Raw genomic sequence first — 55038 nt, forward strand, 5'->3', positions numbered from 1 at the left:
CCGGAGACGCTGCAATCCCATGTCGATATCGCCGATATGCCGAATGAAGACCGACTTCTGGCGCTTCTGATCCCGGCGTAAGGCCGCAATTTTGATGTAAGGCCTTTTCATAATCGCCTTGTCTGTCTAACTTCGTTGCAGCGCATGAAAAGAGGACCTCATGGTATCGCGAAAAACGCCTAACCATTCGAAGCCCAACGACGAACCGGTCACGATCGATCTGGAAGCGGAAAAAACTGCGCAGGACGCAGCTCCCGAAGATTTGACCGAGCGCAGCTATGGCGAGCTTGGCGGCTCCTCGGCAGATAAAGTGGAAATGCCGCTGGAAGCGGAGAAGGAGCCGGTTCGCGAGGACCCCCACGAGCCGGCCGCAACGGCTGCGGTCGAAGAGCCGCAGGCAGCGGAACACCAGGCCGAACCGGCGCCCTCTCGCGCCGAAACCCCGCCTTATGTCGAACGCCCGCAGCCACGCGAGGGATCGACCTCCGGCCTTATCGCGGCGGGCATCGTCGGCGGCTTGATTGCGCTCGTCGGCGCCGGCGCCTTGCAATATGCGGGCGTGCTGCCCGGTGGCCGTGCCGGCAAGGACAATTCCGCTGCTATTACCGCCTTGAATGCCGAGATCGACGGCCTCAAGCAGAGCGTCGCCAAGCTAGCCGCCGCGCCCGCAGCCAAGCCGGACGAGACGCTTGCGGCCCGCGTCGCCGCACTCGAGACGAATGCAGCCAATGGCGCCTCGGCCGGAGGATCGAGCGCGACAAATGCCGCTTCCGATCAGAAGATCGCTTCGCTCACCAGCGAGGTTGAGCAGCTGAAAACGGATCTCAGCAAGGCGACCCAGACGCAGGCTACCTCCGATGCCGAAGTCAGCAAGCGCCTTGACGATGCCGAAAAGAAGCTGAGCGGACCGAGCCAGGAGAGCGCTGTCGCCCGCGCCATCGCGGCGGCGGCGTTGAAGGCAGCCATCGACCGCGGCGGCCCCTTCCAGCCTGAGCTCGACACCTTCGCCAATGTCGCGCCGGACGATCCGGCCGTCGCCGATCTCAAGAACTTCGCCCAAACAGGCGTTCCCTCCCGCGCCGAACTGATCCGCCAGGTTTCGAATGTCGCAACGGCAATCGTCGCAACGGCGCAGACCGATGATCCGAACCAGAGCTGGAGCAGCCGCCTGGTATCCGGCGCAAAGTCGCTGGTGCAGGTCCGCCCCGTCGGCAATGTTCCTGGCGACAGCATCGATGCCATCGCCGCCCGCTTCGAGGACAAGGTCCGGAATGGCGACCTTCCAGGCGCCGTGACCGAGTGGAACAGCCTGCCCGATGCCGCGAAATCCGCATCGGCCGCCTTCAAGCAATCACTCGAGGCCCGCATCCGCGTCGAGGATCTGGTAAGCGATGCCTTGTCGAAGGCGATCGCCAATACCGGGAAACAGAATTAAGGACGGAGTTTAGCAATGATCAGACTGCTTATCTTCGCCATTCTCGTCCTGGCTCTCGGCTATGGTTTCTCCTGGCTCGCGGATCGTCCCGGCGATCTCTCGCTGGTCTGGGAAGGTCAGCTTTACCAGACGAAGCTGATCGTCGCCGCCGCGATCCTGATTGCGATCGTGGCCGCCGTGATGATCGTCTGGTGGTTCGTGCGCTTGATCTGGACGTCGCCGCACTCCGTCACCCGGTATTTCCGCGCCCGCAAGCGTGACCGCGGCTATCAAGCGCTCTCAACAGGCCTCATCGCCGCCGGTGCCGGCAATGCCTTGCTCGCCCGCAAGATGGCGGCCCGCACCCGTGGCCTCATCCGCGCCGATCAGGAGCCGCTCATCAACCTGCTTGAAGCTCAGGCCGCCTTGATCGAAGGCAAGCATGACGAGGCCCGTCAGAAGTTCGAACAGATGGCCAACGATCCCGAAACGCGCGAGCTCGGGCTGCGCGGCCTCTATCTCGAAGCCAAGCGCCTCGGGGCGCATGAAGCGGCGCGGCAATATGCCGAGAAGGCGGCCGACCAGGCGCCCTACCTGCCCTGGGCGGCACAGGCGACGCTGGAATATCGCAGCCAGGCCGGCCGCTGGGACGATGCCATCAAGCTGCTCGACCAGCAGAAGGTTGCCCATGTCGTCGATAAGGCAACCGCCAACCGTCAACGCGCCGTCCTGCTGACGGCGCGCGCCGACGAGAAATTGGAAAGCGATCCCGTCGGCGCACGTGACGATGCACTGGCGGCACTTAAGCTCGTGGATGATTTCGTTCCCGCAGCGCTGATCGCCGCCAAGGCGTTGTTCCGCGAAGACAAGGTGCGCAAGGCTGCCTCCATCCTCGAGCAGGTCTGGAAATCCCGGCCGCATCCCGAAATCGGCAGAGCCTATGTGCGGGCTCGCAGCGGCGATTCCGTTCTCGATCGCCTGAAGCGCGCCGAACGGCTGGAGGCGATCCGCCCGAACAATGTCGAAGCCCTGCTGTTGACTGCGAAGGCGGCGATGGATGCGGGCGATTTCGGCAAGGCTCGCGCCAAGGCTGAAGCCGCCGCACGGATCGACGCACGCGAAGGTGCCTTCCTGCTTCTCGCCGATATCGAAGAGGCCGAAACCGGCGATCAGGGCCGCATTCGCCATTGGATGGCGCAGGCGCTGCGCGCCCCGCGCGATCCGGCCTGGGTCGCCGATGGTTTCGTCTCGGAAAAATGGCTGCCGCTGTCGCCGGTCACCGGCCGCCTCGACGCCTTCGAATGGAAGGCGCCGTTCGGCCAGATCGAAGGTCCGGTCGAAGAGGGTTCGACGGTCTCCGTCGATGCGGCGCTGAAGTCGTTGCCGCCGGTGCGCGAGACGGCTCGCGCAACCGCAGCGGAGACGCCGAATTCACCAAAAGTTGCATCGCCAGCCAGCGATGCCTATGTCATGGAGTTGGAACCCGCCGTTGAAAAGTCGGCGCCGAACGCACCCGACGCAGCACCAAAACCGGTGCAGCAGGATGCGGAGCCCCGGCCCTTCTTCGGTGGCGCGCCTGATGACCCGGGCGTGAAAGATCATAAACTTGAACCGGAACCCAAGACACGGCTCAAATTGTTTTAAAGCAATTCCGGCAAAAGCGCGCAGCGGATTTGCGTCTGGAATTCGGGAAGACAAAAAGATGGAGCATGGTGCCCCAAGAACCCTGCTCGGCCCGTTTTGAGAATGGAGACGCATGTTCGAACGCTTTCAGGAATTCCTTCATAACCTGACCCAAGACCATCCCCGATCCGGTTTCGCACCAGACGACCCGCGTGTCGCGGTGGCAGCTCTCTGTATCCAGGTGATGGAGGCGGACGGCAAGATCGAGAACAGCGAGAAGAAGCGGCTGCGCAAGCTGTTGAAGGAACAGTATGGGCTTGATGGCCGCAAGCTCGATCAGCTGATCGCGGCCGGCGAGGAGGCGGAAAGCGAAGCGGTCGACTATTATCGCTTCACCTCGGACCTGAAGCGCCATCTTGACAGCTCGCAGCGGCTCGAACTGCTCGGCATCCTCTGGGATATCGTCTATGCCGACGGCGAGCGCAGCGAGATGGAAGATCATGCCATCTGGCGGATCGCCGACCTCATGGGCATTTCCGATCGCGAGCGCATCATGAAACGCCAGGAAGCTGCCGCACGCGCGCCCGGGTTCAGGGTGGAGACGGGCAATGATGATTGAAGCGCCGAAGAGCGCCGGCCGCCCGATATTGATCGTCCTGCATCAGGAGCGCTCCAGCCCGGGCCGCGTCGGCCAGATGCTGCTGGAGAAGGGCTTCGATCTCGATATCCGCCGCCCGGTCCTCGGCGACCCCCTGCCCTCGACACTGGAGGCTCATGCCGGCGCTGTGGTCTTCGGCGGCCCGATGAGCGCCAACGACCCCGACGACTTCATCAAGGCCGAGACCGACTGGCTGAAGGTACCGCTTAAGGAAAACCGCCCCTATCTCGGCATCTGCCTCGGCGCGCAGCTGCTCGCCCGCCATCTCGGCGCCAAGGTGAAGGCGCGCGATGACGGCAAGACCGAGATCGGCTGGTATCCGTTGCAGCCGACGGAAAAGGGGCGCCTGCTGATGCGCTGGCCGCAGATGGTCTACCATTTCCATCGCGAGGGCTTCGAGCTGCCGCACGGCGCCGACCTCCTGGCAACGGCGGAGACCTACCCCAATCAGGCTTATCGCTACGGCGCCAATGCCTGGGGCTTGCAATTCCATGCCGAGCTCACCCGCGCCATGATGCAGCGCTGGGTCGTGCATGGCGAACATCGCTTCTGCATGCCAAACGCCCAGCAGGGCCGCGAGCATCTCGAAGGCCGTATGATCTTCGACGCGGCGCTCAAGGCCTGGCTGTCGGAATTCCTCAATCTCGTTTTCGAGGGCAAGCAGGCGATGGCGGCATAAAGATTCTCGCCCGTCGAAAATGCTCGCTCGAAAATCGAAAATTGATCAATCGATTGCAGCCCCTCAAGCCGGCTGCGCCTCGCTCTGGCGGTCCGGCGCATTGAGGCTGTCGATCCTGCGAAGCTGCGGGAAACCCGTCGCCCAGAGGAGGGCGACCGTCAGCGTGCCCAAACCTCCGATGACGACAGCGGGGATCGCGCCGAAATAATGTGCCATGGTGCCGGCGCGGAATTCGCCAAGCTCGTTCGACGCGCCGACGAAGACCATGTTGACGGCATTGACGCGGCCACGGACATGATCCGGCGTCCAAAGCGTGATGAGGGTTTCGCGCACATAGACGGAAATCAGGTCGGAAGCGCCCATGACGGCGAGAGCCGCTATCGACAGCCACGGCGTCTGCGAGATGCCGAAGACCAGCGTGCCCATGCCAAACATGGCAACCCCGGCAAACATGCAGATGCCGGCGCGGTTCCGGATAGGATAAGTCGCCAGAAACAGGCCCATGGCGATTGCGCCGAAGCTTGGCGCAGCGCGCAGCATGCCGAGGCCCCAGGGCCCAAGTGTCAGGATATCGCGCGCATAGATCGGCATCAGCGCGACCGCGCCGCCGAGCAGCACGGCGAAAAGATCGAGCGAGACGGCACCCAGCACCACTTTTTCCGACCAGATAAAACGGAAGCCGGCAAGCATCTCGTTAAGGCTACGCCGCTCATGCGCGGTGCGCTGCTGCGGCTTGGGGATCAGGAAAGTCAGCACCGAACCGGCCGCGAAGAAAAACACGGCCACGGAATAGGCGACGTTGGCACCGATGCCGTAAAGCAGGCCACCGGCCACGGGACCGAGGATGGCGGCCGCATCCCATGACATCGAGTTCCAGGTGATGGCATTCGTCAGATCTTCGGGCGGGATCAGGTTGGGCGCCAGCGATTGCATGGCCGGCGTCATGAAAGCGCGCTCGATACCGAAGACCGTGAGGATCAGAAATACCGGCAGCGGCGCGAAAGTGCCCGATATGGTCAGAAACAGCAGCGTAGCGGCACAGAGGGTGCCGACGAAAATGCAGATCGCGGAAATCAGGCGCCTGTTGTAGCGGTCCGCAGCCGTGCCCGTCACCAGGATCAGCAGCAGCGATGGCAGGAACTGCACGAGGCCGATCAGACCGAGATAGATCGGCTGGCCGGTGTGCTCATACATCTGCCAGCCGACGGAGACGCTGACGACCTGCGTGGCAAAGGCCGTCAAAAACCGCGCGAAGAAGAAATAGGCATAGGCAATGTGCCGGAAGGCGGCAAACCGGTCTCCGCTGGCAGAGAACGACATGGGACGAGACTTTCCGATGGGGCCGCTGGCGCAAAGGCGGGCCTTTTAGACATGATTCAACATGCTTCGGAGCATGGGACTTGCCCGTTTAGTCGCCAATGTCTACATGTCTGTCAACCGCGAATTGGAGACGGACATGCTCGCCTTATTTCAAACCATTGATCTGGCTTTGAATCTTTATACCTGGATATTGATCGCCAGCGCCATCTTTTCCTGGCTCTATGCTTTCAACGTCATCAATTCGAGCAATCAATTCGTCAGCTCCGTCGGCAACTTCCTTTATGCGGTCACGGAACCTGCCCTGCGGCCGATCCGCCGCATCCTGCCGGATCTCGGCGGCATCGACATTTCGCCGGTCATCCTGCTCTTGATCATCTTCTTCATCCGCTCGCTGATGTGGAATTCGATCGTCCCCATGTTCCTGCGGTGAACAAGGCCTGGCAGGCCTTTCCGGATCACGTCAGGCTTTCCGTACGGCTCACGCCCAATGGCGGGCGTGACGCGATCGACGGGCTCGAAACCGTAAGCGACGGCGAATGCTATCTGAAGGCGCGTGTTTCAGTGGCGCCGGAAAAGGGCAAGGCCAATAAGGCCCTGATCGCCCTGCTTTCAAAAAGCCTCGGCATTCCCAAATCCACGCTTATCATCATCAGCGGCGACACGGCGCGCAAAAAAATCCTCCGGATCGAGGGCGAGCCGGAGGATTTGATGAAGAAATTAAACCTTATTACGAAGGGCTGATCAGGCCTTTTCCTTCTTGGCCCGGGCGATGGCTTCGATGATCAGTTCGCCAGCTTCCTTGGAGCCGCCCCAGCCAAAGATCTTCACCCACTTGCCGGGCTCGAGATCCTTGTAGTGCTCGAAGAAGTGCTCGATCTGCTTCAGCGTGATCTCCGGCAGGTCGGTATATTCCTTGACCTTTTCGTAGCGCAGCGTCAGCTTCGGCGAGGGAACGGCAATGATCTTCTCGTCCTTGCCGGAATTGTCTTCCATCTTCAGCACGCCGATCGGGCGAACATTGATGACGCAGCCCGGGACCAGCGGACGGGTGCTGGCGATCAGAACATCGATCGGGTCGCCGTCTTCGGAGAGCGTGTGCGGGACAAAGCCGTAATTGCCCGGATAGGTCATCGGCGTGTAGAGGAAACGGTCGACGACCAGCGTGCCGGCCTCCTTGTCCATTTCGTACTTGATCGGATGACCGCCGACCGGCACTTCAACGATGACGTTGACGTCTTCGGGCGGGTTCTTGCCAATGGAAATCGCGTCGATACGCATGCTTGTCCCCTAGATAAGGATGGTTGCCGCCAGCCAAATAATAGGATTCATCCCGCAACGCAACAACGCATCGGGAAACAGGCGGATTTACTGCATGATTCCCGAAATCGGAATCGATTTAGGGATGGAATCATACAGCAGATTTAGAACGCGACAGCACCGCTCAGGGCCAGACGAAGCCGATCTTGCGCAGCTGCCTGTGATCGAAGGTTTCGATGCCCTCGCAAAAATCCGCGCCGCCCTGCCCGCGATAAAAACGGTAGGCATTCTCGTTTTCCTCAAGGCACCAGACGACCAGTCCCTTGCAGCCGAGCGACTTCAACAGCCGACGAGCCTCGCCGAAGAGCATGCGCCCGAGGCCGAGGCCCTGATATTGCGGACGCAGGTAGAGTTCGTAGATCTCGCCTTCCTGCGGCAGCGCGCGGGCACGATTGAGGCCGAGCGTGGCATAGCCTGCGATCTCGCCAGCAACATCCAGAACCAGCAGCGTTGCCGGACCACTGGTCGCCTTGCGCCACCAGGCTTCGCCGCGACGCTCTATCATCTGGCCGAGGGCACGATGGGGAATGATGCCGGCATAGGTGTACTGCCAGGATTGGCGGTGCACCTCCGAAATGGCCCGGGCATCATCGGGTTCTGCCCGCCGAACATCAATCGACAACGTCTTCATAACGTCTACTCTGATCTTACCAACGCGAATTAACCATCCTCATTCATAAAGATGGCGGACTTGCCCACAGGCTTTATCCGTGGATCATTAACAAAAATTAACGACTTTTTAACCTTTTGGACAAGGGCTCAAAAACCGAACATGCAATTAAAAACCCCGGCACAAAGGCCGGGGTCGGATGCATCGCTCGGTTAGGATGATCAGGCCAGACGGGCCTTCTCGTAACGCTTGCGCTCGTTCGGATCGAGATACATCTTGCGGAGGCGGATCGACTTCGGCGTCACTTCCACCAGCTCGTCGTCCTGAATCCAGGAAAGCGCGCGGTCGAGCGTCATGCGGATCGGCGGGGTCAGCTTCACGGCTTCATCCTTGCCGGCGGCGCGGATGTTGGTGAGCTTCTTGCCCTTCAGAACGTTGACTTCGAGATCGTTGTCGCGCGAGTGAATGCCGATGATCATGCCGGCATAGACCTTCTCGCCGGCGTCGATGATCATCGGGCCGCGGTCTTCGAGGTTGAACAGGGCGTAAGCCACGGCTTCGCCGGCTTCGTTGGCAAGCAGAACGCCGTTAACACGGCCACCGATTTCGCCCTTGTAAGGCTGGTAGTCATGGAACAGACGGTTCATGACGGCCGTGCCGCGCGTATCGGTCAGAAGTTCCGACTGATAGCCGATGAGGCCGCGCGTCGGCGCCAGGAAGACGAGACGAACGCGATTACCGCCCGAAGGACGCAGCTCGGACATTTCAGCCTTACGCTCGGACATCTTCTGCACGACGATACCGGAATGCTCTTCATCGACGTCGATGACGACTTCTTCGATCGGCTCGAGCAGCTGGCCGCTCTCATCCTTGTGCATGACGACGCGCGGACGCGACACGGCAAGCTCGAAGCCTTCGCGGCGCATGGTTTCGATGAGGACTGCGAGCTGCAGTTCGCCGCGGCCGGACACGTAGAACGAATCCTTGCCTTCAGCTTCTTCGATCTTCAGCGCAACGTTGCCTTCGGCTTCCTTGAAGAGGCGGTCGCGGATGACGCGCGAGGTGACCTTGTCGCCTTCGGTGCCTGCATAAGGGCTATCGTTGACGATGAAGGACATAGTGACGGTTGGCGGGTCGATCGGCTGCGCGACCAGCGGCTCGCTGACCTGCGGATCGCAGAAGGTATCGGCGACCGTGCCCTTGGAAAGGCCGGCGATGGCGACGATGTCACCTGCCTGCGCTTCTTCGATCGGCTGGCGCTCGATGCCACGGAAAGCGAGGATCTTGGAGATACGGCCGGTTTCGATGAGGTTGCCGTCGGCACCCAGAACCTTGACGGCCTGGTTCGGCTTGATCGAGCCGGAATGGATGCGGCCAGTGATGATGCGGCCGAGGAAAGGATTGGCTTCCAGGATCGTGCCGATCATGCGGAACGGACCTTCACCGACGGTCGGCTCGGGAACATGCTTGACGACGAGATCGAGAAGCGGGCCGAGGCCTTCTTCCTTCGGACCCTCAGGCGAATAGTTCATCCAGCCGTTACGGCCGGAACCGTAGAGGATCGGGAAGTCGAGCTGCTCGTCGGTGGCGTCGAGATTGGCGAAGAGGTCGAAGACTTCGTTGATGACTTCGTCCGCACGGGCGTCCGGGCGGTCGATCTTGTTGATCGCAACGATCGGACGCAGGCCGACCTTCAGCGCCTTGCCCACGACGAACTTCGTCTGCGGCATCGGGCCTTCGGCAGCGTCGACGAGAACGATCGCGCCATCCACCATCGAGAGAATACGCTCGACTTCACCGCCAAAGTCGGCGTGGCCAGGGGTATCGACGATGTTGATGCGCGTATCCTTCCAGACGACCGAGGTCGCCTTGGCGAGAATGGTGATGCCACGCTCCTTTTCCAGATCGTTGGAGTCCATGACGCGTTCGGCAACGCGCTGGTTCTCGCGGAACGAGCCGGACTGCTTCAGGAGCTCGTCGACGAGGGTGGTTTTCCCATGGTCAACGTGCGCGATGATCGCGATGTTGCGAAGTGCCATATGTCTTAATCTCTGAGGCTGGGGCGCAGTGTTTAGTAAACACGCCAATTGCATTTGGCGCGCTCATACCCTTTTTTTCGCGAATGCGAAAGGGGGGAGGCTTGCGTATGTATTTTTGCCTATGAATGAGGCAACAGCGATATGAGATAATTTAACCCTTAAACTGACGGCAACCCAATGGAAAGCTCACGCAACATCACTATCGACGGCTGAATATTTGAGGAGTAAGCTCAACCGATAATAGGAAAAGGTTGCGGTATCATTCCGATGGAATTGCGCACATACACATCCTCAGATCCTACGCCCATGAACGGTTAGCATGGCGGATTTACCTGAAAATGCGGGAGACAAACAGGGCCAACGCCGCGGCGACCCACTCAGCAACGCAATGATAGCGGCTGCGGCTACCCTTCGTGAGACGGGCCAACGAGGGACCAGCATCTACTCGTCGTCAGATGGCTTCGCTGGCATGGCGCCAATCGTCTTCTTCCTGTACGGCATACCTTTTTTCATAATTGTCGCGATGATACCGGCTTGGGAGAAGTGGGGCGATTTTTCTCCTGTCGTCTGGCTGAACGTTCATATAGCTCCAGCCGTCAATAGCCTCTCCGACAACTACAGATCGACAGCATTTCCCCGGCTGCCGCTGCGCCGCGTGCTGATTGCCGCCACTTCGATGATCGAACTTCTATTTGTGTCAAGTTTTTTGACAAAGCTATCCTATCGAGGTCGCAAGCAGGCGCTGATGGTTTGGCTCTGTTTCGACAAATCTCGATTATTCGGTTTATTGCTTGGCAGCAGCGCAGCCTTCGTGGCTGTCTGGTGCGTTCTGTTCTACAACTGGACGCTTCTCGATTTCGTTGAATCCGAACCAAAAGGCAGCAAGATCATTATTTTGGCGGTCGTGTTGCTACCCTTTAGCGCTCTGATCTGCGGTCGCATCGCCGCAATCGTCACGCTCGGTATTTTCTGGAGCGCGACGAAAGAGGTCAAAAAGCGATTAGGCAAAATGTCGTTCTAGCGATCACGACATTCCACGCGATAGAAAGCGGGCTGACGGTCCAACGGACAGCAACCTTGCCCTACCAGTCTCTTTAAGCCGCAAGTCCCTTCTTCTTCAACATGGCTTCCGGGCTTGGCAGCTTGCCGCGGAAGGCCTTGTAGGTCTCTTCCGGGTCGATCGAGCCGCCGACGGAATAGATGTTGCCTTTGAGTTTTGCCGCCATATCGGCGTTGAAGGCATCGCCCGTTTCCTCAAAAGCGGCGAAGGCATCGGCGTCGAGCACTTCGGACCACATGTAGGAATAGTAGCCGGCCGAATAGCCGTCACCGGCAAACACATGCTGGAAATGCGGTGTGGCATGGCGCATGACGATGGATTTCGGCATGCCGATCTCGGCCAGCACCTCCCCCTGCAAGGCCATCGGATCCTCAACCGCGCCGCGGGTATGGAAGGCCATGTCGACCAGAGCCGAGGAGGTGAATTCGACCGTATTGAAGCCGGCATTGAAGGTGCGCGCCGCCAGAACCTTGTCGAGCAGTGCCTGCGGAATCGGGGCGCCGGTCTCATAATGCACGGCATATTCCTTTAGGATGGCAGGCACGGTGAGCCAATGCTCGTAAAGCTGCGACGGCAGTTCGACGAAATCGCGGGAAACACCGGTGCCCGAAACCGAGGGATAGGTGACGTTCGAAAGCATGCCGTGCAGCGCATGGCCAAATTCGTGGAACAGCGTGCGGGCATCGTCGAGCGACAGCAGCGCCGGCCGGCCTTCCGCTGGCTTGGCGAAGTTGCAGACGTTGTAGATGATCGGCAACTCGCCGACCTTGCCGTTCTTCAGCGGCAGCTTGTGCTGCGACTGGAACGAGCTCATCCAGGCGCCGGAGCGCTTGGAACCGCGGGCGAAGTAATCCCCGAGAAACAGCGCGACGAGCTTGTCGGAGCGATCCCGGATCTCGAAGACGCGCACATCGGGATGATAGGCGGGAATGCCCTTCTGCTCGATGGCTTTGATGCCAAACAGGCGGCCGGCGACATCGAAGCAGGCAGCGATGATCTTTTCGAGCTGCAGATAGGGCTTCAATTCGGTTTCGGAGAAATCGAACTTCCGCGTCCGGATCTTCTCGGCATAGTGCCGCCAGTCCCAGGGCATGACCTCGTGGTTGCGGCCCTCCTCGGCGATCAGTGCCGCAATATCCCTTTCTTCCTCTACCGCGCGTGCTGCCGCCTTGCCCCACACGGTCATCAGGAGATCGTTCACCGCATCAGGCGTCTTCGCCATGGTGTTGTCGAGCTTGAGTTCGGCGAAATTGGCATAGCCAAGCAGCTTCGCCTTCTCTGCTCTCAGTGCCAGAGTCTCGCGAATGATCTCACGATTGTCGGTCTTGCCGCCATTGGCGCCACGCGCCACCCAGGCGTTGAAGGCCTGCTCGCGCAGATCACGGCGCTCGGACGAGGTGAGGAACGGTTCGATGATCGAGCGCGACAGGGTGACGGCATATTTGCCCTCCTCGCCGCGTTCGCGCGCAGCCGCCGCCATCGCCTCGCGCAGATAGTCGGGAAGGCCGGCGAGATCGGCCTCCTCCGACAAGAGCAGCGCCCAGCTCTTTTCATCCGCCAATACGTTCTGTCCGAATTGCGCCCCGAGGCCGGCAAGCTTCTCGTTGATGGCAGACAGCCGCTCCTGCTCTGCCTTCGGCAGCTTGGCACCGGCCTTGACGAAACCCTTCCAGTGCCGTTCCAGCACGCGGGTTTCCTCGAGCGTCAACCCAAGGGCCTCGCGGCCCTCCCAAAGCGCATCGAGGCGGGCAAAGAGTGCCGCATTGGTGCCGATCTTCGAATAATGCCGCGCCATCTTTGGTGCGATCTCGCGCTCCAGCGCCTGGATGGTCTCGTTGGTATGAGCGCCGGCCTTGTTCCAGAACAGCGCCGAAATGCGCGAGAGTTCATCGCCGGCGATTTCGAGCGCCGTTACCGTGTTGGCGAAGGTCGGCGCTTCGCTGTTGCCGGCGATCGCATCGATCTCGGCTTCATGCGATGCAAGCGCCGCATCGAAGGCAGGTGCAAAATCCGTATCCTTCACCGCATCGAAACGCGGCAGCCCCTGATGTCCGGTCCATTCGGTGAGCGCAGGATTGACGGCGGTTTGGGAAGACATGCGAGGCATCCTTTCGACAGACATCTGATCGAAGCACGATATAAGGCTGCTCCCGCCGAATTGGTATGGCGGGGGAGCGAACAAATTGAACGAGGACGGTCAGGCTTTGCGCCAGCCGAGCAGACCGGGCGTGGCATGCCAGAGCGCCTGCGCCGCAAAGCCCATGAAGAGGACGCCGGAGCAGCGCACGATCAACCGTTCATGCGCGCGATAAAAGCGCCGAACAGCGCCTGCTCCGATGATGCTGATAAGAATAATGTCGGCCGTTATGAAACCTGCAAAGGAAACCGCCAGCAGCAGCGGCAGGGCGCTGAAGGTCAGCGCGCCGGCAGAGCCCGCGACAAGCGCCGTGAAGGTCGCCAGTGCAACGGGATATCCCTTCGGATTGGTGACGCCGAAAATCAGCCCACGACGGAAGGGCCGCTCGACGTTGACGAGCGATTTGCCGTCGTCCTTCGGCTTGGCGGTCACCGCGCTCCAGCCGATCCAGGCGAGGTAGAAACCGCATAGCAATCCCAGCAGATCGAAGACGAAGGTGCCGATGGTCTTTGCGCCGACGATGGCGACCAATGCAAGCGTGGACCAGACGAGATCACCAAACAGATGGCCGCTGACGAAGAATGCACCGGCCCTGCGCCCCTGTCCTGCACCGATGCCGAGCAGCGCCAGGAATGCAGGACCGGGAATGAGCACATAGAAAAGCGCGGCCAGAAAAGCGCCGACAACAAGCGATTGCGTCATGATGGATGGTTCCCGCTGTTAATCGCGCGAGAGTAGCAATCTGCTCAACCCGGTCAAGCAGCAGCGCGTTTTCGGACAGAAGTCGTTGTGTTCATAGGACGAAGTCAATAAGAACGTTGTGGGGCCTAAAAACTAAGAGCGTAGGTAGGGAAGCGCTTATGAGCAGCAGGATTAATACGGATTCACTTGCCTTTCTTGTGACCGACTGCGCCCGACTGATCAGGGCGGCCTTCGAGCGACGTATTCTTGTCGCCGGGCTCGGACTGACGGCGGGCGAAGCGCGGACGCTGATGCAGGTGGCTGCCATCAATGGTAGTCGCCAGCTTGACATCGCCTCCCGGATGGGGCTGGAGCCGATGACGGTCAGCGCCTTTCTGGACAAGCTGCAGGCGCGCGGCTTGATCGAACGCCAACCTGACCCGCTCGATCGTCGCGCCAAGCGGATCGTGCTTTCGGAATCCGCCGACGCCAAGCTGAAGCAGATCGACAGGGAAATCTGCGAAGTCGAGCGTAACGCGACGCAAGGCTTCGACAATGACCTTCAAGTTCAGCTGCATGACGCACTCTGCGCCTTTCGCGGCAATCTGCAGAAGGCCGAAGCACCTGCCGAAGTCGAACGTGAATTGAGGCCGGTCGATTAATTTCAGCCGCCACTTTCCACATAAGAAAGCCCGCCTCCGGCAACCGGAAGCGGGCCTTTCAACATCTGGAAATGTCGATTATTTCGACAGGTTGCGCTTGGCGAGCGTGCGCAGGCGCAGCGCGTTCAACTTGATGAAGCCAGCCGCATCCTTCTGGTCATAGGCGCCCTGGTCGTCCTCGAAAGTGACGAGCTTGTCGGAATAGAGCGACTTCGGGCTTTCGCGGCCGATGACCATGACATTGCCCTTGTAGAGCTTCAGTGTCACTTCGCCTTCGACGTGCTCCTGGCTCTTGTCGATGAGAGCCTGCAGCATTTCGCGCTCCGGCGAGAACCAGAAGCCGTAATAGATCAGCTCGGCATAGCGGGGCATCAGCTCGTCCTTGAGGTGCGCAGCACCGCGGTCGAGCGTGATGGATTCGATGGCGCGGTGGGCTGCGAGCAGGATCGTGCCGCCGGGGGTCTCGTAGACGCCGCGCGACTTCATGCCAACGAAACGGTTCTCGACCAGATCGAGACGGCCGATGCCGTTGTCGCGGCCGTACTCGTTCAGCTTCGCAAGCAAGCTCGCCGGGCTCAGGCGTTCGCCATTGATCGAAACGGCATCGCCCTTTTCGAAGCCGACCTTGATGATGATCGCCTTATCGGGAGCGGCTTCCGGCGAGATCGTGCGCATATGCACGTATTCAGGCGCTTCCTGGGCCGGATCTTCCAGAACCTTGCCTTCGGAAGAGGAGTGCAGCAGGTTGGCATCGACGGAGAAAGGTGCCTCGCCCTTCTTGTCCTTGGCGACCGGGATCTGGTGCTTCTCGGCGAATTCGAGCAGGTCGGTACGGCTCTTGAACGACCAGTCGCGCCAGGGAGCGATGATCTTGATGTCCGGGTTCAGCGCATAAGCCGAAAGCTCGAAACGGACCTGGTCATTGCCCTTACCGGTCGCGCCATGCGCGATGGCATCGGCGCCGGTCTTCCTTGCGATCTCGATCAGATGCTTGGAGATCAGCGGACGGGCGATCGAGGTGCCGAGCAGGTAGACGCCTTCATAGACGGCATTGGCGCGGAACATCGGGAAGACGAAATCGCGCACGAATTCCTCGCGCACGTCCTCGATATAGATTTCCTTGATGCCAAGCATTTCGGCCTTCTTGCGCGCCGGCTCCAGCTCTTCGCCCTGGCCGAGATCGGCGGTGAAGGTGACGACTTCGGCGCCAAGCTCCGTCTGCAGCCACTTCAGGATAATCGAGGTGTCGAGACCGCCGGAATAGGCGAGAACGACTTTCTTCACGTCTTTATGTGATGCCATGATGAGTTCCGTTTCAAGGCGGACCAGGGGAAAGGCCCGCAAACCTGTATCGCCGAACTTTTAGCGAGATTATCGTGAGGCGCAAGGGGAAGCGCTGCAACGGCGGCTTAAGCGGTTTGACTTGCCTCCCGAAAGTACCATATTCGGCGGCGACCGAACAATGCCTGAGGAGGGCGCCGCTCGTGACCGATATTCAAGACATTTTCAAGAAACCCAATGTTGCCGTTATCACCGGAGGCGCTTCCGGCATCGGCTTCGCCGCAGCAAAACACTTCGCCTCGCTTGGCATGAGCGTCGTCATCGCCGATCTCGGCGGCGATCGCCTGGCCGAGGCGAGTGCTGAACTCAAGACGATCACAGGCGAAGAGCATGTCATGGCCATCGAGACCGATGTCGCGAGCAAAGACTCGCTGGAAGCACTGGAACGCGCCGTCCTGCAACGCTTCGGCCGCGTACACGTGCTGATGAACAATGCCGGCATCGGTCCGGAGACCTCGATCTTCAGCGCCCAGGCCGGCTGGGATGCCATCCTTGGCGTCAACCTGCTCGGCGTCATCAACGGCACGCGCACCTTCGGACCCGGCATGCTGGCCCATGGTGAACCCGGCCTCATCATCAACACCGGCTCGAAGCAGGGCATCACTACGCCTCCCGGCAACCCCGCCTACAATGTCTCGAAGGCCGGCGTGAAAGTCTTCACCGAGGCGCTACAGCACGAGTTGCGCAATACGGAAGGCGCGAAGATATCGGCTCACCTCCTCATTCCGGGCTTCGTCTTCACCGGCCTTACCAAGGGCGAGCGCAGGGAAAAACCCGCCGGCGCCTGGACGCCGGAGCAGACTATCGATTTCATGGTGGAAAGCCTGAAACGCGGCGATTTCTATATTCTCTGCCCCGATAATGACGTGGCTCGGCCGGTCGATGAACGCCGCATGCTCTGGGCTGCCGGCGATATCGTCGAGAACCGCCCGCCGCTGTCGCGCTGGCACCCCGACTATGCCGATCAATTCAAGGCCTTCCTGGAAAAGAAGGATTGATTTGCAAGTCGCAAAAAGCCGGATAAGAGAAAACGCACCCCCATCCGGCTTTGGAGCATCCCATGGACTTCATACCCAGCCTGCCGACCCTCCTTGCCTTTTCGGCGGCAAGCCTTCTGCTGGCGATGACGCCCGGCCCCGACATGACGCTGTCGATCAGCCGCGCGCTGGCGCAGGGCAAGAAGGCGGCGCTTTTCGTCGTGCTTGGCACCACGCTCGGCGTTGTCGTTCATACCTGCCTCGTAGCCTTCGGCATCTCCGCGCTGATCACCGCCTCGCCTGTCGCCTTTACCGTCCTGAAGACCGGCGGTGCCGCCTATCTGCTGTGGCTTGCGATCCAGGCGATCCGTTTCGGCTCCAGCCTGTCGGTAAAGAAGGTCGATACCGCCGGCGGAACACCGCTTGCAAACATCTCCAACGGTTTCTGGGTCAACTTGCTGAATCCGAAGGTCATCATCTTTTTCATGACCTTTCTTCCGCAATTCGTCACCGCCGGCGATCCTGCCGTCACACACAAGCTGCTCTTCCTGGGCCTCTTCTTCATCGTCATCGGCATGCCGGTGAACGCGCTCGTCGTTCTCGCCGCCGATGGCCTATCGTCCTGGCTGCAAAGGAACCGTGGCGTAATGCGCGGCCTCGACTACGCCTTTGCCGGCGTTTTCTCGATCTTCGCGGTGAAGATCTTCTTCACTCAGGCTCGTTGAAAGTGGACCATTGGCCGGCAAACCGGCCGGCGATCCACCAATAGACGGTGGCGCTTGCAGCGCCGAGGAAGGCAAAGCAGACGGCGATAGTGATCAGATTGAGCGTCTGCGGCCGCTCCATACCGCCCGAAATCAGGACGGACGCGACCGCCGACAAGGTCGCGCCGAAAATTGCATAGCCATACCACCGACGCATGCCGCGCCATTCGAGAATGGGAATGACCACCAAGGACGGCAGGATACTGACGATCATCGCGACCTTGGTCAGAGCAATGGTCAGGACGAAAAGCTCCGGCGCGGCAGTCTCCGGCACGGTCCATGCAGCAACGCAGGCCAGCACGAAGCCCATCAGAGCACAAGCGGCGACATAGCCCCAAAGGAGGCGTATCGGCTTGCGCAGTCCGAGAAGCATCGATCTCAATCCTCGCCGTGATTGGCGATCATCATGGCCTCGAAGGCGAGCCGCTCAGTCTTGCGCATGCGCTCGGATTCCGACTTCAGCTGGCCACAGGCGGCGAGAATGTCCCGGCCCCGCGGCGTGCGGATCGGCGAGGCATAGCCGGCCGAATTGATGAAATCGGCGAACTTCTCGATCTGCTCCCAGTCGGAACACTGATAATTCGTGCCCGGCCAGGGGTTGAACGGGATCAAATTGATCTTGGCCGGAATGCCCTTCAGAAGCTGGATCAACCCCTTGGCATCTTCGAGGCTGTCGTTGACGCCCTTCAGCATCACATATTCGAAGGTGATGCGGCGCGCATTCGAAAGGCCGGGATAGGCACGGCAGGCGTCCATCAGCTCTTTCAGCGGATATTTCTTGTTGATCGGCACCAGCATGTCGCGCAGGTCATCGCGTACGGCATGCAGCGAGATTGCCAGCATGACGCCGATCTCGTCGCCGGTGCGATAGATTTCCGGCACGACACCCGAGGTCGAAAGCGTGATGCGGCGTTTGGAGAGCGACAGGCCGTCGCCGTCGGAGGCAATCAGCAGCGCCGTTTTGACGCTGTCAAAATTATAGAGCGGCTCGCCCATGCCCATCATGACGATATTGCTGACCTTACGGCCCTCGGCCGGCATGATCGTGCCTTGCGGCGCTTCGCGGTCCGGGAAATCGCCGAGACGATCGCGCGCCAGAAGCAGCTGCGACAGGATCTCTTCCGCCGTCAGGTTGCGCACCAGGCGCTGCGTTCCGGTATGACAGAAGGAACAGGTGAGCGAACAGCCGACCTGGCTGGAAATGCAGAGCGTGCCGCGACCTTCCTCCGGAATATAGACGGCCTCGATCTCGACGGGGCGCCCTGCCCCGCGCGGCGGAAAGCGCAGCAGCCATTTGCGGGTGCCGTCATTGGAGACCTGCTCCTCGACGATCTCGGGACGGGCGATGGTGAAATGCGTCTTCAGCATTTCGCGCATGTCCTTCGACACATTGGCCATGGCATCGAAATCGGAGACGCCGCGCACGTAGATCCAGTTCCAGAGCTGGCTGACGCGCATCTTGATCTGCTTGTCGGCTACACCCTTTTCCTTGAGCGCCGCAGCCATTTCTTCGCGCGTCATGCCGATGAGCGACGGCTTCGGCGCAAGCTCGACGGGCTGCGACACGGGCATCGGCTTGAGCCTGGAGGGGGTTATGACATCGGTTGCGGACATAGGATCATTCCAACGGTTCACATCGGCGATGCCGCAAAAGCTGACGCAAGCTACGGATGCGGGCAAGGCACGGAAATCTGAAGATTCATGCGGTGGCGGGGCAATCTATCTGCCGCACACCTATCGTTGGCGCGGCCTTTAGCATTAATTTCCGCCCGCGTCATCCCTTTACCTCGAAAGCATGAGACCAGCCTTCAAAAGCAAAAGGCCGGTCAGTAATGGCCGGCCTCATCCTTACGGTCACGGCGACGGGAAGATCACATTCGCGTGATCTCTCGGCCTTCGAACTATTTGCAGTTTTCGATCTGCTTCAGCGCAGCGCTGACACCCTTCAGCGAATAGGTGTAGGAAGTCGCGGTGCCCTTCTTCGAGGTCGCAGAAACCTTCAGCGAATGTCCGGACTTCAGTGCGGCAACCAATGCCGGCTCCTGCGCGGCGTTTTCAACCCACGCGGCCTTCTCCTTGGTGAACATGACGAAGGTCTTGTTGTCGATGGTGACATTGACCTTGGAGTTGTCCTTGAGGGGGTACCCCATCATCGCTTGCGGCTCATACGAGATGTTCTGGCCCGGGCGCTGCGACACGATGAAGAAATTGTCGCCATGATCGATGCCGGTTGCCGGCGCCTTGGCCGTCGGCACGGAAAGAACGTAGCAAACCTTGCCGCCGGCGGACTGGTAAGAGTAAGCGCCCCAGGCGTCGAACTGCTGAATGCGCGTCGGAGCTGCCGGCGATGCCGCCGCTGCCGCTGGTGCCTGCTGCGTCTGCTTCTGCTTCTTGGTCTGCGCGGACGCGATGCCGGTTCCGGCCAGAACGAGCGAGAGGGCGATTGCGAAGCTTTTTACAAACATGGTTTCCTGCCGATTTCTTGCGGTCCAGAGCTCATGGCGAATCGTTTGACGCACGCCTATGCTCGTGAGCTGCCTTATTTTGACTTTATTCAGGTTACCAAACCGTCAACGAAGAGCCGCCCGCCACTGGCTCCGTGTCATTTCAACCCAGGTATCGCACGAAGCTTGAAAGGCACAAGAAGGAATTGGAAAACCCGGATGGTGGAGTACCACCCAACAGATTCGATTTAAGACAGAAAGATTCAGGCAAGAATTTGACCTCGCTAAAATCAGGTCCCCCTCATAAAGCTCTGGAAAACTGAGAAGATTCGAACCGGTCAGGAAAAGCCGCCATTATGCCGTCTTCATGGCCTCGGGCTCGTTCTGCAGAGCCCGGTCAGCGGCGTCATAATGCTCCTGGCGGATATGCCCCCTGATCATGCTGAACGCGAGCGTCAGCACCGCAACGTCGTCGGAATAGCCGATGACGGCAAAGAAATCGGGAATGATATCGACGGGCATGACGAAATAGCCGAGCGCGCCCAGCAATATGCCACGAACACGGGTCGGCGTCTGCGGGTCGAGCGCGCAATAGAATGCGGCCACGACATCGCGTGAAAACGGGATATGGCGAGCCGCCTTCCGCAAGGTCGGCCAGAATTTTCTGCGCACCGATTTCTCCTGCTCTTTTTGGGTCTCTTCGTCACCAGGCATCAGGATTTCCCCGTACTTGATGTCATCCATTCCATTCACCTCAATCGAGGCCCGTCGGCCGGACCGTGTAAACATATGGTGATCGCCTGGCGCGATTCAATCGATCCGGCGCGCGGCTGCCTTCTCCATCGCCTTCGCCAGCTTGACGTCATGATCGGTCAGGCCGCCGACGTCATGCGTCGTCAGTCTCACCTCGACCCGGGAATAGACGTTGAACCATTCCGGATGATGGTTGAATTTTTCCGCAGCAAGGGCTGCTTCCGTCATAAAGCCGAAGGCTTCGACGAAATTGCGAAACTTGAAGGTCTTCGAAATCGAAAGCCCGTCGGCCGCAAGCGCCCAGCCGGAGAGCTCCGCAAGATTTTCATCGATTGCCGCCCGGTCCAGCTTGTCGTATTTCATGGCAAGTCACTCCTCTCTAAAGCAATTCTAGGAATTGTGCGTAGCGGTTTTCTTGGAATTGCGTAAAAGCTCTAGCGGTTGAACGATACATGGATCGTCACAGGGTTCTTTTCGTCTGCGCGGGCAATATCTGCCGCTCGCCCCTCGCTGAAGGCATATTCAGGCATCTGGCTGATGAGGCCGGGCGTGGTGGCGAGTTCGAGATTGATTCAGCCGGTACCGGCGGCTGGCATCAGGGAGAACGCCCGGATCGCCGCTCGGTTGCGGTCGCCGCCGGCCACGGAATCGATATTTCAGCCCAGCGCGCCCGCCGCATTGAGCCGACCGATTTCAGCCGGTTCGATCTTATCCTGGCAATGGATCAAGACAATTTGAAGAACTTGCGCAAGACAGCGCCCGCCGATTCCCTCGGCAAACTGCATCTCTTCAATGTCCTTACGCTTGGCAGCAACAAGGACATCCCTGATCCCTACTACGGCGACCGCGAGGATTTCGAAGCTGTTTATACCATGCTCTTGGCAGGCTGCAGCGCGCTGTTGCCCAAAGTTGGGAACGCGCTGCGGGGCTCGTGAAGCGGGAATATCTCTTCGGTGAGATAAGGACCGCCACCGACAGATTCGCGCGAGGACAGAAGCACGAAGCGCCCGACCGTGAAGGGCTGTGTGTAGAAATTGCCGCGGCCGGAGAGATAGTGCACGACATCGTCGACCCGCGAGGACTTCAGCCTGGCGAGCGTCACATGCGGCGTGAACTTGCGTGGATCCGGCTGCAGGCCGATCCGCTGGCAGATGCGCTCGATCTCGCCTTGCAGCGCGAACATATCCGGTGTCTGCGAGACCCCGGCCCAAACCGAATGCGGTTTCTTGGAGCCGAAGGAACCGATGCCCTCCAGCCGAAGCTGGAATTCAGGTCGATCTATCCGGTCCAGCCGGTCGACGATCTCATCCGCCGTGCGGCCATCGACATCGCCGATGAAGCGCAAGGTGATATGATAATTTTCAACGTCGATCCACCTGGCTCCCGGGAGACCACCGCGCAACAATGACAGGCTCATGGCCGCATTGCGCGGAATTTCGAGGGCGGTAAAAAGTCTCGGCATGACGAGCACTCCCCGAATCTCTTGCAGGTACAGGTAGGGAATCACGCATTTGCAGTCGGTGCAAGCATCTATTTCGCACCTGCGTCAATCATCCCTACAAAACTCATAACATCAGGCAACATATGCTCGACCATCACATCGACCCCCTTGGGGTTCGGATGCATCCCGTCCGAAAGCTGCAAATCCGCATGGGTGGCAACGCCATCGAGGAAGAACGGATAGAGCGAAAGCTGGTATTTGTCGGCCAGCCGCTTGTAGATCGGGTTGAATTTATCGGCGTAGTCGCCACCCATGTTCGGCGGCGCCAGCATGCCGATGAGAAGGATCGGGATCTTCCTGTCCTTCAATCGCTCGATCATCGTCTCGAGGTTCTTTTCCGTCTGTTCCGGCGGAATGCCGCGCAGTGCGTCATTGGCGCCAAGCTCCAGGATCACACCATCAGTGCCATCAGGCACCGACCAGTCGATGCGCGAGAGGCCGCCTGAGGTCGTATCGCCCGAAACGCCGGCATCGGCGACGGCGATATCGAGCCCTTTGGCCTTCAGCGCCGCCTCCAGCTTCGCGGGAAAGCCGTCGCCCGGCGGCAGCTGATAGCCTGCCATCAGGCTGTCACCGAAGCCGACCAACTGGATCGTCCGTGCATTGGCAGAATGAACCGCGCCAAACAAAAGACCGAAAGTGATGACAGCGAAGTGAAGCGCAGCAACTTTAAAACCCATGATCCATTCCCTAAATTCGCTGCTCGGGCCAAATCGCGCCCGCCATTGTCTCTGATGTTCTCTGATATATAGGGCGTTCGCATTGGCAAAAACTATCATCGAGCTGAAGAAGGCGGATTTGACGCTCGGCAATGCCGCCGCATCAGTCCATGTGCTGAAGGGCATTGACCTCACCATCATGGAGGGTGAATCGGTGGGCATCGTCGGCCCGTCCGGTTCCGGCAAGTCCACTCTGCTGATGGTGCTGGCCGGCCTCGAAAAGCTCGACAGCGGCGAACTTCTGATCCGCGACACGCCACTGCATAGCCTGAGCGAAGATCGGATCGCAGATTTCCGCGGTCGCAACATCGGCATCGTTTTCCAATCCTTCCACCTCATCGCCAACATGACAGCGCTCGAAAATGTCGCCGTGCCGCTGGAACTTGCGAACGTCCGCGATGCCTTCGACATCGCCAGGCGTGAGCTGGAAGCGGTGGGACTGGGCGAAAGGCTCAATCACTATCCCGGCCAGCTTTCCGGCGGCGAACAGCAGCGTGTGGCGATCGCCCGTGCGCTGGCGCCTTCCCCTGCCGTCCTGATCGCCGACGAACCCACCGGCAATCTCGATACCGATACCGGCCGACAGATCGCCGACCTGCTCTTCGCCCAGCAGGCCGAGCGCGGCACGACCATGCTGCTCGTCACCCATGATCCAGCCCTTGCCGCTCGCTGCTCGCGGCAGATCCGCGTCCGTTCCGGCGAAATCGAGAACGACAGCATGCGCACGCGCACCAACCAGGCAGCCATTGCATGAGCGCGGCGGCGGGACTGCGCCTGCCGCTTGCCTTCCGCCTTGCCCTGCGCGAATTGCGCGGCGGCCTTGGCGGCTTCTACATCTTCCTCGCCTGCATCGCGCTCGGCACCGGTGCCATCGCCGCCGTCAATTCCGTTTCCCGCTCGATCACTGACGCGATCGCGACGCAGGGACAATCGCTGCTATCAGGCGATGCCCGTTTCGAACTGCGCAATCGCGAGGCGACGCCGGAAGAATTCGCCTATCTCCAAAGTCTAGGGAAAGTTTCCCGTTCCACCGGCCTGCGCTCCATGGCGAGGCTGCCCGATGGCTCGGACCAGGCGCTGGTCGAAGTTAAGGCCGTCGATGACGCCTATCCGCTCTACGGCACCTTTGAGGCCGACCCTAATCAGCCGCTCTCGGCGTTACTGGCCGCAAAAGATGGCGCCTATGGCGCCGTCGTAGCGCCCCTGCTGCTGGAGCGCCTGAACCTCAAGGTCGGCAGCGATCTGCTGCTGGGCAATACGAAGCTGCGCATATCGGGTACGATCCAGAGCGAGCCGGATGCCGTCTCCGAAGGCTTCGGCTTCGCGCCGCGCCTGCTCACCAGCCGCGACGCCCTGATTGCTTCCGGCCTGATCACCACGGGCAGTCTGGTCGAGCAATCCTACAAGATCCGCATGGACAACCCCAAAGCCGGCCTTCGCAATCTCACCGACCGCGCCAATGCCGCCTTCCCGCAAGCCGGCTGGTCGATCCGCAGCAGCGACCGCGCCGCGCCGCAGCTCGCCGACAACGTCACCCGCTTTTCGCAGTTCCTGACGCTGGTCGGCCTGGCCGCGCTCATCGTCGGCGGCGTCGGCGTTGCCAATGCCGTACGCGCCTTCCTCGATTCGAAGCGCACGACCATCGCCACCTTCAAATGCCTGGGCGCGCCGGCCTTCGTCGTTGTGCTGATCTATCTCATCCAGATCGCCGTCATTGCGCTTGCCGGCATAGCAATTGGCCTCGTCCTCGGCGCCATCGCGCCGATGATTGCGTCGCAATTCATGGCGGAATTCCTGCCGATTTCCACCGCTCCGCGGCTTTATCCCGGCGCGCTGACGCTCGCTGCCGTCTTCGGCCTGCTGACGACGTTGGCCTTCGCCATTCCGCCGCTCGGCCATGCCCGCGAGGTACCGGCAACGGCGCTGTTTCGCGAGCAGGGATTCGAAGCGCGCCGCCTGCCCGGCTGGCCCTATCTGCTCGCCGCCGGTGTGCTGATGGCAGCACTTGCTGCCTTGGCGATCGTCACCGCCTATGATCGCTTCATCGCGATCGTCTTCGTCGTTTCGATTGCCGCCGCCTTCGTAGTGCTGCGCGCCGTTGCCGCCGTGCTTTCCTGGCTTGCCCGCCGCAGCCCGCGCGTGCGCTCGCCTGCACTGCGCCTGGCGATCGGTAATATCCACCGACCAGGCGCGCTCACCTCCTCCGTCGTGCTATCGCTCGGCCTTGGGCTGGCGCTGTTGGTGACCCTGACGCTGATCGACGGCAATATGCGCCGTGAGCTCATGGGCCGCATGAGCGAGCAGGCGCCGAATTTCTTCTTCGTCGACATTCAGGGGCCGGAGCTGGAAGGCTTTCGCAAGATCGTGCTCGACATCGACCCCAAGGGCAAGCTCGTCGAGGCGCCGATGCTGCGCGGCCGGATCGTCGCCTTCAACGGCGAGGATGTCACCAAGATGAAGGTGCCGGCAGCAGGCCAATGGGTCCTGCGCGGCGACCGCGGCATCACCTATGCCGATACGGTGCCGGAAAACGCCTCGGTCACCGAAGGCAAATGGTGGGACAAGGACTATGGCGGCGAGCCGTTGGTGTCCTTCTCTGAAGAGGAAGGCAAGGCGCTTGGCCTGAAGCTCGGCGACAAGGTCACCGTCAACGTGCTCGGCCGCAACATCACCGCCAAGATCGCCAGTTTCCGCAAGGTTCAATGGCAGTCGCTGTCGATCAATTTCGTGATGATCTTCTCGCCCAATACCTTCAGGGGCGCCCCGCACGCCTGGCTCGCCACCCTGACCGACACGTCCGCCACCTCCGAACAGGAAGCAGCTATCCTGAGGAAAGTCACGAATACCTACCCGACTATCACAAGCGTCCGCGTCAAGGATGCTCTCGATGTCGTCAACACGCTTGTGGGACAACTCGCGACGGCCATTCGTTCCGCCGCATCTGTCGCGCTCATCGCGTCAGTGCTGGTGCTGGCCGGTGCGCTCGCCGCCGGCAACCGCGCCCGCACGCACGATGCCGTCATCCTCAAGACGCTCGGCGCAACGCGCGCAACATTGATCCGTGCCTTCAGCTACGAATACCTGATCCTGGGCGCGGCAACCGCCGTCTTCGCCTTGATCGCGGGTGCTGCCTCCGCCTGGTATATCGTCAGCCGCATCATGCACCTGCCCTCGGCCTTCCTGCCCGACGTTGCCCTCTCCACGCTGATTATCGCCCTGATTTTGACGGTCGGTATCGGCCTGATCGGTACTTGGCGGATTCTCGGGCAGAAAGCAGCGCCCGTTCTGCGCGAACTCTGATTCGTCTTTGCGCATTAACCGAACGCGATGAATCGGCACGATATTACGCCGATTTAACATGGGGCCGACCGCTAGACCCTTGTCTACAAGGCCCGAAAGCCTCATATTCTGTGCAGGCATGCTGAGCTCCGCAGCGGCGCCTGGGCCTTGAAGGACCCGACACCGTAATCAAATCGGAGCTTGAAAGAGGAAAACATGGCTGACTTTCGCAATTACCAAAACCGGGCGCAGAGCGGTGCGCAATCCGGTGCGATGATAGACGAGGGCCTTCGAGCCTATATGCTCAAGGTCTATAACCTGATGGCGCTGGGTCTGGCGATCACGGGTGTTGCCGCCTATCTCTCCTTCTCGCTCGCTTTCGCAAACGGACAGATCACGGCTTTCGGCCAGGCGATCTATCTGAGCCCGCTGAAGTGGGTGGTTATTCTCGCCCCGCTGGCAATGGTCTTCTTCCTGAGCTTCAGGATCAACCGCATGAGTGTGGCCGCCGCGACGACGACCTTCTGGGTCTACGCCGCGCTGGTGGGCCTGTCGCTGTCGTCGATCTTCATCATCTACACCGGCCAGAGCGTCGTGCAGACCTTCTTCGTGACCGCCGCCTCCTTCGGCGCGCTGTCGCTCTACGGCTACACGACCAAGCGTGACCTGTCGGCGATGGGCTCATTCCTGATGATGGGCCTCTTTGGCCTGATCATCGCGACGCTCGTCAACATCTTCCTGGCTTCGTCAGCCCTGCAGTTCGCCATCTCCGTGATCGGCGTCCTGATCTTCGCAGGCCTCACCGCTTACGATACGCAGCGGATCAAGGAAATGTACTACACCGCCGATGATGCGACGGTGGCTGGCCGCAAGGCGATCATGGGTGCCCTGTCGCTCTACCTCGACTTCATCAACCTGTTCATGTTCCTGCTGCAATTCATGGGCAACCGCCGTTAATCGCAAGGCATGAATGAGATACGAAAAGGCGGCTTCGGCCGCCTTTTTTGTTTGCTCGGGCGCACGCCCTGCGATTTGATAGCGCCCGTCACAAATTCGCAGATCAGGCAATAGAAGCAATGTCCGTCAGCCTCCGCAGTGCAACCTCAGACGACCTTCCCCATATCACCGCCATCTACAGAGATTCCGTCCTCAACGGCACGGCAAGCTACGAAATCACGCCGCCGGGCCAGGAGGAAATGACGGCCAGATTCGAGGCGATCCGTGACAAGGGTTATCCCTATCTCGTCGCGGAAGACGATGCCGGCGCGTTCCTCGGCTATGCCTACGCCTCATCCTTCCGCACGCGGCCGGCCTATCGTTGGATGGTGGAGGACTCGATCTATCTGGCGCCGGAGGCTCGAGGGCGCGGCATCGGCCGGTTGCTGCTCGATGCGCTCGTCGAAAGCTGCCAGACGCTTGGCTTCCGCCAGATGATCGCCGTCATCGGCGGCGCCCATCCCGCCTCCGTCGCCGTACACCGCGCCGCAGGCTTCACCGAAACCGGCCTGTTGAAAGGCACCGGCTACAAGCATGGCCGGTGGCTGGATACGATGCTGATGCAGAAGGCGCTCGGACACGGCGCGGAAACCGATCCGGATCCTTCGGTTTATCCGGGGACATTGTTTGTGGGATAGTATCTGACCCGCCAGTCTGCAGAGCCGCCTAGCCCGCTGCGGAAACGCGCAGAAACTACTTCTCCACCAGCTTCAGCTGCTTGTCGAAAACCTTCAGCACTTGATTCAGGTCATGACCACGTTTCAGGATCATGCCGCTGGTATTGACGACGGAAAAGGCGCCCTGCTTGGCCGAGAGCTTCGGATTCTTTTCGATGCGGAAGAGCGGCATCTCGCCGGAGCGCTTGAAGACGGAGAAAACCGCTTTGTCCTTTAAATGGTCGATGGCGTAGTCGCGCCACTCGCCCTCGCCGACCATGCGGCCATAGATCCAGAGAATCGCATCCAGCTCCCGGCGATGAAACATCACCGGCAGCGGGTCCTTGCTCTGTTTGTATTCTCTGAGATCAACGACGACGGATGAATTAGTATCGACGGAACGGCTTTCACCGTGTCTCAAATCCGGCTGATCAGTCATCAATCCCCCAGGGGCTATCTCATGACAGGAGAATGACAGTTTGCCTCAGCCACATCAAATTGCAAGACGGGTGGCGGCTCACAATTTCTTTCCCAGCTGTGAAAGCACCTCGTCAGCGCCGCATTTCAGCCAAAACGACGCCCAATTTACGGGAAGTATAGGGAACCGTTTGGCGCCGCCGCGTCAAACGGCCCGGCCGGGGCGCATCGATTAAACCCCAGCCCCGAATGCGTCCTCGCCGGGCACCTCCCCTTTTCGGCGCTAGCCGAATGAAGGGCTCCAGAAAAAACCGCTCAGCCGTCCGAGCCCACAGTCAAGACAGTCGCCCCCAGGATGGCGGCCGGATCGCCCGCAGGCGTCGATGCCTGCAGCAGAATCGCGAGGCCTCGCCGGCCGGCTTTATCGAGCACGGTAGAGGGCAGCACTAGGCTCATAGCCTTGCCGTCCCACATGCCCACCGTCTCGACATCGGAGACGGCATGCATATAGGCAATCTGCTGGCCGGTATTTTCGCCGCCCTTCGGCGCCACCATCTGCTCCTTGTCGAAATAGACGGCAACCACATTGGCCTTGCCCTGCCCGGCTCCGATCTTGATCTCCAGCTCGTCGCCCTTCATGGCGGCACTGACCGGAACCATCAGGCCCTCACCAAGGCGCTCAAACTCGTCGAGCTTGACGTTGATGCCACTGAGATCGGCACCGTTCATATGGTCCCTGCCATTGACGATCGCCTGTGGCGTATAAACCCCGCTGCGGCCCATCGTCCGGGCATAGGCATACTGGCGCGCGGTATTGTCCTTGGACGCCATGGTGTCGTTCCAGCCGAGGTAGTTCCAATAGTCGACATGGTAGGCAAGCGCCACGACATTGCCCTGGCGGATCAGCTTGCGAAAGGCCGCGTCGGCGGGGGGACAGGACGCGCAGCCCTGCGAAGTGAAGAGTTCGACGACGCCCTTGATTTTCGGAGCCTCCTGCGCATGCAGCGAACTTGCCAGCGCGATGCCTGCCAGAAGTGGAACCAAAAATCGAAGGCGCATTCTATCTCTACCTCTGCATCCAATCTCGAGCGCCGTCTGCCTACACGGGCTCTGCAAAACTCGCGCTTCTTGGGGCGACCAGGCCACATCAAGCCCGAAAAATCTGAAACAAGAGATAATAGTTTAACGCGCTGACGCAAAGTCACGATGGGGTGAGGCCGGAGTGAGCGGAAGTCTCGCCGTACACATCACCGTGAAAAACAAGAGGCCGCCGGAAGAGTTTTCCCGCGGCCTCCAATAACAGTGTTGAATGCCTATCAGGCAGCGAGATCGCGCAGAACCGTCTGCAGGATGCCGCCATTGTTGACGTAGATGACCTCATCCAGCGTATCGATGCGGCAGATGATCGGAACATCCTTCACGGAGCCGTCGCCATAGGTGATCTTGGCGATCTTGCGCTCGCGCGGCTTGATGTTTTCCAGGCCTTCGATCGTGACCAGTTCATCGCCCTTCAGGCCGAGGCTTGCCCAGGTGGTGCCTTCCTCGAAGACGAAGGGGATGACGCCCATGCCGACGAGGTTCGAGCGGTGGATGCGCTCGAAGGACTGTGCGATCACGGCGCGCACGCCGAGCAGGTTCGTGCCCTTGGCAGCCCAGTCGCGCGACGAGCCGTTGCCGTATTCGACACCTGCGAAGATGACGAGCGGAACGCCCTCGGCCTTGTACTGCATGGCCGCATCGTAGATCGACGTCTCTTCCTTGGACGGATAATGGATGGTGTAGCCACCTTCCTTGCCGTTCGGGCCGAGCATGTGATTGCGGATGCGGATGTTGGCGAAGGTGCCGCGCATCATGACTTCATGATTGCCGCGGCGCGTGCCGTACTGGTTGAAGTCGGCGACGCCGACGCCATGGCCGATGAGGTAGGAGCCGGCCGGCGAGGCAGCCTTGATCGAACCGGCCGGCGAAATGTGGTCGGTGGTGATCTTGTCGCCGAAAAGGCCGAGAACGCGAGCGCCCTTGATGTCGGAAATGCCGGCGCCCTTCTTGCCCATGCCTACGAAGTAGGGTGGGTTCTGCACATAGGTCGAGTTGTCGTCCCAGGCATAGGTCTGGCCCGGAGGAACCTGCACGGCCTGCCAGTTGGCATCGCCCTTGAAGACGTCCGCATACTTGGTCTCGTAGAGCTCGCGGGTGACGTATTTCAGGATGAATTCCTGTACTTCCTGCGAGGTCGGCCAGATGTCCTTGAGGAACACCGGCTTGCCGTTCTGGTCTTCGCCGATCGGCTCCTTCGTCAGGTCGAGCTGCACCGAGCCGGCGAGCGCGTAGGCGACGACGAGCGGCGGCGAAGCGAGATAGTTCGCCTGGACGTCGGGCGAGATGCGGCCTTCGAAGTTGCGGTTGCCGGAGAGGACGCCCGATACGATCAGGCCCTTATCGTTGATCGTCTTCGAGATCGGCGCCGGCAGCGGGCCGGAATTGCCGATGCAGGTGGTGCAGCCGAAGCCGACCAGGTTGAAGCCGAGCTTGTCGAGATCGGCCTGCAGGCCGGACTTGGCAAGATATTCGCCGACAACCTGAGATCCCGGTGCGAGCGAGGTCTTGACCCACGGCTTGGTCTTCAGGCCCTTGGCGACGGCGTTGCGGGCGAGAAGGCCGGCGGCGATCAGCACCGACGGGTTGGAGGTGTTGGTGCAGGAGGTGATGGCGGCAATTGCAACGTCGCCATGGCCGATGTCGAAATCCGTGCCTTCGACCGCATAGCGGTTGGAGAGCTGGCCGGGCTTCTTGTATTCGGTTTCGAGCGAGGTCGCGAAGCCGGAAGCGATGTTTTCCAGCGCGATACGGCCTTCCGGACGCTTCGGGCCGGCCATCGACGGAACGACGTCGTTAAGGTCGAGTTCCAGCGTGTCGGTGAAGACGAGGTCGGAACCGTCATTGTCACGCCACATGCCTTGAGCCTTCGAATAGGCCTCGACGAGCGCGATACGGTCCTTGGCGCGGCCGGACATGTTGAGATAGTTCAGCGTTTCCTTGTCGACCGGGAAGAAGCCGCAGGTCGCGCCGTATTCCGGACCCATGTTGCCGATGGTGGCACGGTCAGCGAGCGGCATGTTGTCGAGGCCGGGGCCGAAGAATTCGACGAACTTGGAAACGACGCCCTTCTTGCGCAGCATCTGCACGACGGTCAGAACGAGGTCGGTCGCGGTGACGCCTTCCTTGAGCTTGCCGGTCAGCCTGAAGCCGATGACCTCAGGAAGCAGCATGGAGACCGGCTGGCCGAGCATGGCAGCTTCAGCTTCGATACCGCCGACACCCCAGCCAAGAACGCCGAGGCCGTTGATCATGGTCGTGTGCGAATCGGTGCCGACGCAGGTGTCGGGATAGGCGATCGTTTCGCCGTCCTCTTCCTTCGTCCAGACGGTCTGGCCGAGATATTCGAGGTTGACCTGGTGACAGATGCCGGTGCCGGGGGGAACGACGCGGAAATTCTTGAATGCCTGCTGGCCCCACTTCAGGAAGCGGTAGCGCTCGCCGTTGCGCTGGTATTCCAGCTCGACGTTCTTGGCAAAAGCCTGCGGCGTGCCGAATTCGTCGACGATGACGGAGTGGTCGATGACGAGGTCGACGGGCACGAGCGGATTGATCTTTTCCGGATCGCCGCCGAGGGAGACCATGGCGTCGCGCATGGCAGCAAGGTCGACGACGGCCGGAACGCCGGTGAAGTCCTGCATCAGCACGCGCGCCGGGCGATAGGCGATTTCGTTCTCGACGGTGCCCTTGTTGGTCAGCCATTCGGCGACGGCAAGGATATGTTCCTTCGTGACTGACTGCCCGTCTTCAAAACGCAGCAGGTTTTCCAGAAGCACCTTCATGGAGTAAGGCAGCTTGGAAACGCCGGGCAGACCATTCGCCTCAGCCTTGGGCAGGCTGAAATAGACATAGTCTTTCCCGCCCACGGTCAGCGTGGAACGACAATTGAAACTGTCAAGAGATTTAGACACGAGATACCCCGTTTCTGATAGCCAACACAGTCGTGCGAACGCCTATGCACTTTATGCACATCAGGATGCGGGTACGGCCATTTCCGCTGTCCGCACGTAAGGCAGAAAACCTTATGTTCGGCGCAAGGATGAAATTCACGCCGACCGCTGGCGTGGTTGCAGGTCTTATAGATAATTTCGTAAAGACTTGCCAGAGTGACAAAGCGCAAATTTCGACAATTTTTTGCGCGTTGCGGTAAAGAAAATAGGGAAAGCCCGAGCGAATGCATCTAAGCGCTGAAAATCTGGCTACGAGGCGGGGGGAAGACCTGATTTTCTTGAATGTTTCCTTCAACTTGGCGAGTGGAGACGCACTCGTTTTGACCGGCCGCAACGGGTCGGGAAAATCGACGCTGCTGCGCGTTGTGGCGGGCCTTCTCAGACCGGAAAAGGGTCGTGTCGCATTCACCGGAAAGGACGGCGAATCGGGCCGGCCGGCGGGCGAAGCCAGCCACTATCTCGGCCATCGCAATGCGATGAAATCCGAGCTGACTGTGGCCGAAAATCTGATCTTCTGGAAAACCTTCCTCGGCGATATGCCGGGCGGCTCCAGTCTGAATGTCGATGAAGCGGCCGACGCCGTCGGGCTTGCCGACATCACGCATCTGCCCTTCGGTTATCTCTCCGCCGGCCAGCAGCAGCGAATCGCTTTCGCCAAACTTCTGGTCGCCTACCGCCCTATCTGGATCCTGGACGAACCGACGGCAGCGCTCGACAGCTCCGCCGACCGGCTCTTCGCCGATCTGATCACCACGCATCAAAAAAGCGGCGGCATCGTTCTTGCGGCAACGCACCAGCCGCTGGGCTTGGAGAACGTACAGGAGATGCGGATGACGGGGTTTGCCGGGGCGAGTGAGGGGGTGTGGGGGTGATGTTGAATTTGTCGAGCCTGCGATGCCACCCTCTGTCTCTGTGGAAAAGCTCATCGCTGCGCGATGAGTTACCTCCCTCTGTCACTATCGTGACATCTCCCCCACAAGGGGGGAGATTGTCGACGGCAGCTGCTTGCCCAAAGCAACCGCGACAGAATCTGCGAGTGCAGAAAGACATTGTTTGGCGTCGAGTGAGCGGCAGGCTATCGATCTCCCCCCTTGTGGGGGAGATGCCCCGAAGGGGCAGAGAGGGGTGGCGAGAAGCACCAGCTTCTCGCGCCTTGAGCCACGCGAAAGGCGATCTCCACAAACGTTTTGAAAGCCATTACGCATGACCGCCCTCTTCTTCCGCGACCTCAGACTTTCGGTGCGCGCCGGCGGCGGGGCGTTGATCGGTATCCTGTTCTTCCTGACCGTCGTCGCCATCATCCCTTTCGCCGTCGGCCCCGACCTCAAACTTCTCTCGCGCATCGGCCCTGCCATCGTCTGGATCGGCGCGTTGCTCGCAAGCCTCCTCGGCCTCGACCGACTGTTCCAGGCCGAACGCGACGATGGCTCGCTCGATCTGCTCGTCATGCAGGAAACGCCGCTGGTGCTGACGGTCTTCATCAAATGCGCGGCCCATTGGGTGGCGACCGGCCTGCCGCTTGTCATCGCCTCGCCGCTGCTCGGCCTCTTTATGAATATGAACGAGACCGCGATCGCGACGACGGCCCTGACGTTGCTCGTTGGCTCGCCTGCGCTCACCTTCATCGGCGCGGTCGGTGCCGCCGTCGCCGTGGCGCTGCCGCGCGGCGGGTTGCTGGTCTCCATTCTGGTGCTACCGCTCACCATTCCCGTGCTGATCTTCGGCGTCAGCGCCACCTATGCCGCCGTCGAGGGACCGCAGCCCTTCCTGCCGCCGTTCCTGATCCTGATCGCGCTCACCTTGTTCTTCGCGGTCCTCGGCCCGGTGGCCGCCGCCCTTGCCTTGCGGAACACGACGGATTGATCAGAGCAATTCCAGGAAAAGTGTGAAGCGGTTTTCCGTCCGGAATTGCGTAAATACAAAAGGATAGAGCGTTTTCGCGTTTCGAAGAAAAGCGGAAAGGCTCTCATGGAGATACTGTTTCGCCCATCTGAGGCAATGCGGTCGATTGCCGGAAAAGCCATATCGGGTTAAACAAGCCGCATGAGCGATATCACTGCGATCAGCCGTTTTTCCGACCTCGCCAACCCCACGCGGTTTCTGGCGTTTTCGGCGCGTCTCATTCCCTGGCTGGCGACGATTACAGCCATACTCCTAGCGATCGGACTCTACCTGTCCTTCTCCACTGCGGGGGACTACCAGCAAGGCGACACCGTCCGCATCATGTACATCCACGTTCCGGCCGCCTGGCTGTCGATGATGTGCTACACGATCATGAGCATGTCGGCGATCGGCACGCTGGTCTGGCGCCATCCGCTGGCCGATGTCGCCGGCAAGACGGCCGCCCCGCTCGGCGCCGCCTTCACCCTGATCGCGCTGGTCACCGGCTCGCTCTGGGGCAAGCCGATGTGGGGCACCTATTGGGTCTGGGATGCGCGTCTGACCTCGGTCTTCATCCTTTTCCTGATGTATCTCGGCTTGATTGCGCTCAACCGCGCCATGGACGATCCGTCGAAGGCCGCTCGCGTCGCCTCGATCCTGACGCTGGTTGGCTTCATCAATATCCCGATCATCAAGTTCTCCGTGGACTGGTGGAACACGCTGCATCAGTCGGAAAGCATCATGCGCATGGATGGCCCGGCCATCGATGCGGAATTCCTCTGGCCGCTCTTCACGATGGCGCTCGCCTTCACGCTGCTGTTCTTCACGCTGCACCTGATGGCGATTCGCAACGAGATCTGGCGCCGCCGCATCGCGACGCAGCGCCGTATGGCCGCGCGTATGGCAAGCCGGGAGGACTAGAATGTCGCATCCCTTCTACGTCTTCGGCTCCTATGGCTTTGCCGCCTTCATGATCCTCGCCATCATCGCCTGGATCTGGATCGACGGACGCCTGCGCCGCCGAGAGCTCGCCGCATTGGAAGCCTCTGGCATCCGCCGCCGCTCGCAGCGCCCATCGGAAAACGAGACGAAATGACCACGGATGCCGATAACAAGGATCAGCCGAAATCCAGCGGCACCGCGCGCTATCTGCTGGCGCTCATTCCACTGATCGTCTTTGCCTGCATCGCATTTGCCGTCGGCAAGGTCATGTATGACCAGGAAGTGCACGGCACCGATATATCGGCCATTCCCTCGGCCCTGATCGGCACCAAGGCGCCGAAATTAGCGCTGGCGCCGCTCGACGGCTCCAACCTGCCGGCACTGACCGATGACGCCATCAAGGGCAAGCTGACCCTCGTCAACGTCTTCGCCTCATGGTGCATTCCCTGTCGCGACGAGCATCCTGTGCTGAAGGAACTCGCCAAGGACGGCCGGCTCAATATCGTCGCGATCAATTATAAGGATACGAGCGAGAATGCGCTGCGCTTCCTCGGCGAGCTCGGCAATCCCTACAACGCCATCGGCATCGACCCGAACGGCTCGGCCGCCATCGACTGGGGCGTCTACGGCATTCCGGAATCCTACCTCGTTTCTCCCGACGGTACGATCCTCTACAAACAGGTCGGCCCCTTCACGCCAACCAGCCTGAAGGAAGGGCTTTATCCGGCGATAGCGAAGGCAACTGGCAAATCCTGATTGCTTAAAGCGCACTCTGCCACGTCTTGATCGCCTCGACCGGCCACACCAGCATCAACACGTTCAGCGTGAGATTATCGCGGATCAGATAGCCGGTAAGCAGTTCAAAGAAGATGGCAATGACGACTGTCACCAAGACCGGCGCACGCCAGGCAAACAGGAAGCCGATGACCATGAAAACGGCATCCATCGACGAATTGAGAATGCTGTCGCCGACATAATCGAGCGAGATCGTCGCGGCGCGATATCGGTTGATGATGATCGGGGAATTCTCCAAGATTTCCCAGCCGGATTCGATCAGCATGGCAATGAAGAGCCGCATCGACAGCGGTTTGCCACGCATGATCAGATGCGTGAGCCCAAAGAAAAGGAAGCCGTGGATGATGTGCGACGGCGTATACCAGTCGGCGATGTGCTGTGAATTGCCGCTGGATTTCACCACCGGCTCGAAAAGCTTGACGTAGCCGCAGGTGCAGATCGGCACGCGGCCCATCATATATTCGGTGACGATCTGCACGAGCAGAACGACGGCGCACGCGATGAACCAGAAGCTCTGTTGCCGATAGCGGCTTTGGGCGTCGATGGCTTCGCTCATTTACCGTTTTCCGCCGGTTGTTCGATCGTGTGCTTCATGATCAGCGGCATCTGCGACAGAGTGAAGAGGATGGTGATCGGCATCGTTCCCCAGACCTTGAAGTTCACCCAGAGATTATCCGCCGCCTTGGTGTCGGGCAGGTAGAGCCAGTTCGAACCACGCCAGACGACTTCGTTAAGCACGGCGAGAACGAAGAAGAAAATGCCCCAGCGCAGCGTCAACTTGCGCCAGCCCTCGGCATCCAGCTGAAAGGCGGCATTGAAGACATAGCCGAGCAGCGACTTGCCGAAGGCAAGACCGCCGAGCAGCGCGACGCCGAACAGCGCATTGACGATGGTCGGCTTCATTTTGATGAAGGTTTCGTTCTGCAGGTAAATGCCGAGCGCGCCGAAGATCAGCACCACGATGCCAGAGACGAAAGGCATGAGCGGCAGGTGACCGAGCATGACCTTCGAGACGATGAGCGAGATCACCGTCGCCGCCATGAACAGGCCGGTGGCGACGAAAAGCGGGCCACCGAGCGCTGCCAGCTGTGGGAAATGCTGCACCAGCCAGTCGCCACGCAGATTGCCGAAGAAGAACACCAGCAAAGGCCCGAGTTCCAGCACCAGCTTCAGCATAGGGTGGTGTTTGTCGGCAGCACTTGGGGTGAGATCGCTGTCGCTGGTCGTCATTGCGGCACTTTCCCTGTCATCAAACTTGTCATCGAATTTGTTCTTGTCATTCATTGGCTGTTTACAGCCCCCGTACCCGCAATGGCATGGGCAAAATCCTCGGCCTCGAACGGCTCGAGATCGTCTACACCCTCGCCGACGCCGATGAAATAGACTGGCAGCTTATGCTTGGCCGAAATGGCGACGAGGATGCCGCCGCGGGCCGTGCCGTCGAGCTTAGTCATGATCAATCCGTTGACGCCGGCGACATTGCGGAAGATTTCCACCTGGTTCAGCGCGTTCTGGCCGGTCGTCGCATCCAGCGTCTGCAGCACGGTATGCGGCGCATCCGGATCGAGCTTGCCGAGCACGCGCACGATCTTTTCAAGCTCGGCCATCAGCTCCGCCTTGTTCTGCAGACGCCCGGCGGTATCGATGATCAAAACGTCGCTCTTGTTGGCCTTGGCCTGCTGGAAGGCATCGAAGGCAAGGCCGGCGGCATCCGCCCCGATCTTGGTACCGATGAAATCCGACTTAGTGCGCTCGGCCCAGATCTTCAATTGCTCGATGGCAGCCGCACGGAAAGTATCGCCGGCGGCGAGCGTGACCTTCAGCCCCGCACCGGAGAGCTTTGCGGCCAATTTGCCGATCGTCGTCGTCTTGCCGGTGCCATTGACGCCGACGACGAGAATGACATGCGGCTTGTGGCTGAGATCGAGCTGCAGGGGCTTGGCGACCGGCTTCAGCACCTTGGCAATCTCCTGAGCCATGATGCGGCTGACATCTTCGCCCGTCACATCCTTGCCATAGCGCTCCGAGGCGAGCGTATCGGTGACCCGCATCGCCGTCTCGACGCCGAGATCGGCCTGGATCAGCAGATCCTCCAGATCCTGCAGCGTCTGATCGTCAAGCTTACGCTTGGTGAAAAGCGCCGCGATCTGCCCCGTCAGCTGCGACGAGGTGCGCGCCAGCCCGGCTCGCAGGCGCTGGAACCAGGAGAGTTTCTGTTTTGGCGCTTCGGGGACGGGCTCGGGGGCCGAGGCGGCAGTGGAGAAGCCCTTGGGGAGATTGGGGGCTTCGACCGAGGGTTCGCTGGTTTCGGATGAAGGTTCCGGGGCTGTCGGCGTTTCTGCGTTCTTCGACGAAAGGTCAGAGTTTGCCGAAGCTTCTTCACCCCCCTCTGTCCTATCGGACATCTCCCTCACAAGGGGGGAGATCGGTTCGATGGGATGCTCTTCCGGAACTAGATTAGCTTCGGTATCTGCAGCTTGCTCCGGTTCGATTGCCTGACGATCTTCGGGCTGCTCTTGCGACTCGACCTCAAGGGAACCGGAAGTCTCAGCGGCCTCAGTCTCTTTGGCGCCGGAAACGTCTGCGGGCTCTCCAGCCTGTGGCTCTTGCTCAGCCGGCGCGACATCCTCCAACCGATCTCCCCCCTCGCGGGGGAGATGTCCCAAAGGGACAGAGGAGGGCGACGCGATCTCAGCAGGCTCGGAAGCCGGCGAAGCATCGACAACAGGCGGCGCTTCCTGTTCTGCAATAGGCACCTCAACCTTCTGAGAATCCTCCGCAGGCGCCTGCTCCTCGGCCGGCTTTTCACGGCCGAAGGTGAAGACTTTTTTGATGAAACCGAGCGCCATGAAGTGTCCGTTGAAGCATTAGGCCGCGTCGGCGGCCAGAAGTTGCATGTCGAGGTGCTTGCCATTGTGGCCGGTGATTGCGACCTGCACAAGGTCGCGCGGGCGAAGGCCGGGGGCGGCAACAAGCGTGAAGTTTTCCGTATGCGCCAGCCCGCCATTCTCCACAAGCAGCCATTGCCGCGTGCCGACCATCTTGTCGAGATGCGCCTGGTGCAATCTCTGTCCGGCCTCGCGCAGGCGGGCGGCGCGTTCCTTGATCAGGCCGCGATCGAGCTGCGGCATGCGGGCGGCGGGTGTGCCGGGACGCGGGCTGTAAGGGAAAACATGCAGATGCGCGATGCCGGCCTCTTCAGCCAGGCCGACGGCATTGGCGAACATTTCTTCCGTTTCCGTCGGGAAACCGGCGATCATATCTGCGCCGAAGCTCGTCTCGGGGCGCAGGCGGCGCACATCCTCGATGAAACGCACGGCGTCAGCGCGCGAGTGCCGCCGCTTCATCCGCTTGAGGATCATGTCGTCGCCATGCTGCAGCGAGAGATGCAGATGCGGCATGAAGCGCGGCTCGTCGGCGATCAGACCCATCAGATGCTGATCGGCCTCGATGCTGTCGATCGAGGACAGCCGCAACCTTCGGATCTCGGGGATCTGCTTCAGCAGAGTTTTGGCAAGCAGGCCGAGCGGGGGCGTTCCCGGCAGATCGGCGCCATAGCTCGTGGCATCGACGCCGGTCAGTACGATCTCGCGATAACCGCTTTCGACCAGATTGCGGGCTTGGTCGACAACGGCACCCATGGGCACGGAGCGCGAATTGCCGCGGCCATAGGGGATGATGCAGAAGGTGCAGCGGTGATCGCAGCCATTCTGCACCTGGATGAAGGCCCGCACGTGACCGTCGATGTGGCGGATCATCTGCGGCGCGGTGGCCCGCACGCTCATGATGTCGTTGACGCGCAGCTTCTCTTCCGCCGAAACGCCGAAATCCGGCAGGGAGCGGTAGGAGGTGCTCTTCAGCTTCTCCTCATTGCCCAGCACGGCATCGACTTCTGCCATTTCTGCAAAGGTCTGTTTCTCGGTCTGCGCCGCGCAACCTGTCACGATGATGCGGGCATGCGGATTGTCACGCCGCGCGCGGCGGATCGCCTGCCGCGCCTGGCGCACGGCTTCGCCTGTTACGGCGCAGGTATTGACCAGAATGGCATTGTTGAGCCCGGCTTTCTCCGCCTCGGCCCTCATCACTTCGGATTCATAGGTATTGAGACGACAGCCGAAGGTAATGACCTCGACCCCGCTCACCGCGCCTGAGCCCCCTGCTCCGGATCGCGCGAGAAGCTGCCCGTGACCGGATCGACCGTGCCGGACCATTCCCATTCGGCAGGCCCAGTCATGACGACATGGTCGTTACTGTCTAGCCATTCGATGGTGAGCTTGCCTGGCGCAGGCGCAGAGGCAACCTCGATCGTCACCTTGCGGCCGGTGCGGCCGGTACGCGCGGCGCTGACGGCGGCAGCACAGGCGGCCGAACCGCAGGCAAGCGTCAGGCCGGCGCCACGCTCCCAGGTGCGGGTGCGTAGAAGCGTTGGCGAAAGCACCTGTGCCAGCGTGATATTGGCGCGCTCGGGAAACATCGGGTGGTTTTCGAGCAGCGGGCCGAAGCGATCGAGATCGAAGGACATCGGGTCCCTGTCCACCCAGAAGATTGCGTGCGGATTGCCCATCGACATCACGGAAGGCGAATGCAGGACGGGATTGTCGATCGGCCCGATCTGCAGCTCGATGCGGCTGGTATCGGCAAATTCCTCGGCAAGCGGGATCTTGTCCCAGTCAAAGACCGGCGTGCCCATATCGACCGAGATCGTGCCGTCCTCATGCTCTCTGGCATTGAGGATGCCGGCGACGGTCTGGAAGGTGAACACCTTTTTGCCGGTTTCGGCCGCCAGCGCCTGCACGACGCAGCGCGTGCCGTTGCCGCAGGCCTGCGCCTTCGTGCCATCGCAGTTCAGAATATCGATCCAGGCATCGGTGCCATCAACCTTCGGGTCATGGATCGCCATGATCTGGTCGAACTGGGTTGCTGGGTCGGCATTGAGCGCGATCGCCGCCTCGGCCGTCACCACATCCTTGCGGCCGCGCATGTCGACGACCAGGATCTTGTTGCCAAGCCCGTTCATCCTCGCGAATTCGACCGTATTGCTCATGATGTCATATCCGTCAGTGTTTTCGAGCTGTATATGGCGGAAATGCGGGGGAATTACCAGTGGGACGTGAAGGACGACAATTTTCAGATTTGGCCGCGGTCTCCGGGCCGCCCCGATCCTTCGACGGGCTCCGGATGAGGGCGGAGCGAGTTGCAATCCAAATAAAGGACATAGTCCTCATGGTGGGGCGACCTGCAAGGCCGTCTCGAACCACGAGTACGGGTGGCTCGTGCTTTGACCGCAACGAAAATCCCGCCAAGCAGCCTTGACGTTATTTATTTCCAGAAAAAATCATTCGCCATGTCGGATTGTCAAACATTGCCACGTCCTAGGCTCGTCCACTTCGTAAAACCATAGGGATTATGACCATGCCGAATACCATAAGCCTGCATCGCGTCCTCGCCACAAGCCCGGAGAAAGTCTATCGCGCATTTATCGAAGCCGACGCACTTGCCAAGTGGCTGCCGCCGAACGGTTTTGCCTGCAGCGTGCACCACTTCGAAGGAAAAGTCGGCGGCGCGTTCAAGATGTCGTTCCGCAATTTTACGACCAGCGAAGTCCACGCCTTCGGCGGTGAATATATCGAGCTCGTTCCCGGCGAACTGGTGCGCTACACAGACAGGTTCGACGACCCCAACCTGCCCGGCCAAATGGAAGTGACGGTGACGTTGAAAAAGGTGCTGGTGGGAACCGAGGTCAACATCACCCAGGCCGGCATTCCGGACGTCATTCCCCCGGAGGCCTGCTATCTCGGCTGGCAGGAATCGCTGATCAATCTGGCGAAACTCGTCGAGCCTGAGATTACGCAGTAAGTCGAGATAGGCATAGGGCTTTCTGAAAACCCCTTCTCCCCTTGGGGAGAAGGTGCCGACAGGCGGATGAGGGGGTTGCCAGGGGCACAAAACCCGTTGGATCAGAAGCGATGGCCCCTCATCCGACCCTTCGGGCCACCTTCTCCCCAGGGGGAGAAGGAACTTTCGGCCCAAGCGCCAACGCTCACACAACCGGAACGTCAAAAACCTCGCCAGCCCTTAGCGGCCGAAACCGCTCCGACTCGACGCTTTCTGCCTTCAGCGCGGCATCCAACGCCTGAACGGGCGCATCGATGCCCTCGTCCGTCAGCTGGAACGTCGCGAAGTGATGCCCGGCGGCATATGCGGCGTTGCAGAGCTTCATGCCCCTGACCGCCTCTTCCGGATTCTGGTGCTGGCCCTTCATGAACCAGCGCGGCTCATAGGCACCAAACGGCAGGATCGCGAGGCGGAAGCCGCCATGTTTTTGCCGGACGGCGTCATAGTTGATGCCGTCGTGAAAGCCGGTATCACCGACATGATAGATCTTGCCTGCCGGCGTGGTCAGCACGAATGCCGCCCATAGCGCCATGCGCCGGTCGCCCATGCCGCGCGCCGACCAATGATGGCAGGGCTCGGTATCGATCGTCACTCCGCCTCTGACCTCAACGCGATCGCCCCAGTCGACAACGGTGATGTCGGCATCCGGAACGGTACGGCGGATAATGGTATTGTTGCCGAGCGGCGTGACGATCTTTGGCCGATGCGCCTGCTGCAGGCGGGCAAGGGTGGCGAGATCGAGGTGGTCGTAGTGATTATGCGTCACCAACACGAGGTCGATATGGGGCAGATCCTCGAAGCGGATGCCGGGCGGCACCACGCGCTTCGGCCCGACGGTGCGGAAGGGGCTAACCCGCTCCGACCAGACAGGATCGGTCAGGATATTCAACCCGGCGACCTGCACCAACATCGACGCATGGCCGACCATGGTGACCCGCATCTGCTCGCCAAAAACATGCCGGTCCGGCTTGGCCGGCGGAAAGGCGCTGATGACGGGATTGGGCCAGCGCACCCGCCCGCCGCCGAGCTGCCAACGCAAAAGATCGAGCGCGTTGCCCGGCGCTACGCCGCCCGGGTTGAAGAAACGCCGGCCGTCGAAATGATCGGAAACCGGACCTTGATAATAGGGATTCTTCCTGGCAGAGCCGGAGGAGCTTGTCATGGCTTGTCCGCTCCTTGGGTACCTGCTGCCTCGGCGGTGGGAAAGCCGGCTTTGGCAAACCATTCTTCAGCCTCGGAAGGCGTCAGCGTCTCCTCAAGCACGACATTTGCCGGCATGGCAAAGAGCTGCGGCGTGAAGAAGCTGGTATCCCACAACGCCGCGCCTTCGACCGGAGGTGAGAGCACAATGATCTGCCGACCATCGATGCGGAAAATCGTCTCGACGGATTCCTCGCCGGAAATATCGTCAAGGCCTGACTCATCCGGCCGCACCGTCTGGTAGCGCCACCACGGCTCGTCATTGCCCTCTTCGACCACGGTCACGCAGCGCGCCATATCGACAATGAACCGGTTGGGCGCCCGACCGCCGGGCAATCTCTCGCCGAAGGCCGCCTGGATGAGCGTGAACAGATGAAAGCAATTGACGATATTCTCATACCGCAGGCGAAAACCCTGACGGCTCGGCAGATGCAGCACCAGCAGATCATCGCTGCGGCTCAAGAGCACTTGGCGGACCCAGGCCGCACCCGGCGTATAATCCTGCAATTCCGCAAGCATCGCCATCAGCGCCTTGTTGCCGGCAGCGAGTGCACGCTCCTGCGGCATGCCGGAAAGATGCGAAACCGCCGATTGGCCGAGCAGCTGAAAAGCATCGAGCAGCTGCCTTTGCCGTGGGCTAAGCTCCTTGCGGCCGGCAAAGCCGCGGTGAATCTGCGGCAGCCACGCCAGATAGAGCTCCCAGACGGCCGGACCGCTGCGCTCCACCGCACCGCCCTTTTCGACGATGGTGCCGAGCATATTGGCAAGAACGGCGGCTCCAGGTGGCGGCAGGCGGCTGAGCTCGCGCGCCGCCCGCGCCGCGATCTTCGGCTGGGCCTTGGCACTCGCATAGAAGGCTTGCGCCGCGACGTTGAAACGGGTGTCCACTCGGCCGCCGGCGTAAGCGCGACAGGCAGCAAGAAGATCGGTCAGGGCTGCATCATTCATTCGGAACGGTCTCGGGGAATCACTTGACGGCTGGGATCGATACAACAATTCGAAGACGGTGATACGGTCAAATCGACATCGATATGGGGATGTCATCCGTGCATTTCAGGCATTTCGGTCGCATTGGGTTGACTTTGCCGGCCTTTTCCTGTTTATCGCCCGCAATCTGCGACGAGCACAAGCCTCCGAGCCACCGACCGGGACCCATCTAGGTATAAAGAGATCCCGGAGGTCAACACCCGACAGCGCGATGCGCCCTCGGGTGCTTTTTGGCTTTGCGTCTTGTTTTCGTCATGGAAAAGCACGACGTTTTCGGGCGAGGAACCGCGCAAATTGCGCCAAGTCCAATCCCAAGCGATCGATAAGGAAGAACCGATGTTTGAAAACCTCCAGGACCGTCTTGGTTCCATTCTGAATGGACTGACTGGCCGCGGCGCGCTTTCGGAAGCCGATGTTTCCGCGGCACTGCGCGAGGTTCGCCGCGCGCTGCTCGAAGCCGACGTGGCGCTGGATGTCGTTCGCTCCTTTACCGATCGCGTCCGCGAAAAGGCTGTTGGCGCCGAAATCCTGAAGTCGATCAAGCCCGGCCAGATGGTCGTCAAGATCGTCCATGACGAGCTCATCGAAATGCTCGGCGGCGAAGGCGTGGGCATCGATCTTAATGCGCCTGCCCCGGTCGTCGTCATGATGGTCGGTCTGCAGGGCTCGGGTAAGACCACGACCACGGCCAAGATCGCCAACCGCCTGACAAGCCGCGACCGCAAGAAGGTCCTGATGGCCTCGCTCGACACACGCCGCCCGGCGGCGCAGGAGCAGCTGCGCCAGCTCGGCGTGCAGACGGGCATCGACACGCTTCCGGTCATATCCGGCCAGTCGCCAACCGATATTGCCGCACGCGCCGTACAGGCCGCCAAGCTCGGCGGCCATGACGTCGTCATCCTCGACACTGCCGGCCGTACGCATATCGACGAGCCGCTCATGGTCGAGATGGCGGATATCAAGAAGAAGTCCAATCCGCACGAAATCCTGCTGGTCGCCGATAGCTTGACCGGTCAGGACGCCGTCAACCTCGCCCGCAATTTCGACGAGCGCGTAGGGATCACCGGCCTCGTACTGACCCGTATGGACGGCGACGGCCGCGGCGGTGCCGCCCTTTCGATGCGCGCAGTCACCGGCAAGCCGATCAAGCTGATCGGTGTCGGCGAAAAGATGGGCGAGCTGGAAGAATTCCATCCCCGCCGCATCGCCGACCGTATCCTCGGCATGGGCGACATCGTGTCGCTCGTCGAGAAGGCGGCCGAGAATATCGACGCCGAGAAGGCAGCCGCCATGGCCGCCAAGATGGCCAAGGGCAAGTTCGACCTTAACGATCTCGCCGATCAGCTCGGCCAGATGCAGAAAATGGGCGGCATGGGCGGCATCATGGGCCTGATGCCCGGCATGTCCGGCATGAAGGACAAGATGGCCGCTGCCGGCCTCGACGACCGTCTGTTCAAGCGCCAGCTCGCCATCATCTCCTCGATGACCAAGGCCGAGCGCGCCAATCCGGACCTCCTCAAGCATTCCCGCAAGAAGCGCATCGCCGCCGGCTCCGGCACCGACGCCTCCGACATCAACAAGCTTCTAAAGATGCACCGCCAGATGGCGGACATGATGAAGATGATGGGCGGCAAGGGCAAAGGCGGCATGATGAAGCAGCTGATGGGCGGCCTCGCTGGCAAGATGGGCCTCGGCGGCGGCCTAGGGGGTATGGCCGGCGGCATGCCCGACCTGTCGAACATGGACCCGAAGCAGCTCGAAGCCCTGCAGAAGCAGGCCGAAGCCGCCGGCCTCGGCCGCCCCGGCGGTCTGCCGGGTGGCTTGCCAGGTCTGGGCGGCGGGGGCGGTTTGCCCGGTCTAGGCGGCGCCAAATTGCCAGGCCTTGGCGGTGGTTTCCCGGGGCTTCCGGGTTTGCCGAAGAAGAAGTGAGAAGGATCGTTGACCCCCATGATTGATCCAGACGTTAAGGCCCAATTGGGCAAATACCGCCAGTCGATCGACAATATCGATGCCGCACTGGTGCATATGCTGGCCGAACGCTTCCGCTGCACCAAAGAGGTCGGCGTGCTGAAGGCCAAGTACGACCTACCGCCGGCCGACCCGGCGCGCGAAGAATTTCAGATCGAGCGCCTGCGCCGCCTGGCAAAGGACGCAAATCTGGACCCGGATTTCGCCGAGAAGTTCCTGAACTTCGTCATCAAGGAAGTCATCCGGCATCATGAACAGATCGCTGCGGATTTCAAAGGGTAATTCCTGGCCGCGTGACCCAGAAGACGCAGGACGTTTTCGACGGGGATTACACGGCACGAAAAAAGCAGCGCGACGTAACCATACCGCACAACGAAGCGGTCAAGAAAAGCCTAAGGAGAATTAACATGGCACTGAAAATTCGTCTCGCCCGCGGTGGCTCCAAGAAGCGCCCGTACTACCACGTTGTCGTAGCCGACGCTCGCTCGCCGCGCGACGGCCGTTTCCTGGAGACCCTTGGCTCCTGGAACCCGATGCTTGCCAAGGACGACGCCAAGCGCGTTGAACTCAAGGCCGAGCGCATCAAGCATTGGCTCGACCACGGCGCACAGCCGACCGACCGCGTTCTGCGCTTCCTCAACGAAGCCGGCATCGCGACGCGCGAAGCCAAGAACAACCCGGAAAAGGCAAAGCCCGGCAAGAAGGCTCAGGAGCGCGCTGCCGAAAAGGCTCAGAAGGCTGCTGACGCCGCCGCTGCTTCCGAGTAATCGAACCTGGCATTGAATGAAAGCGGGTGGCATGGCGACATGCCGCCCGTTTTTTGTTTCCCATCGGCAAATGTTCAGCCTATGAGAGAACCAACGACAGCGCCGCGCGTCACGCGCAAAGGTCGCTGGAGCAATTCGGATCTGCTGCATAATCCCGGTAATCGGCGAAGAGACCATGACGAAACTGCAAAACCCGGTATTGATGGCCACCATCGGCGCGGCACAAGGCTTGAGAGGCGAGGTGCGCGCGCGCGCCTATACGTCGGATCCGACCGCGCTCGGCGATTACGGCCACCTCCACAGCATGGACGGCCGCAGCTTCGAGGTGCTGGAAATCCGCGAGGCCAAGAATGTGGTCGTGGTGCGCTTTCGCGGCGTCAACGACCGCAATGCCGCCGAGGCGCTGAACGGGCTGGAACTCTATATCGAGCGCGAGAACCTGCCTGATGACGAACTCGACGACGACGAATTCTTCTATGCCGATCTCGAAGGCCTGGAGGCCGTCGACGACCAGGGTACCGGCTACGGCACGGTCAGCGGCGTCTATGATTTCGGCGCCGGCGATCTGCTGGAGCTGAAGGGGCCGGGCAAGCGCCCCGTGCTGATCCCCTTTTCCGAGGCCGCGGTGCTTGAGATCGACCTCGAGGGCGGCAAGATCCTGATCGACCCGCTGGCCGCTGGCCTGATCGACAGCCCCGACGACCTGATCGGCAAACCAGAAAAGCCGGAAACACCCGAGAAGCCGCAGAGCAAGCCGAAGAAGAAGTGATCCTTATTGGGAAGTGAGCGCGCCATGAGTTTCCGGGCGACCATATTGACGCTTTATCCCGAGATGTTCCCGGGCCATCTCGGCACGTCCCTTGCCGGCAAGGCCATGGAACGCGGGCAATGGGCGCTCGACACTGTACAGATCCGTGATTTTGCGACCGACAAGCACCGCACCGTCGACGACACGCCGGCCGGCGGCGGCGCCGGCATGGTGCTGAAGCCGGATGTGCTTGCCCGCGCCATCGACCACGCGAGCGAAAATGACAGTCGTCCGCGCCTGCTGATGAGCCCGCGCGGTAAGCCGCTGACGCAGAAGCGCGTGCGCGAGCTTGCAGGCGGCGAAGGCGTCATCATCGTCTGCGGCCGCTTCGAAGGCGTCGACCAGCGCGTCATCGACGGCCGCGGCCTCGAAGAAATCTCGATCGGCGACTATATCCTCTCGGGCGGCGAGCCGGCTGCGTTGATCCTGCTCGACGCCATCGTCCGCATCCTGCCCGGCGTCATGGGCAACGATCTCTCTGGCCTGCACGAAAGCTTCGAAGGCGGCCTGCTGGAGCATCCGCATTATACCCGCCCGCAGATCTGGGAAGGCCGCGAGATTCCGGCAATCCTAACCTCCGGTAACCACGCGGCAATTGCCAAATGGCAGAAAGAGCAGGCCGAGCGACTGACGAAGGAGCGTCGACCGGATTTGTTGGACGAATTGCAGAAGAAATAGCGACAGCACCGGCTGGATGAGCGATATCCTTGAAATATGGCCGCGAAACTGCCGACAAGCACCACTTAATTCCTCGCCAAGGGGTGACAAACGCGTGACAATAGGGTATGTGCGCGCCCGGCATGGGAAATTTCCCATCAACCAGCAAAGAAGAGCAGACGTATTCGCTCCTGCCTGAACGGGCATATATCCGAGGCGTGATCTAACGGTCCGACCAAAGATAGAATGATGAGCGCTCTGGCTGTTGAAGCAACAACGAGGTTGATACTATGAACATCATTCAGCAGTTGGAAGCCGAACAGGCAGCCAAGATCGAAGCCAAGCGCACCCTTCCCGCATTTTCCGCTGGCGACACCGTTCGCGTCAACGTGAAGGTCACGGAAGGCAACCGTACCCGCGTTCAGGCCTATGAAGGCGTTTGCATCGCTCGCTCCGGCGGCGGCCTGCAGGAAAACTTCACGGTTCGCAAGATCTCCTACGGCGAAGGCGTCGAGCGCGTATTCCCGGTTTACTCGCCGATGATCGAAAGCGTCGAAGTCGTTCGCCGCGGTAAGGTCCGTCGCGCCAAGCTCTACTACCTGCGCGACCTGCGCGGTAAGGCTGCCCGTATCGTTGAAAACACCGGCACCCGCGCCCGCAAGCTCAACGATGCCGAGCGCCAGGCCCTGGCCGACGAAAAGGCACGCATCGAAGCCGAGAAGGTTGCAGCCGCTCAGGCGCTCGCAGCTGAAAAGGCCGCAGCCGAAGCCGCAGAAGCAAAGGCAGCTGCAGAAGCTGCTGCAGCCGCAGCAGCCGAGCCGGCAGCAGAATAAGTTTCGATCCATACGGATCGCAAAGCTTGAAGGCGGCCCTTGGGTCGCCTTTTTGCTGCCTGCCGCAATGTGACGCGGCAACCGGAAAATTCTTCGGCAGCCTTATGTTTTAGAGCTGCTTTTCCTTTTTTATGATTGCTACGTTGGCAATAATCTTGCCATCCGCTTTCCAAATGTGACAGTTTTCCGCCACGCTAATCGGGGAGATTTCCATGGCATTCCGTCGTTCATTCCTTCTGGGCCTCAGCGCCCTCGTGCTTGCACCTTTCGCTGCCTTCGCCGCCGACCTTCCGAACCTCAACGGCAAGACCGTTGTCGTCGTTACCGAGAATGCCTATCCGCCCCTGCAGTTCATCGATCCAAAGACGAACAAGGCAATCGGCTGGGAATATGACGCGATGAACGAGATCGCCAAGCGCCTGAACTTCAAGGTCGAGTACCAGAACACCAGCTGGGATGCGATGATCCAGGCCGTCTCGGAAGGCCAGTACAACATCGGCATGACCGGCATCACCATCAAGGACGACCGCAAGCAGAAGGTCGATTTTTCCGACCCCTACATGCGCTCCGAGCAATTCATGCTCGTGCGCGGCGACGAGAAGCGCTTCACCGACGCCAAGAGCTTCGCCGCCTTCAAGGACGGCCTGATCGGCGCGCAGCCGGGCACGACACCCTTCTACACCGCCGTCTATTCGGTGCTCGATGGCAACGAGCAGAACCCGCGCATCAAGACCTTCGAAACCTTCGGTGCCACGGTACAGGCGCTGAAGACCGGCGACGTCGATACGGTGCTGACCGACGGCACGGCCGGCAAGGGCTATGTCGATGCCTCCAATGGCGGCCTGAAGCTCATCGGCGGTCCGCTCGGCACCGAGGATTTCGGCTTCATCTTCCAGAAGGGTTCCGATCTCGTCGCCCCGATCAATGCCGCCATCGCCAGCCTTAAGGCCGACGGCACGCTCGACGCGCTGAACAAGAAGTGGTTCCTCGACTACAAGATGGGCCAATGAATTTTGAAGATCGATATATTGGAAGCCCGCTTTGATGGCGCCTTTGACAGGCCCGGGCGGGCACCGCGGCAAGGAAGACTTTCCCTGGTGGCTGGTCGCCCTCGCTATCCTCGGCATCGTCGCCTCATTCGCAATTGCGGCGAACGGCCTCTATGCCCAGATTTTCTCTCTTCTGCTGAATGGCATCGGCGTCACGGTCTTCGTGACGCTGGTGGCTTTTACGCTGGCTGTGCTGCTCGGCCTCGGGCTGGCGCTACTCGGCCTGTCGGATTTCCTCGTGCTGCGACAGGTCGCGCGCTTCTATATCGAGATCGTGCGTGGCATTCCGATACTGGTGCTGCTTTCCTACATCGCATTCGTCGGCACGCCGGCCTTCGTCGCCGTCTATAACGTTGTCGTCTCGCCATTGATCTCCGCCGGCTGGGCAAGCCCGCTCGTCACCCGCGACGTGCCCTTCGTCTGGCGTACGATCATCGCGCTGACCATCGCCTATTCGTCCTTCATCGCCGAAATCTTCCGCGCCGGCATCCAGGCGGTAGACCAGGGCCAGATCGAAGCAGCAAAGGCGCTCGGCCTCAGCCGCTTCCAGCGCTTTCGCCTCGTCGTCTTTCCCCAGGCGATCCGCGTCATCCTGCCGCCGCTGTCGAATGATTTCATCGCCATGGTGAAGGACAGTTCGCTGGTCTCCGTACTCGGGGTTGCCGATATCAGCCAGCTCGCCAAGCTCTATTACTCGGCGAATTTCCGCTACTTCGAAACCCTGTCGATCCTTGCCTTCATCTACCTGCTGCTGACGATCGGTCTGTCGCTGCTGCTCAGGCAGCTCGAAGCCTGGATGCGCCGCCGCTCCGGCAGCGACCGCTCCGCCTTCCCCCGCCTGGCCGCGAGCCAGCCGCCGGGCGCGCAGGTGTGATCGGTGCGATCCGATTGCCATTCACCATTATGACCTATCCCTTGAGGATAGGTCGATGCTCAGCTATGTATTGGAGATATTCTTGTGCCCGGACGTTTCCTTGTTCCGCGGCTTTTCGATACCAGAATATCGCCAAGCTGATATCCTTTTCGATTCCGGAGCCATTATAATAGGCGCTACCAAGATTAACCTCCGCTGATGGGCTACCTTGCTCCGCCGCTTTACGATACCAATTTGCCGCACACGCAGGATCTATTGGTCTGTTCAACCCAAGACCACACATAATGCCAAGGCCATTTTGTCCTCCCGGGTCTCCTTGATCTGCGGACTTTTGAAACAGAATTGCCGCTTTCGAATAGTCTTTGACTCCATCCTCGGAAATATAGAGGCCACCCAAATTGGATTGCGCAACGGGGTTACCTGCTTCGGATGCCTTTTAAAGCCAAGTGATGGCGAGGTTTATGTCACGAGGAACGCCGCGCCCAAATCGGTACATATTGCTCAAATTCACTTCTGCGTGGACATCTCCTTGTTCTGCCGCCTTGCGGTACAATTCTTCGGCTTGCACATCATCTTTCGCAACACCCCGACCATTGGCGTACATTGCCCCTAGGGTATTTTGCGCACTCGCCAGGCCCTGCTCTGCCGCCTTCCGATACCAACTTTGAGCCGTATCGAAGTTTTGCTCAACACCATGCCCGGTTTCATAAAGAAGCCCCAAACCAAACTCAGCTTGAGCGTCTCCGTGTTCAGCCAGAGGCTGCCAGTACTTCAGCGCGCGTTGGTAATCTCCCGTACTATATAGATCCTGCCCTTCGTCGGCATATGCCGTCGCCTGAATCCTGTACGGGATAAAAACGGTCGAAACCGCGAAAACCAGAGATAAGCCAGCAAGAATGCTGCATCCTTTCATTAAGACATACATGGCATATGCCCGCATTTATATCTTTGCTTTCTATTCCAGATAGAAATGCAATCTGATCCGCAGCTTGGAAAAAAGCAAGTATAGTGCCGTAATAGGTTGGGTGACAGGTTCAGATTTGGCAATTCGGCCGGCAGATGTGGTTGCGCCTGCGGTAACTTTTGACTTTCTGTTAACCTGGTGCGATTGGCTGATGCCGGAAATGCTCACCATTGCCGAGACTTCGGAAAATTGATATGAGCAACGCCATGAGTAAGATCATGAGCAAAGACGGACGTTACGTCACGGCTTTCGTGCTGCAGGACCATAAGCGCCTGCCGGCACGCTTCTTTGCGATGATTTCGGGCGCGCTCAACAGCCGACTTCGCTGATCACACCCGAGGCCGGCGGTCCTGATCCGTCAATCCCCTTTTCGACAATGCCAATATGGATTTGTAGCCATGAGCGCTCCACGCACACTGTACGACAAAATCTGGGATGACCACTTGGTTGACGCCCAAGAAGACGGCACCTGTCTTCTCTATATCGACCGTCATCTCGTTCACGAAGTGACGTCGCCGCAGGCCTTCGAAGGCCTGCGCATGACCGGCCGCAAGGTTCACGCGCCGCAGAAGACGCTTGCCGTCGTCGACCACAACGTGCCGACCTCGCCGGATCGTCATCTCGGCATCAAGAACGAAGAAAGCCGCATTCAGGTCGAGCAGCTCGCCAAGAACGCCGCCGAATTCGGCGTGGAATACTACTCCGAAAACGACAAGCGCCAGGGCATCGTTCACATCATCGGCCCCGAGCAGGGCTTCACCTTGCCCGGCATGACCATCGTCTGCGGTGACAGCCACACCTCGACGCACGGTGCCTTCGGCTCGCTGGCGCATGGCATCGGCACCTCCGAGGTCGAGCATGTGCTCGCCACGCAGACGCTGATCCAGAAGAAGGCCAAGAACATGCTGGTGCAGGTCGACGGCCAGCTGCCGCCTGGCGTCACCGCCAAGGACATTATTCTTGCCATCATCGGCGAGATCGGCACCGCCGGCGGCACCGGCTACGTCATCGAATATGCGGGCGAAGCCATCCGCGCGCTGTCCATGGAAGGTCGCATGACCATCTGCAACATGTCGATCGAGGGTGGTGCCCGCGCCGGCCTGATCGCTCCGGATGAAATCACCTTCGAATATATCAAGGGCAAGCCGCGCGCGCCGAAGGGCGAAGCGTTGGAACAGGCGATCGCCTACTGGAAGACACTGAAGTCCGACGAAGGCGCGCATTACGACCGCATCGTCAAGCTCGATGCCGCAAGCCTGCCGCCGATCGTTTCCTGGGGCTCCTCGCCGGAAGACGTCATCTCCGTTCAGGGCATCGTCCCGAACCCGGACGAAATCCAGGACGAGACCAAGCGTACCTCCAAGTGGCGTGCGCTCGACTATATGGGCCTGAAGCCGGGCACGCCGATAACCGAGATCAACGTCGATCGCGTCTTCATCGGCTCCTGCACCAACGGCCGCATCGAAGACCTGCGCGCAGTCGCCAAGGTCGTCGAAGGCAAGACGGTGGCTTCCACGGTCAACGCCATGATCGTTCCGGGCTCCGGCCTGGTGAAGGAGCAGGCTGAGGCCGAAGGTCTCGACAAGATCTTCAAGGCTGCCGGTTTCGACTGGCGCGAGCCTGGCTGTTCCATGTGCCTCGCCATGAACGACGACCGCCTGAAGCCGGGCGAGCGCTGCGCTTCGACGTCGAACCGCAACTTCGAAGGCCGCCAGGGCTTCAAAGGCCGCACGCATCTGGTCTCGCCGGCCATGGCCGCCGCCGCCGCAATCGCCGGCCACTTCGTCGATATCCGCGAGTGGAAGTGATCGGCCTGAAGGCATGAATGACAAAGGGCGGCCTGATGGCCGCCCTTTTTGTTCTTGGACAGGGCGATCGCATACGAAATGAAAGCGCCACCAGGGTACCCCTTCTCCCCGTTTTAACCGGGAAAGGTGCCGACAGGCGGACGAGGGGATATCAGAAGCCTGAAAGCGTATGGCTTAAAGAAGATTGCCATCTTAGGGAGCAAATGCCACCAACGGCTGGTGTCCGACCTAAGCGGACGTCACGCCGATGTCATGAAATTTTCTTAGATGCGAAAGTGACCCCTAGAAACGGACCCGCCGCGATGGCTGAAGACTGCACCGTATTCAAGAAAATTTCTGGTACTTTCTTCCGCTCTATTCTCGCTAACCGTGTTCATCAGGTATTGGACCTGCCGGGTCCCGCTAGCGCAGGTCGCTATCATCGTCTGGGAGAGCCGACGCTCTACACGAGCGCCGCATTGGAGTGGTCCATACAGGCTATAGCGGGTTACATGCGCGAGGATAGACTTCGGCGAGTCGTCGTGCCGCTAAAGGTCGGTGATGCCATGGTTCTTGACCAGCACGATGAAGGGCCTGCAAGCGTCTTGGAATAGATCGGGAGTTGTCGAACGAATCGTGGCGAACAGCTCTATCGGAGGGCCGAGAACCAGCCTCGTGGCGTAATGTTGATATCGCGAGACATGCAGGTGCGGACGGCATTATCGACAGGTCTCGCATGATACCAGGTGGATGGCATCTAAACCTGTTCAGATGGAATGAACGCGGCGGCCCTTCAGTTGAGGTATGCGGTGATCCGGTAGAGATTGCTTTAACAGCTGATGGACCGACGTGGGGCCTGTAGGTCGTTCCGTCGGCGGTTAGGCCGCATCGGCCAAGTGTGTCCAGACGTCCGCTGTTGGCGAAAAGGTGCCATGAATGACACCGCCTCCGGGCGGCGTGCTTTTGCCGAATCCGGCAGATTGCCCCCTCATCCGACCCTTCGGGCCACCTTCTCCCCGAGGGGAGAAGGAGTCTGCCCGGCCGGAGCCTGCTGCGCGCGCTGGCTGAGCCAGACGCTGCCAAGCACGACGACAATGCCGAACATCTGTATCGGGCTCAGCTGCTGGCCAAGCACCGCCCACCCCAGGATCACGGCAGTCGTCGGACTGAGGAAGCCGAGCGGCGAGACCATCGAAGGCTCCAGCCGTGACAGGCCCCGGAACCAGAGAATATAAGTAAGCGCCGCGCCGATCAGCCCGAGATAGGTGAAGCCGAGAACGTTGGCGCCGGTCAGATGCGGCAACGGCGGCTCAAGCAGCAGGGCCACCGGCAGCAACAGCACGCCGCCGGCCGTCAGCTGCCATGCCGTAAAGGTCAGCGGCGAAACATCCGGCCGCCAGCGGCGGCTGAGCACGGTGCCGGCTGCCATGGAAAAAGCACCGCCGATGCCCGCAATAATGCCGATCGGGTCGAGCGTCGCATTCGGCGTCAGGATCAGTAGCGCAACCCCGCCGATGCCGGCAATGGCTGCGATGATG

General features: G+C 60.4%; 58 protein-coding genes (2 of these 58 cut by a window edge). 32 read left to right on the forward strand and 26 right to left on the reverse strand.

Translation table 11 applies throughout. The features are described 5' to 3' along the window. The 5 genes from FHX05_RS22620 to FHX05_RS22640 form a co-directional block, all read left to right on the forward strand. A protein-coding gene (locus FHX05_RS22620) for a uroporphyrinogen-III synthase (RefSeq protein WP_183874668.1) crosses the window boundary here: on the forward strand, window positions 1–81 show its 3' end. It extends 648 nt beyond the left edge of the window; 81 of the gene's 729 nt are visible here — the last part of the coding sequence; the start codon falls outside the window, past its left edge; its stop codon occupies window positions 79–81. Between the two features lie 79 nt (window positions 82–160). Next, window positions 161–1435 carry a COG4223 family protein gene (locus tag FHX05_RS22625; protein WP_183874670.1) on the forward strand — a complete coding sequence of 425 codons (1275 nt, stop codon included), beginning with the start codon at window positions 161–163 and terminating at the stop codon, window positions 1433–1435. 15 nt (window positions 1436–1450) lie between these two features. Further along, window positions 1451–3058 carry a heme biosynthesis protein HemY gene (locus FHX05_RS22630; protein ID WP_183874672.1) on the forward strand — a complete coding sequence of 536 codons (1608 nt, stop codon included), beginning with the start codon at window positions 1451–1453 and terminating at the stop codon, window positions 3056–3058. Window positions 3059–3170: 112 nt separating this feature from the next. Next, window positions 3171–3656: a TerB family tellurite resistance protein gene (locus tag FHX05_RS22635; RefSeq protein WP_015341429.1), complete on the forward strand. Its 486-nt coding sequence runs from the start codon at window positions 3171–3173 to the stop codon at window positions 3654–3656. Further along, window positions 3649–4374, forward strand: coding sequence for a glutamine amidotransferase (locus FHX05_RS22640; RefSeq protein ID WP_112607961.1), 726 nt, complete (start codon window positions 3649–3651; stop codon window positions 4372–4374). Before FHX05_RS22635 ends, FHX05_RS22640 begins: the two co-directional genes overlap by 8 nt. 63 nt (window positions 4375–4437) lie before the next feature. Here FHX05_RS22640 and FHX05_RS22645 read toward each other — a convergent pair whose 3' ends face one another. Beyond that, on the reverse strand, window positions 4438–5694 hold the full coding sequence (locus FHX05_RS22645) for an MFS transporter (protein WP_183874674.1): 1257 nt from the start codon (window positions 5692–5694) through the stop codon (window positions 4438–4440). A 106-nt stretch (window positions 5695–5800) separates the two neighbouring features. On the opposite strand from FHX05_RS22645, the gene FHX05_RS22650 reads away from it, so the two are divergent. Together FHX05_RS22650 and FHX05_RS22655 are read left to right on the forward strand one after the other, a co-directional pair. Then, a complete protein-coding gene (locus FHX05_RS22650; protein WP_085999183.1) occupies window positions 5801–6124 on the forward strand; it encodes a YggT family protein in 324 nt (107 codons plus the stop codon). Next, window positions 6121–6435 (forward strand): DUF167 domain-containing protein, encoded by a 315-nt coding sequence (locus tag FHX05_RS22655; protein ID WP_183874676.1) that lies wholly within the window; start codon window positions 6121–6123, stop codon window positions 6433–6435. The genes FHX05_RS22650 and FHX05_RS22655 overlap by 4 nt, the downstream gene beginning before the upstream one ends. Here FHX05_RS22655 and ppa read toward each other — a convergent pair whose 3' ends face one another. The 3 genes from ppa to typA all read right to left on the reverse strand — a co-directional run bounded on the left by ppa (window position 6436) and on the right by typA (window position 9660). Then, the gene (ppa, locus tag FHX05_RS22660; RefSeq protein ID WP_015341435.1) at window positions 6436–6972 is read right to left on the reverse strand and encodes an inorganic diphosphatase; all 537 of its coding nucleotides are present in this window, start codon (window positions 6970–6972) and stop codon (window positions 6436–6438) included. A gap of 163 nt (window positions 6973–7135) precedes the next feature. Further along, on the reverse strand, window positions 7136–7642 hold the full coding sequence (locus tag FHX05_RS22665) for an N-acetyltransferase (RefSeq protein ID WP_015341436.1): 507 nt from the start codon (window positions 7640–7642) through the stop codon (window positions 7136–7138). 200 nt (window positions 7643–7842) lie between these two features. Continuing rightward, window positions 7843–9660, reverse strand: a complete 1818-nt coding sequence (gene typA, locus FHX05_RS22670; RefSeq protein WP_112336343.1) for a translational GTPase TypA — start codon at window positions 9658–9660, stop codon at window positions 7843–7845. 319 nt (window positions 9661–9979) lie between these two features. Between typA and FHX05_RS22675 the strand changes: the two genes are divergently transcribed. Then, entirely contained in the window at window positions 9980–10681 is a 702-nt protein-coding gene (locus tag FHX05_RS22675; protein WP_183874678.1) for a hypothetical protein, read from the forward strand. A 73-nt stretch (window positions 10682–10754) separates the two neighbouring features. Here the strand turns inward: FHX05_RS22675 and FHX05_RS22680 are convergent, their stop codons facing one another. Then, entirely contained in the window at window positions 10755–12818 is a 2064-nt protein-coding gene (locus tag FHX05_RS22680) for a M3 family metallopeptidase (protein ID WP_183874680.1), read from the reverse strand. Between the two features lie 99 nt (window positions 12819–12917). Further along, entirely contained in the window at window positions 12918–13559 is a 642-nt protein-coding gene (locus FHX05_RS22685) for a LysE family translocator (protein ID WP_112607853.1), read from the reverse strand. Between the two features lie 158 nt (window positions 13560–13717). Between FHX05_RS22685 and FHX05_RS22690 the strand changes: the two genes are divergently transcribed. After that, window positions 13718–14200: a MarR family winged helix-turn-helix transcriptional regulator gene (locus FHX05_RS22690; protein ID WP_015341442.1), complete on the forward strand. Its 483-nt coding sequence runs from the start codon at window positions 13718–13720 to the stop codon at window positions 14198–14200. 78 nt (window positions 14201–14278) lie between these two features. Here FHX05_RS22690 and FHX05_RS22695 read toward each other — a convergent pair whose 3' ends face one another. Beyond that, the gene (locus FHX05_RS22695; RefSeq protein WP_183874682.1) at window positions 14279–15502 is read right to left on the reverse strand and encodes an argininosuccinate synthase; all 1224 of its coding nucleotides are present in this window, start codon (window positions 15500–15502) and stop codon (window positions 14279–14281) included. Window positions 15503–15684: 182 nt separating this feature from the next. Here FHX05_RS22695 and FHX05_RS22700 point away from each other — a divergent pair, with 182 nt between their 5' ends. Both FHX05_RS22700 and FHX05_RS22705 read left to right on the forward strand, forming a co-directional pair. Continuing rightward, the gene (locus FHX05_RS22700; protein WP_183874684.1) at window positions 15685–16539 is read left to right on the forward strand and encodes an SDR family NAD(P)-dependent oxidoreductase; all 855 of its coding nucleotides are present in this window, start codon (window positions 15685–15687) and stop codon (window positions 16537–16539) included. A 62-nt stretch (window positions 16540–16601) separates the two neighbouring features. After that, window positions 16602–17243 carry a LysE family translocator gene (locus FHX05_RS22705; RefSeq protein ID WP_112398330.1) on the forward strand — a complete coding sequence of 214 codons (642 nt, stop codon included), beginning with the start codon at window positions 16602–16604 and terminating at the stop codon, window positions 17241–17243. Here FHX05_RS22705 and FHX05_RS22710 read toward each other — a convergent pair. The 5 genes from FHX05_RS22710 to FHX05_RS22730 form a co-directional block, all read right to left on the reverse strand. Next, window positions 17227–17655 (reverse strand): hypothetical protein, encoded by a 429-nt coding sequence (locus FHX05_RS22710; RefSeq protein ID WP_112336335.1) that lies wholly within the window; start codon window positions 17653–17655, stop codon window positions 17227–17229. The two genes, FHX05_RS22705 and FHX05_RS22710, sit on opposite strands and share 17 nt — an antisense overlap. A gap of 5 nt (window positions 17656–17660) precedes the next feature. Continuing rightward, the gene (rlmN, locus tag FHX05_RS22715) at window positions 17661–18896 is read right to left on the reverse strand and encodes a 23S rRNA (adenine(2503)-C(2))-methyltransferase RlmN (protein WP_112607861.1); all 1236 of its coding nucleotides are present in this window, start codon (window positions 18894–18896) and stop codon (window positions 17661–17663) included. Between the two features lie 287 nt (window positions 18897–19183). After that, window positions 19184–19747, reverse strand: coding sequence for an invasion associated locus B family protein (locus tag FHX05_RS22720; protein WP_112336334.1), 564 nt, complete (start codon window positions 19745–19747; stop codon window positions 19184–19186). Between the two features lie 333 nt (window positions 19748–20080). After that, on the reverse strand, window positions 20081–20470 hold the full coding sequence (locus FHX05_RS22725; protein ID WP_112336333.1) for a YkvA family protein: 390 nt from the start codon (window positions 20468–20470) through the stop codon (window positions 20081–20083). Between the two features lie 66 nt (window positions 20471–20536). Further along, a complete protein-coding gene (locus tag FHX05_RS22730; protein WP_112336332.1) occupies window positions 20537–20842 on the reverse strand; it encodes a 4a-hydroxytetrahydrobiopterin dehydratase in 306 nt (101 codons plus the stop codon). An 89-nt stretch (window positions 20843–20931) separates the two neighbouring features. Here FHX05_RS22730 and FHX05_RS22735 point away from each other — a divergent pair, with 89 nt between their 5' ends. Next, entirely contained in the window at window positions 20932–21414 is a 483-nt protein-coding gene (locus tag FHX05_RS22735; RefSeq protein WP_183874686.1) for a low molecular weight protein-tyrosine-phosphatase, read from the forward strand. Here the strand turns inward: FHX05_RS22735 and thpR are convergent. Then, entirely contained in the window at window positions 21345–21941 is a 597-nt protein-coding gene (gene thpR / locus FHX05_RS22740; protein WP_015341452.1) for an RNA 2',3'-cyclic phosphodiesterase, read from the reverse strand. The genes FHX05_RS22735 and thpR overlap by 70 nt on opposite strands. 68 nt (window positions 21942–22009) lie before the next feature. Beyond that, window positions 22010–22660, reverse strand: coding sequence for an arylesterase (locus FHX05_RS22745; RefSeq protein WP_183874688.1), 651 nt, complete (start codon window positions 22658–22660; stop codon window positions 22010–22012). Window positions 22661–22742: 82 nt separating this feature from the next. On the opposite strand from FHX05_RS22745, the gene FHX05_RS22750 reads away from it, so the two are divergent. The 4 genes from FHX05_RS22750 to FHX05_RS22765 all read left to right on the forward strand — a co-directional run bounded on the left by FHX05_RS22750 (window position 22743) and on the right by FHX05_RS22765 (window position 27612). Further along, window positions 22743–23453 carry an ABC transporter ATP-binding protein gene (locus FHX05_RS22750; RefSeq protein WP_183874690.1) on the forward strand — a complete coding sequence of 237 codons (711 nt, stop codon included), beginning with the start codon at window positions 22743–22745 and terminating at the stop codon, window positions 23451–23453. Next, entirely contained in the window at window positions 23450–25999 is a 2550-nt protein-coding gene (locus FHX05_RS22755; protein ID WP_183874692.1) for an ABC transporter permease, read from the forward strand. Before FHX05_RS22750 ends, FHX05_RS22755 begins: the two co-directional genes overlap by 4 nt. A gap of 195 nt (window positions 26000–26194) precedes the next feature. Next, the gene (locus tag FHX05_RS22760; RefSeq protein ID WP_075853634.1) at window positions 26195–26935 is read left to right on the forward strand and encodes a Bax inhibitor-1/YccA family protein; all 741 of its coding nucleotides are present in this window, start codon (window positions 26195–26197) and stop codon (window positions 26933–26935) included. A gap of 119 nt (window positions 26936–27054) precedes the next feature. Then, window positions 27055–27612 (forward strand): GNAT family N-acetyltransferase, encoded by a 558-nt coding sequence (locus tag FHX05_RS22765; RefSeq protein WP_183874694.1) that lies wholly within the window; start codon window positions 27055–27057, stop codon window positions 27610–27612. A gap of 55 nt (window positions 27613–27667) precedes the next feature. On the opposite strand, the gene FHX05_RS22770 is transcribed toward FHX05_RS22765, so the two are convergent. The 3 genes from FHX05_RS22770 to acnA form a co-directional block, all read right to left on the reverse strand. Further along, the gene (locus FHX05_RS22770; RefSeq protein ID WP_183874696.1) at window positions 27668–28069 is read right to left on the reverse strand and encodes a DUF2794 domain-containing protein; all 402 of its coding nucleotides are present in this window, start codon (window positions 28067–28069) and stop codon (window positions 27668–27670) included. A gap of 293 nt (window positions 28070–28362) precedes the next feature. Then, the gene (locus tag FHX05_RS22775; protein ID WP_112336325.1) at window positions 28363–29106 is read right to left on the reverse strand and encodes a thioredoxin family protein; all 744 of its coding nucleotides are present in this window, start codon (window positions 29104–29106) and stop codon (window positions 28363–28365) included. A gap of 257 nt (window positions 29107–29363) precedes the next feature. After that, entirely contained in the window at window positions 29364–32054 is a 2691-nt protein-coding gene (gene acnA, locus FHX05_RS22780; RefSeq protein ID WP_112607875.1) for an aconitate hydratase AcnA, read from the reverse strand. 263 nt (window positions 32055–32317) lie between these two features. Between acnA and ccmA the strand changes: the two genes are divergently transcribed. The 5 genes from ccmA to FHX05_RS22805 all read left to right on the forward strand — a co-directional run bounded on the left by ccmA (window position 32318) and on the right by FHX05_RS22805 (window position 35672). After that, entirely contained in the window at window positions 32318–32965 is a 648-nt protein-coding gene (ccmA, locus tag FHX05_RS22785; RefSeq protein WP_183874698.1) for a heme ABC exporter ATP-binding protein CcmA, read from the forward strand. Between the two features lie 331 nt (window positions 32966–33296). Further along, window positions 33297–33956 carry a heme exporter protein CcmB gene (gene ccmB, locus FHX05_RS22790; protein ID WP_112607879.1) on the forward strand — a complete coding sequence of 220 codons (660 nt, stop codon included), beginning with the start codon at window positions 33297–33299 and terminating at the stop codon, window positions 33954–33956. 180 nt (window positions 33957–34136) lie between these two features. After that, window positions 34137–34895, forward strand: a complete 759-nt coding sequence (locus tag FHX05_RS22795; protein ID WP_183714969.1) for a heme ABC transporter permease — start codon at window positions 34137–34139, stop codon at window positions 34893–34895. 1 nt (window position 34896) lies between these two features. Beyond that, a complete protein-coding gene (gene ccmD / locus FHX05_RS22800; RefSeq protein WP_112607883.1) occupies window positions 34897–35070 on the forward strand; it encodes a heme exporter protein CcmD in 174 nt (57 codons plus the stop codon). Beyond that, window positions 35067–35672, forward strand: a complete 606-nt coding sequence (locus tag FHX05_RS22805) for a DsbE family thiol:disulfide interchange protein (protein ID WP_112336319.1) — start codon at window positions 35067–35069, stop codon at window positions 35670–35672. Before ccmD ends, FHX05_RS22805 begins: the two co-directional genes overlap by 4 nt. 4 nt (window positions 35673–35676) lie before the next feature. Here the strand turns inward: FHX05_RS22805 and FHX05_RS22810 are convergent, their stop codons facing one another. Genes FHX05_RS22810 through dapF form a run of 5 tightly spaced genes read right to left on the reverse strand, consistent with a single transcriptional unit; the run spans window position 35677 to window position 40755 of the window. Continuing rightward, window positions 35677–36267: a DUF2585 domain-containing protein gene (locus FHX05_RS22810; protein ID WP_183874700.1), complete on the reverse strand. Its 591-nt coding sequence runs from the start codon at window positions 36265–36267 to the stop codon at window positions 35677–35679. Further along, window positions 36264–36995 carry a septation protein A gene (locus FHX05_RS22815; RefSeq protein WP_183874702.1) on the reverse strand — a complete coding sequence of 244 codons (732 nt, stop codon included), beginning with the start codon at window positions 36993–36995 and terminating at the stop codon, window positions 36264–36266. Before FHX05_RS22815 ends, FHX05_RS22810 begins: the two co-directional genes overlap by 4 nt. Further along, complete coding sequence (gene ftsY, locus FHX05_RS22820) at window positions 36992–38560, reverse strand: signal recognition particle-docking protein FtsY (RefSeq protein ID WP_183874704.1); 1569 nt, start codon at window positions 38558–38560, stop codon at window positions 36992–36994. Before ftsY ends, FHX05_RS22815 begins: the two co-directional genes overlap by 4 nt. Before the next feature lie 18 nt (window positions 38561–38578). Next, window positions 38579–39853 (reverse strand): tRNA (N(6)-L-threonylcarbamoyladenosine(37)-C(2))-methylthiotransferase MtaB, encoded by a 1275-nt coding sequence (mtaB, locus tag FHX05_RS22825; protein WP_183874706.1) that lies wholly within the window; start codon window positions 39851–39853, stop codon window positions 38579–38581. Then, window positions 39850–40755 (reverse strand): diaminopimelate epimerase, encoded by a 906-nt coding sequence (gene dapF / locus FHX05_RS22830; RefSeq protein ID WP_112607893.1) that lies wholly within the window; start codon window positions 40753–40755, stop codon window positions 39850–39852. Before dapF ends, mtaB begins: the two co-directional genes overlap by 4 nt. Window positions 40756–41123: 368 nt before the next feature. On the opposite strand from dapF, the gene FHX05_RS22835 reads away from it, so the two are divergent. Then, window positions 41124–41567: an SRPBCC family protein gene (locus tag FHX05_RS22835; RefSeq protein WP_162708046.1), complete on the forward strand. Its 444-nt coding sequence runs from the start codon at window positions 41124–41126 to the stop codon at window positions 41565–41567. Window positions 41568–41751: 184 nt separating this feature from the next. On the opposite strand, the gene FHX05_RS22840 is transcribed toward FHX05_RS22835, so the two are convergent. Both FHX05_RS22840 and FHX05_RS22845 read right to left on the reverse strand, forming a co-directional pair. Beyond that, window positions 41752–42768: an MBL fold metallo-hydrolase gene (locus tag FHX05_RS22840; RefSeq protein ID WP_183874708.1), complete on the reverse strand. Its 1017-nt coding sequence runs from the start codon at window positions 42766–42768 to the stop codon at window positions 41752–41754. Further along, on the reverse strand, window positions 42765–43754 hold the full coding sequence (locus FHX05_RS22845; protein WP_183874710.1) for a hypothetical protein: 990 nt from the start codon (window positions 43752–43754) through the stop codon (window positions 42765–42767). Before FHX05_RS22845 ends, FHX05_RS22840 begins: the two co-directional genes overlap by 4 nt. Before the next feature lie 375 nt (window positions 43755–44129). Here FHX05_RS22845 and ffh point away from each other — a divergent pair, with 375 nt between their 5' ends. The 8 genes from ffh to FHX05_RS22885 all read left to right on the forward strand — a co-directional run bounded on the left by ffh (window position 44130) and on the right by FHX05_RS22885 (window position 50749). Next, a complete protein-coding gene (gene ffh, locus FHX05_RS22850; protein WP_112412904.1) occupies window positions 44130–45722 on the forward strand; it encodes a signal recognition particle protein in 1593 nt (530 codons plus the stop codon). Between the two features lie 18 nt (window positions 45723–45740). Further along, a complete protein-coding gene (locus FHX05_RS22855) occupies window positions 45741–46043 on the forward strand; it encodes a chorismate mutase (protein WP_069614775.1) in 303 nt (100 codons plus the stop codon). Window positions 46044–46168: 125 nt separating this feature from the next. Continuing rightward, entirely contained in the window at window positions 46169–46528 is a 360-nt protein-coding gene (gene rpsP / locus FHX05_RS22860) for a 30S ribosomal protein S16 (protein WP_015341477.1), read from the forward strand. A 175-nt stretch (window positions 46529–46703) separates the two neighbouring features. Then, a complete protein-coding gene (gene rimM, locus FHX05_RS22865; protein ID WP_183874712.1) occupies window positions 46704–47297 on the forward strand; it encodes a ribosome maturation factor RimM in 594 nt (197 codons plus the stop codon). Between the two features lie 24 nt (window positions 47298–47321). Then, window positions 47322–48014 carry a tRNA (guanosine(37)-N1)-methyltransferase TrmD gene (gene trmD / locus FHX05_RS22870; RefSeq protein ID WP_112336309.1) on the forward strand — a complete coding sequence of 231 codons (693 nt, stop codon included), beginning with the start codon at window positions 47322–47324 and terminating at the stop codon, window positions 48012–48014. A gap of 269 nt (window positions 48015–48283) precedes the next feature. Continuing rightward, window positions 48284–48826 (forward strand): 50S ribosomal protein L19, encoded by a 543-nt coding sequence (gene rplS / locus FHX05_RS22875; RefSeq protein ID WP_112399487.1) that lies wholly within the window; start codon window positions 48284–48286, stop codon window positions 48824–48826. 212 nt (window positions 48827–49038) lie between these two features. Beyond that, the gene (locus tag FHX05_RS22880; RefSeq protein ID WP_183874714.1) at window positions 49039–49836 is read left to right on the forward strand and encodes a basic amino acid ABC transporter substrate-binding protein; all 798 of its coding nucleotides are present in this window, start codon (window positions 49039–49041) and stop codon (window positions 49834–49836) included. A gap of 34 nt (window positions 49837–49870) precedes the next feature. Beyond that, window positions 49871–50749, forward strand: coding sequence for an amino acid ABC transporter permease (locus tag FHX05_RS22885; protein WP_183874716.1), 879 nt, complete (start codon window positions 49871–49873; stop codon window positions 50747–50749). Window positions 50750–51185: 436 nt separating this feature from the next. On the opposite strand, the gene FHX05_RS22895 is transcribed toward FHX05_RS22885, so the two are convergent. Beyond that, window positions 51186–51689, reverse strand: a complete 504-nt coding sequence (locus tag FHX05_RS22895; RefSeq protein ID WP_183874720.1) for a tetratricopeptide repeat protein — start codon at window positions 51687–51689, stop codon at window positions 51186–51188. Window positions 51690–51907: 218 nt separating this feature from the next. Here FHX05_RS22895 and FHX05_RS30800 point away from each other — a divergent pair, with 218 nt between their 5' ends. Next, window positions 51908–52042, forward strand: a complete 135-nt coding sequence (locus FHX05_RS30800; protein WP_015341484.1) for a hypothetical protein — start codon at window positions 51908–51910, stop codon at window positions 52040–52042. 69 nt (window positions 52043–52111) lie between these two features. Next, the gene (leuC, locus tag FHX05_RS22900; RefSeq protein ID WP_183874722.1) at window positions 52112–53521 is read left to right on the forward strand and encodes a 3-isopropylmalate dehydratase large subunit; all 1410 of its coding nucleotides are present in this window, start codon (window positions 52112–52114) and stop codon (window positions 53519–53521) included. A gap of 967 nt (window positions 53522–54488) precedes the next feature. On the opposite strand, the gene FHX05_RS22905 is transcribed toward leuC, so the two are convergent. Further along, window positions 54489–55038, reverse strand: the 3' portion of a protein-coding gene (locus tag FHX05_RS22905) for an EamA family transporter (RefSeq protein WP_183874724.1). It continues 353 nt past the right edge of the window; 550 of the gene's 903 nt are visible here — the last part of the coding sequence; its start codon lies off the right edge, out of view; the stop codon is at window positions 54489–54491.

It is taken from the genome of Rhizobium sp. BK491, assembly GCF_014194925.1.
In the GTDB taxonomy this organism is placed as follows: Bacteria; Pseudomonadota; Alphaproteobacteria; order Rhizobiales; family Rhizobiaceae; genus Rhizobium.

Excerpts from the sequence above, each read along its gene's own strand:
- FHX05_RS22625 (WP_183874670.1), top strand. The coding sequence starts at position 161 with ATGGTATCGCGAAAAACGCCTAACCATTCGAAGCCCAACGACGAACCG.
- FHX05_RS22630 (WP_183874672.1), top strand. The coding sequence starts at position 1,451 with ATGATCAGACTGCTTATCTTCGCCATTCTCGTCCTGGCTCTCGGCTAT.
- FHX05_RS22635 (WP_015341429.1), top strand. The coding sequence starts at position 3,171 with ATGTTCGAACGCTTTCAGGAATTCCTTCATAACCTGACCCAAGACCAT.
- FHX05_RS22640 (WP_112607961.1), top strand. The coding sequence starts at position 3,649 with ATGATTGAAGCGCCGAAGAGCGCCGGCCGCCCGATATTGATCGTCCTG.
- FHX05_RS22645 (WP_183874674.1), bottom strand. The coding sequence starts at position 5,694 with ATGTCGTTCTCTGCCAGCGGAGACCGGTTTGCCGCCTTCCGGCACATT.
- FHX05_RS22650 (WP_085999183.1), top strand. The coding sequence starts at position 5,801 with ATGTCTGTCAACCGCGAATTGGAGACGGACATGCTCGCCTTATTTCAA.
- ppa (WP_015341435.1), bottom strand. The coding sequence starts at position 6,972 with ATGCGTATCGACGCGATTTCCATTGGCAAGAACCCGCCCGAAGACGTC.
- FHX05_RS22665 (WP_015341436.1), bottom strand. The coding sequence starts at position 7,642 with ATGAAGACGTTGTCGATTGATGTTCGGCGGGCAGAACCCGATGATGCC.
- typA (WP_112336343.1), bottom strand. The coding sequence starts at position 9,660 with ATGGCACTTCGCAACATCGCGATCATCGCGCACGTTGACCATGGGAAA.
- FHX05_RS22675 (WP_183874678.1), top strand. The coding sequence starts at position 9,980 with ATGGCGGATTTACCTGAAAATGCGGGAGACAAACAGGGCCAACGCCGC.
- FHX05_RS22680 (WP_183874680.1), bottom strand. The coding sequence starts at position 12,818 with ATGTCTTCCCAAACCGCCGTCAATCCTGCGCTCACCGAATGGACCGGA.
- FHX05_RS22685 (WP_112607853.1), bottom strand. The coding sequence starts at position 13,559 with ATGACGCAATCGCTTGTTGTCGGCGCTTTTCTGGCCGCGCTTTTCTAT.
- FHX05_RS22690 (WP_015341442.1), top strand. The coding sequence starts at position 13,718 with ATGAGCAGCAGGATTAATACGGATTCACTTGCCTTTCTTGTGACCGAC.
- FHX05_RS22695 (WP_183874682.1), bottom strand. The coding sequence starts at position 15,502 with ATGGCATCACATAAAGACGTGAAGAAAGTCGTTCTCGCCTATTCCGGC.
- FHX05_RS22705 (WP_112398330.1), top strand. The coding sequence starts at position 16,602 with ATGGACTTCATACCCAGCCTGCCGACCCTCCTTGCCTTTTCGGCGGCA.
- FHX05_RS22710 (WP_112336335.1), bottom strand. The coding sequence starts at position 17,655 with ATGCTTCTCGGACTGCGCAAGCCGATACGCCTCCTTTGGGGCTATGTC.
- rlmN (WP_112607861.1), bottom strand. The coding sequence starts at position 18,896 with ATGTCCGCAACCGATGTCATAACCCCCTCCAGGCTCAAGCCGATGCCC.
- FHX05_RS22720 (WP_112336334.1), bottom strand. The coding sequence starts at position 19,747 with ATGTTTGTAAAAAGCTTCGCAATCGCCCTCTCGCTCGTTCTGGCCGGA.
- FHX05_RS22725 (WP_112336333.1), bottom strand. The coding sequence starts at position 20,470 with ATGGATGACATCAAGTACGGGGAAATCCTGATGCCTGGTGACGAAGAG.
- FHX05_RS22730 (WP_112336332.1), bottom strand. The coding sequence starts at position 20,842 with ATGAAATACGACAAGCTGGACCGGGCGGCAATCGATGAAAATCTTGCG.
- FHX05_RS22735 (WP_183874686.1), top strand. The coding sequence starts at position 20,932 with ATGGATCGTCACAGGGTTCTTTTCGTCTGCGCGGGCAATATCTGCCGC.
- thpR (WP_015341452.1), bottom strand. The coding sequence starts at position 21,941 with ATGCCGAGACTTTTTACCGCCCTCGAAATTCCGCGCAATGCGGCCATG.
- FHX05_RS22745 (WP_183874688.1), bottom strand. The coding sequence starts at position 22,660 with ATGGGTTTTAAAGTTGCTGCGCTTCACTTCGCTGTCATCACTTTCGGT.
- FHX05_RS22755 (WP_183874692.1), top strand. The coding sequence starts at position 23,450 with ATGAGCGCGGCGGCGGGACTGCGCCTGCCGCTTGCCTTCCGCCTTGCC.
- FHX05_RS22760 (WP_075853634.1), top strand. The coding sequence starts at position 26,195 with ATGGCTGACTTTCGCAATTACCAAAACCGGGCGCAGAGCGGTGCGCAA.
- FHX05_RS22765 (WP_183874694.1), top strand. The coding sequence starts at position 27,055 with ATGTCCGTCAGCCTCCGCAGTGCAACCTCAGACGACCTTCCCCATATC.
- FHX05_RS22770 (WP_183874696.1), bottom strand. The coding sequence starts at position 28,069 with ATGACTGATCAGCCGGATTTGAGACACGGTGAAAGCCGTTCCGTCGAT.
- FHX05_RS22775 (WP_112336325.1), bottom strand. The coding sequence starts at position 29,106 with ATGCGCCTTCGATTTTTGGTTCCACTTCTGGCAGGCATCGCGCTGGCA.
- ccmA (WP_183874698.1), top strand. The coding sequence starts at position 32,318 with ATGCATCTAAGCGCTGAAAATCTGGCTACGAGGCGGGGGGAAGACCTG.
- ccmB (WP_112607879.1), top strand. The coding sequence starts at position 33,297 with ATGACCGCCCTCTTCTTCCGCGACCTCAGACTTTCGGTGCGCGCCGGC.
- FHX05_RS22795 (WP_183714969.1), top strand. The coding sequence starts at position 34,137 with ATGAGCGATATCACTGCGATCAGCCGTTTTTCCGACCTCGCCAACCCC.
- ccmD (WP_112607883.1), top strand. The coding sequence starts at position 34,897 with ATGTCGCATCCCTTCTACGTCTTCGGCTCCTATGGCTTTGCCGCCTTC.
- FHX05_RS22805 (WP_112336319.1), top strand. The coding sequence starts at position 35,067 with ATGACCACGGATGCCGATAACAAGGATCAGCCGAAATCCAGCGGCACC.
- FHX05_RS22810 (WP_183874700.1), bottom strand. The coding sequence starts at position 36,267 with ATGAGCGAAGCCATCGACGCCCAAAGCCGCTATCGGCAACAGAGCTTC.
- FHX05_RS22815 (WP_183874702.1), bottom strand. The coding sequence starts at position 36,995 with ATGAATGACAAGAACAAATTCGATGACAAGTTTGATGACAGGGAAAGT.
- ftsY (WP_183874704.1), bottom strand. The coding sequence starts at position 38,560 with ATGGCGCTCGGTTTCATCAAAAAAGTCTTCACCTTCGGCCGTGAAAAG.
- dapF (WP_112607893.1), bottom strand. The coding sequence starts at position 40,755 with ATGAGCAATACGGTCGAATTCGCGAGGATGAACGGGCTTGGCAACAAG.
- FHX05_RS22835 (WP_162708046.1), top strand. The coding sequence starts at position 41,124 with ATGCCGAATACCATAAGCCTGCATCGCGTCCTCGCCACAAGCCCGGAG.
- FHX05_RS22840 (WP_183874708.1), bottom strand. The coding sequence starts at position 42,768 with ATGACAAGCTCCTCCGGCTCTGCCAGGAAGAATCCCTATTATCAAGGT.
- FHX05_RS22845 (WP_183874710.1), bottom strand. The coding sequence starts at position 43,754 with ATGAATGATGCAGCCCTGACCGATCTTCTTGCTGCCTGTCGCGCTTAC.
- ffh (WP_112412904.1), top strand. The coding sequence starts at position 44,130 with ATGTTTGAAAACCTCCAGGACCGTCTTGGTTCCATTCTGAATGGACTG.
- FHX05_RS22855 (WP_069614775.1), top strand. The coding sequence starts at position 45,741 with ATGATTGATCCAGACGTTAAGGCCCAATTGGGCAAATACCGCCAGTCG.
- rpsP (WP_015341477.1), top strand. The coding sequence starts at position 46,169 with ATGGCACTGAAAATTCGTCTCGCCCGCGGTGGCTCCAAGAAGCGCCCG.
- rimM (WP_183874712.1), top strand. The coding sequence starts at position 46,704 with ATGACGAAACTGCAAAACCCGGTATTGATGGCCACCATCGGCGCGGCA.
- trmD (WP_112336309.1), top strand. The coding sequence starts at position 47,322 with ATGAGTTTCCGGGCGACCATATTGACGCTTTATCCCGAGATGTTCCCG.
- rplS (WP_112399487.1), top strand. The coding sequence starts at position 48,284 with ATGAACATCATTCAGCAGTTGGAAGCCGAACAGGCAGCCAAGATCGAA.
- FHX05_RS22880 (WP_183874714.1), top strand. The coding sequence starts at position 49,039 with ATGGCATTCCGTCGTTCATTCCTTCTGGGCCTCAGCGCCCTCGTGCTT.
- FHX05_RS22885 (WP_183874716.1), top strand. The coding sequence starts at position 49,871 with ATGGCGCCTTTGACAGGCCCGGGCGGGCACCGCGGCAAGGAAGACTTT.
- FHX05_RS22895 (WP_183874720.1), bottom strand. The coding sequence starts at position 51,689 with ATGCGGGCATATGCCATGTATGTCTTAATGAAAGGATGCAGCATTCTT.
- FHX05_RS30800 (WP_015341484.1), top strand. The coding sequence starts at position 51,908 with ATGAGCAACGCCATGAGTAAGATCATGAGCAAAGACGGACGTTACGTC.
- leuC (WP_183874722.1), top strand. The coding sequence starts at position 52,112 with ATGAGCGCTCCACGCACACTGTACGACAAAATCTGGGATGACCACTTG.